The organism is Campylobacter sp. 2457A (assembly GCF_020135895.1).
GTDB lineage: Bacteria > Campylobacterota > Campylobacteria > Campylobacterales > Campylobacteraceae > Campylobacter_D > Campylobacter_D taeniopygiae.
Genome location: NZ_JACHTO010000017.1, coordinates 1 through 40950 on the forward strand (window position 1 = coordinate 1; position 40950 = coordinate 40950).

Below are 40950 nucleotides of genomic sequence, written 5' to 3' on the forward strand. Positions count from 1 at the left end.
AAAATTTTTATGGATATATGTATTTTTATAAATAGTGTATTTTATATTTCTTTTTGCAAATTTTCGCTTTTTTCTAAAACTGCAAAATACTCCATTTCAAGTGTTTCCAACTCTTCTTGTGCCTTTTGCAACTCTTCATAAAGTTTATTAATACCGATATTTTGATAAACACTAGGATTTGACAAATCTTTATTTAATTGCTCAATTTGTTTTTCAATGATTTCTATTTTTTCTGGATGATGGTTTAAAATTTCATTTTCTTTATAGCTTAATTTTTGGCTTTTTTTCTCTTTTTGATTGCTGTTTGAAATTGAATTTTCAAGACTTAAGGTAAAATTATCAAATTCGTGCAATTCTTTTTCATTTTCAAGATATTCCGTATAAAGAGTATGTAAAATATTGATCGAAGAATTTCCCTCAAAAGCATAAATTTTATTCGCTATTTTATCAACAAAATACCTATCATGAGATACAAATAAAATCGCTCCCTCAAAATTTAACAAATACTCTTCTAAAATATTAATCGTTGAGATATCTAAATCATTGGTTGGCTCATCAAGCACTAAAATATCATAAGTTTGAGTAAAAAGTAAAGCCAAAGCTACTCGATTTTTTTCTCCTCCACTTAATACAGAAACACTTTTATCTAAAAATTCTTTAGGAAATAAAAAATTTTTCAAATATCCATAAACATGCATATTTTTATCTCTTACCTGAACTCTATCTCCACCATTAGGACAAAAAATTTCAAGCAAGGTTTTATCTGAATTTACCAAATTTCTAGCTTGATCAAAATACCCTATCTTAATTTCCCCTCTTTTAATCTCTCCGCTATCTTGCTTAATTTGCCCTAAAAGCATTTTTAAAAAAGTAGATTTTCCACAACCATTTTTTCCCACTATAGCTATACGCTCTCCTTGTAAAATACGGGCTGAAAAATCTCTAAAAAGCATTTTATCTTCTATACTTTTACTCACATTCTTAATCTCAAATAACATTTTTTTTCGGTTCATTACCTTATCAGCATTAAAATTAAGCGTAGATCTTGAAATTTCAAGTCTCAAACGTTTTATAGCCCCTGGATTTTTTTTAGCCTCTTCTCGCATTCTTAAAATGCGCTCTTTTCTTCCTTCATTTCTTTTTAGCCTTGCTTTAACACCGCGTCTTAACCATTCTTCTTCACTTTTTAACTGCTTTAATAAAGTCTCATGACTCTTAGTAAGACTTTCTAAAATTTGTGCCTTTTTTTCAAGATAGTTTGCATATCCTCCTTTAAAAACACTTAATTTTCCATTTTCAATTTCCACACACTTATCAGCAATAGCATCAATAAAATAACGATCATGCGAAATAAAAATAACACACATTTTAGATTCTTTTAACAAGTCCTCTAAAAAACTCGTCATATAAACATCTAAATGATTTGTTGGCTCATCAAGCAATAAAATATCAGGATTTTTTAATATGAGTATGCAAAGCCCTACCCTGCGTATCTCACCGCCACTTAATGTACATACTAAACGATCAATGTATTTTAATAGATCAAATTCTTTTAAAACGCGATTTATCTTAGCTTCTATATTCCAAGCATCTTTGCTTTCTATCAAAGCCATAATCAAATCCATTTGTTTTAAATATTCTTTGTTTTCTGGATTTTGTTCTAATTTTAAATGGAGTTCTTCATATTCTTCTAAAGCGGTATAAATTTCTGAAAGCTCCTGTTTGATAGCATCCCTAACACTTAAATTTGCATGAAAATCTACATTTTGAGAAAGCATTGCAATGCTTTTTCCATTTTGTCTTATAACGCGACCGCTATCTAAATTTAAGACACCAAAGAGTATCTTTAAAAAAGTGGATTTTCCTTCTCCATTTTTACCAATAATAGCTATTTTTTCGCCATCATTGGCACTAAAATTTGCTTCATTTAAAACTATTTTTTCATCAAATCTTTTATTCGCATCAATTAGATCAATAAGTGCCATTATAATACTTCCTAGAAAAATAAATCAATGAATAAGAAATAAATTAGAGCCAAATTTCTTTAGCTTGAGTGCTAATTTTATATTTTTTGAGTTCTTTAATAATTTCATCAATAAGTTCTTTATTGTCAGTATCTAAAAAAATTTCTGGACTACCACTAGATTTTAATAAAAAGTATTTCACATCAAAAGATTTTAAAGTTTGCTTTAGACAAAATACTGAATAAATATCATTTTTATCTACAATGAGTTGATAATATTTGCTTTTTTCTTTTAAATCGCTAGTATCAACATCAACATAAAGATTAAATTGCTCTGCTGCAGGAGTGAAATTTTTGCTTGGCCACTTAGCAAGCTCTTCTTGCCAAGTAAAATCTTCATTATTTTTTTGCTGGCCTTCTTTTTCTATGCTTACATTATGAGCAAATTCAGGAATAAAATCTGAATTTGCTTTAAATTTAGAGATTAATACCAAAACCACTACAAATAAACTAAGCAATAATATGCTTAAAATGCCTATGGTTAGATATTTTTTTATCATTAAGCTAATTGATCTTTTATGATATCACCTAAAGTGATTTTATCATTATCATTTATTTCATTTAAAACTTCACGTTCTTTCATTTTAACTAAATTTTTAACACTTAAGCGAATTCTATTTTTCTTTTCATCAATGAAAACAATAGCTGCTTCAATTTCATCATCTATTTTCAAATTTTCTAAAGTTGAATTGCTAATATCTTCTTTATGAATAAGCGCATCAACATTTTGACTAAGCTCTACAAAAATACCAAAATCTTTAATATCGCGAATTCTACCTTTAACAATATCTCCAACTTTATGATTTTTAGCATATTCTTGAACTGGTGACTCACAAAGTTCTTTTGTACTAAGAGAAATCTTTTGATTTTCCGTATCTATTTTTATAATTTTTACCTTAACCTTGTCACCAACTTTAAATTTATCTTTACACTTATCGCTTCTTGACCAAGAGGCATCTTCATTATGCAATAATCCCTCAATCATACCAAGATTTATAAATGCTCCAAAAGCAGTTGTTAAAGTAACTTCACCTTCTAAAACATCTGATAATTTATATTTTTTCAAAAATTCATCAAAAGGCTTTGAAAGTAAATTTCTCAAAGAAACTCTTAAACGTCTTTCATCGGAATTTATTTCAATAACTTCTACATCAATTTCTTGTCCCTTGCTTATATAATCTTTTGGGTTTTTAATATTTTTATCCCAAGAAATTTCACTGATGTGTAAAAATCCTTCAATATCATTGCCCAAATCCACAAAAGCTCCATAAGGCTCTATATTTGAAACGATAACTTTAATTGTATCGCCTACTTCAAGACTATCTTTTATTTCACTCCAAGGATCAGGTAAAGCTGCTTTAATAGATAATGAAAGGTGCTTACGTTCTTTATTGTAACTTATAACTTTAACTGGAACTTTATCGCCCTCTTTGTAAAAAAGACTTGGATTTACTGGACCCTTGTAAGAAATTTCACTATAATGAACCAATCCATCAATCCCACCTACATCAACAAACATACCATAAGTAGTAATTTTTTTAACTATGCCTTCAATCACTCCTTGTTCTTGAGCGATATTATTGATCAGTTCTTTACGTTTTTTTCTTTCATCATCTAAAGTTTTCTTTCGAGAAACAATGATGCTTTGTTCCTCATGATCGATTTTAATAATCTTCACTTTAAAGGTTTTGCCTAAAACATTATTACTTTCCTTAAAACCATATTGAGATCTAGGTAAAAAGAATTCGATATCATTGTCATCAACAACAATAAGCCCGCCTTTATTTTTTCCAACTACTTTAACATTAAATATATTTTCAGAATCTTCTTCTTTGTAATTTTTAATAAATTCAATCGCTTTTTCTTTTCTCAAAGCCTTTTTATGGGACAATAAAGATCTTCCGCCATAATAACCTACTACAGCAACTTTGATCCTATCTCCAGTTTTAAACAATAATTGTCCATCGTCTTTTTGAATTTCAGCAAGTGGCAAAATTCCCTCGGATTTTTTACCTATATCAACATAAACTTCATCATTCTTGATCTCTACGATCACTCCTTCTGCCATTGCCTCTTCTTTTGATTTGTCAAAAGCATCTAAAAGTTGTCCAAAATCTTCTTCCTCGAAAAAATCATCCAAACCACTTTGAACTTTATTGTTCGCCTCAATCATCACTGTCCTTTAAAATAATTTTAAATTTCCTCATTCTAAATATTAAAAATTTAGCTTTTGTTAATTTTTTAAATTGTAGTTTTATTTAGCTTTTAAAAAAATAAAATATTGTGCTTTAATCAACAAAAGTTTTAATTTTAGCAATTACCTTCTCTATAATCCAATCTGGAGTGCTAGCACCTGCACTAATTCCACAATGTTTTTTATTCAAAAACCATTCTTTTTTTAATTCTTCTTCTGTCTCAATAAGATAGCTATCTTCACAATGCATTTTTGCTATTAAAAAAAGTTGCTTAGTATTGGCCGAATTCTTACCACCTACAACCACTACCACATCGCTTTTTGCAGAAAGTTCTTTAATGGCATCTTGATTTTTAAATGTTGCATCGCAAATGGTATTAAAAACCCTAACTTCTTTAACCCTTAGCATTAAAAAATTAACTATTTCCATAAAATGTTCAGGTTTTTTAGTTGTTTGACTTACCACAGCAATCTTATTTGGCAACTTAATATTTTCAAGTTCTTTTTTATCTAAAACAACGTAAGCTTTTGTACTTACATAGCTTTTCACGCCTTTCACCTCTGGATGATTTTCATCACCAAAAATAACAACTTCATAACCTTCATCACTCATGCGTTCGCAAATTTGCTGAGGCTTTGTTACAAAAGGACACGTTGCATCAAAAATTTCAATGTTTCTTTTTTTTAGATCAGCCAAATCTTGCTTTGTGATACCATGAGTTCTTATAATGGCTTTTTTTTCATTGCTTAATGCATTAATATCCTCTAAGGTTTTCACATTGAAATCTTTTTGCAAACGTAAAATTTCTTCATTGTTATGTATAAGTGGGCCTATAGTTGCAGCATCCTTAATTTGTTCAGCTTTTTTAATTGCTCTTTTTACCCCAAAACAAAAACCATAGTTCTTGGCTAATTCAATAATCAATTTTTACCCCTAATCTTTTTAAAATTTCTATAAAATTTGGAAAAGAAGTTTCAATGCATTCAAAATCATCAATTTCCATTCCGCAAATCATACCCAAAATAGCAAAACTCATAGCAATACGATGATCCTTATAACTTTTTATTTTAGCTTTATTTACTTTTCCGCCTTCTATCTTAAAACCATCTTCAAATTCCTCAACCTTAACTCCGCAAAGCCTCAAATTTGAAACTATAGCATGAATTCTATCGCTTTCTTTAACTCTAAGCTCTTGTGCATTTTTAAGTATAGAAACCCCATTGGCTAAAGCAAAAGCGATAGCTAAAGCAGGAATTTCATCTATAAGCCACGCTATATTTTCTTTAAGCTCAATTCCTTTCAGTTTGCTAAAACTCGCTTCAATCTCTCCTATACTCTCAAAATGATTTTGAGTGATTTTTATTTCTATTTTAGCTCCCATTTTTTGTAAAATTTTATAAGCTTCTATACGAGTAGGATTTAACAAAACATTGCTTATTTTTATTTTTGAATTGGGGATAATTATTGCTGCAAGTACAAAATAAAAGGCTGAAGATGGATCGTTAGGAATTTCGATATCTTGTTCTTTTAGGGACTCTTTTAAATTTGATATTTCGATTTTTAAACCATCTTCACTTATTTTTAAAGGAGCACCCATTGCTTTTAACATATTCTCGCTATGATTTCTACTCAATTTTGGTTCTTTAAATACAGAATTTCCATTTGCATTTAAAGCCGATAAAATCATAGCCGTTTTAACTTGAGCTGATGAAATTTGACTCTCGTGATTAAAAGAATGTAATTTTTGTCCCTCTATGCAAATTGGCGCTAAATTTGCGTCCTCTCTGCCATAAATTTTTGCTCCGATATTTTTAAGAGGATTGCAAATTCTTTTCATAGGGCGGTTATTTAAAGATGCATCTCCGCTTAAGACAAAAAAACCAGAAATTCCTGATAAAAATCCTATCATTAAACGCATAAGAGTTCCAGAATTCCCGCAATATAATATATCTTTAGGGGATAAAATTTTTCTAGGTGGAATTATACTTACATTTGATCCATAAATCTTAATTCCAGCACCTAACTTTTTTAAGATTTCGAGTGTGTTTAAAGTATCTTGAGCTAAGAGATAATTCTTAGCTTTATTTTCTTTTTTTGTTAAAAGAGAAAAGATCGCAAAACGATGAGAAATGCTTTTATCTGCTGCAATATCTGAAATTTCTATTTCAAAGCTATCAGATAAAGCATGAATAATCATCTTAAATCAAGACCCATTTCTTTTAATTTTTGTATAATCTTATCCATACTTTCTACAATTTGATTATCTTCTAAAGTTTTATTCATATCTCTAAAAATGAAGGCTATGGTTAAACTATAAAAATCTTTAAGGTTTTCATCGCTATATAAATCCACCAATCTAAAATTTTCAAGTATTTCTAAATTTAATTCTTCTATAGCTTTTTTAATGTCCTCATACGCATATCCTTTAGGAACCAATACGCTAAGATCCCTATTTACAGCAGGAAATTTAGAATAATTTTTAGCAACCTTTTTCTCTTCTTTGATGAGATCTAAATTTAACTCACAAACATATGTTTTCATTAAGTCTTTTTCATTTTCTAATTTCAAATGCAAACGACCGATAAAACCTATATTTTTATCACCTATAAATATTTCTGCTTGCTCATAAGGACTTAAAAAACTATAATGAGAAAGCTTGAGTTTAAAATCACCGATAATGTTTTTAATATCTAAAAGAAAATCATAAAAATTCACAAATCTTGGTTTGGCCTTATTTGCGATTTTAGGCTCTTCTTTATAACCTGAATGCACAAAAGCGATTTTATTGATTTCCTCTGTGTCTTTAGAAAAAATAGATCCTGCTTCAAAAAGTTTAATGATTTTTTTTGAATTTTTTGTATTTAAGCTAACAGCATTTAAAAGATGATTTAACAAAGTCGTTCTTAAGGTATTTAACTCATTAGTTATCGGATTTAAAAGTTTTATTTTTACAGTATCAAATCCTAAATTTTCAAGCTCTTCGCTATTATCTAAAACATAGTGCAAACTTTCAAAATAGCCATTATTTACAGCATTTTTTCTTAATTCTAAAAGTTTTTTATAAGAAAAATAAGTTAAATTAAGACGATTTTTTCCTAAAAATTCTAAATTTTTAGAAACTATATTATTAATCCCTATCATCCTAACGATTTCTTCGCAAATATCTGCCAAATTACTTACGTCTGGTCTATGTATTGGAACTTCAGCATTCATTAATTTATCATCTAAAAGTATTATTTTAAAACCTAATTTTTTCAAAATATTTAAGATATCATCCTTATCGATATCTTGACCTATGATATTATTAATATGATCAATATTTATAGGTATGGTTAAAAGTTTTTTATCAAGTAAAACTTGCTGAGAGGAACTATATATACTTAAATTAGGATTTTGTTTAAGAATATTAAGTAAAAAATCCATTCCTAAATATAATTTAGGCTCGCTCCCCCTAAAACTTCTATAAAAAATTTTTTCATCTTGTTTTTTATAATTTGACTTTGCATTAGCTATCACATTAGGATCTGTATAATTAGCTTCAATAATTACTAGCTTAGAAGTCTCTTTACATTTATATTCTTGCTCTTGATAAAAGCCGCTAATACTTAAAGTTTTATTTTGGCAAGAAATTTTTGTTTCTCCTAATTTTTCTTTACTCAAATTTAAAGTGATTTCCTCATTTTCTTTAGTAAAATCGCTTAAATCATAAGCATTAAACAAAACACCTGTTGAATGTATAACATAATTTAATAAATTTTGTATAGGATTATTTTCTAAATTTTCAATTTGAGCTAAACGTAAAGAAATGATCAAATCTAGTTGCAAATCATCTTTAATCTCTATAGCTCTGTAATTATAAAAACTATGTAAATCTTTTTGCGCATTAAGACGCAAAACTCTTCCTATACCTAACACATTTTCATTCTCTTTGAAAGACTTAAGCTCTTTTAAATTTAAATTAAAAGCTACGGCTAAATCTCGTGCTATGCCGTATATACTAAGGCAATCTCCCCTATTTGGAGTTAATTCAACCTCAATCAATACATCATTAAAAATTTCATAGGAATTTAACTCTTTTCCAAGCTCTAAAGTACCTATACTTTCATCTAAAACCATAATACCTTCATTAGTTTTACCAAAACCTAATTCTAAGCTTGAACAAAGCATACCATGAGAATCTACCCCTCTTAGCTTAGCATCTTTAATTTCCATCCCATTTGGCATACAAGCACCTTTAAGTGCCACAGCAACATATTGTCCTTGTTCTACATTTTTAGCACCACATACAATTTGCAAGATCTCATTTCCAACATCCACTTGACAAATGCTGAGTTTATCAGAATTTTCATGTTTTATTTTCTCTTTTACAAAACCCACTACAACTTTGCTAGGAGCTTTTAAATTGCAAACTTTATCAACTTCAATACCTATAGAATTTAATTTAAAAACAATTTCTTCAGCGCTTATACTCTCAAGATCTAACCAATCACTTAACCAACTTTTAGTAATTATCATCTAAATTGCTCCAATAATCTTAAATCGCCTTCAAATAAAGATCTCAAATCAGGAATTTGGTGCAAAAGCATAGCAAAACGTTCCACCCCAAGACCAAAGGCATAACCACTTACATTTTTATAACCTATAAAATTAAATACATTAGGATCAACAATTCCACACCCTAAAACCTCTAACCATCCTGTTTGTTTACATACCCTACAACCACTTCCTTTGCAAAATACGCAAGAAATATCTACTTCAGCCGAAGGTTCAGTGAAAGGAAAAAAACTAGGACGAAAGCGAATTTTTACGTCATCAAACATAAAATGTAAAAAATCTTCTAAAATACTTTTTAAGTGTGCAAAGCTTACTTTTTGCCCTTCTTCTACAACTAATCCTTCTATTTGATGAAACATTGGAGTATGAGTTATATCAAAATCTCTTCTAAAAACCGCACCAGGTGCTATCATTCTAATAGGAGGTTTTTGGGTTAGCATCGTTCTAATTTGCACTGGTGAAGTTTGAGTTCTCAAAAGTCTTTTATCATCAAAATAAAAAGTATCTTGCATATCTCTAGCTGGATGAGATTTTGGCAAATTTAAAGCTTCAAAATTATGAAACTCATCCTCGATTAAAGGACCTTTTTCTATACTAAAATTCAAACTTAAAAAATATTCTATGATTTTATCCATAGTGCTCATTACAGGGTGCAAAGCACCTTTTGTTACATTTTCATCAAAATAATTAAAATCAAGCACATCTTGTTTCATTTTTTCTTCAAGTGCAAGATTTTCTAAAATTTTAAATTTGGCCAAATAGGCTTTATTGAAAGCTTCTTTTTCTAAATTTAAAGTAGCAGCTAATTCTTTTTTAGCATCGCCTTCTAAATTTTTAAGTTTTGAAAAACTTTCTGTTAAAACACCTTTTTTGCCAAGAACTGAAATTCTAAGTGCCTCTAAATCATTTAAATTATTACACTCTTCAACTTGTTTAATAAAATTTTGCAATTTTTACCCCAATCAAAGTGAAATCTGATTTTAATTTTATTAAAAAGTATTTTAAATTCAGCATAAAAATTAAACTTTTAGAGATATAATTCTAAATTATTAATATTCAATGACAAGGAGAATATATGCAAGAAAAAACAGTTTTTGAACTTATAGTTGAAGGTAAAATTCCATGCAATAAAGTACTTGAAAACAATGATTTTCTAGCTTTTCACGATATCGCTCCAAAAGCTCCTATTCATGTGCTTATTATTCCAAAAAAACATTTTAAAAATTTTCAAGAATTTGATCCAGAACTTATGGCAAAAATGACAAGCTTTATCCAAGAATTAGCTATATTGCTAAATATTCATGAAAGCGGGTATAAATTGATAACAAATTGTGGAAAAGATAGCGGACAAGAAGTGTTTCATTTGCATTTTCATATGCTTGGAGGTTTTACAACCCCACAAAAGCAATAAATTATTTTACCAAAGGCATCAACATCATCTCGTATAATTTATCATAAATTTCATTAGAGCATAGATGTTTTGCTAATTCTAAACCAAAAAGAATAGCTGTTGCAGGGCCTGCTGAAGTGATGATATTTTTATTTACAACTATAGCTTGATTAAGACGAGTACCCTTAAGTCCAATCTCACAACCTGGATAGCAAGTGAATTCATCTTTTAAAACTCCTGCAGCATCTAAAACTATAGGGGATGCACAAATAGCAGCGACGATTTTATTATTATCATGAAGTTTTTTAATGATATTTAAAATTTCATCTGATTGTTTAAGATTATTCATACCTTCATATCCACCCGCTAAAACAATAGCGTCAAAATCCATATGCGTAATGTCTTTTAGCAAATAATCAGCCTTAATGATAACTCCGTGAGATCCTTTTACAAAAAGATCAGAATTTAAAGAAGCCGTGATCACTTCCAAATCCCCACCCACTTCTTTAGCACGTCTTAAAACATCAACTACGCTTATCAATTCAGTCTCTTCAAAACCTTGTGCCATTGGAACTAAAATTTTTTTACTCATCATCTCTCCTTGTTTTATATTTTTGAAATCTTTTTTCTTTTTCTTTAGCTTTTTCACTCATTTGACGATTAAAACCCATAATTAAAAAAATCATAAAAAAGACAAAAAAAGCTACAAAAATAAAATCTAAAATTGACATATATAAGCCTCCTTGTAAAAATCCTAACATAATTTTATAAATATTTAAAGAAAAATCAAAGATAATTTTATAGAATTTAAGTTTTTGAGATTATTTTAAGGGGTGATTGATTTTGAATCAGAAAAATATCAGAATTTTTGTATTTCTTGTCATTATAATTTTATGGGCTTATTTTTCTTTTCCTATTGAAATTTTACAAATTAAAAATTCCAATGGAGAAATAAGCTATGGTTACACAGCTAATGCAAATGCATATTTAAAAAGCTATGGCATCACTCTTTTACTTACCGTTTGTGCCGTTTTTATTGGGATAATTGTTGGCTTTGGTTTAGCCATTTTAAGATTTTTTAATATTAAAGCCTTAAATTTTATTATCGATGAATATATTGATATTATTCGCGGAACCCCTGTTATTTTACAACTTATGATTTTTTCTTTTGTGATTTTAACTTTTATTGATAATTTATACGCAGCTATTTTCGCTTTAGGGCTAAATAGCTCTGCTTATATTGCAGAAATAGTTAGAAGTGGGATTAATAGTATAGACAAAGGGCAAATGGAGGCTGCTCGTGCTATGGGGCTTGATTATCAAACCTCTATGAAAGAAATTATCCTTCCGCAAGCTATAAAAAATATTTTACCTGCCTTAGCAAATGAATTTATTTCTTTATTTAAAGAAACCTCCGTGGTTGGTTTTATCAGTGTCATTGATATTACCATGCAAAGTCAAAGCTTGCAAGCAATTTTTTATAATCCTAAGCCTATTATATTTACAGGGTTAATTTATTATATCAGCGTTAAAATTTTCAGTTATTTTGCTAAAAAACTTGAAACTAGGATTAATAAAAATGATTAAAATAAAAAATTTACATAAAAAATATGGCAATTTAGAAGTTTTAAAAAATATCAATACTGAAATTTCACAAGGCGATATTATAGCTATTATAGGGCCAAGTGGAGGTGGAAAAAGTACTTTTTTACGTTGTATTAATAGACTAGAATTAGCCGACAGTGGGGAAATTTTTATCAAAGGTGAAAATATATTAGATCCTAAAACAGACATAAATAAAATACGTCAAAAAGTCAGCATGGTTTTTCAGCATTTTAATCTTTTTGCCAATAAAACCATTATGCAAAATTTATGCCTAGCCCCTGTAAAAACTAAAATTTTAAATCAAGAAGCAGCCATCAAAAAAGCTAGAAATTTACTTAAAAAAGTTGGACTTTGTGATAAAGAAGATGCTATGCCTCACCAACTTTCAGGTGGGCAAAAACAACGTATAGCTATTGCAAGAAGCTTGATGATGAATCCGGATGTTATTTTATTTGATGAACCTACTTCAGCACTCGATCCTGAAATGATAGGAGAAGTTTTAAGCATCATGAAAGATCTTGCAAAAGAAGGCTTGACTATGCTTGTAGTTACTCATGAAATGGGTTTTGCTAAAAACGTTGCCAATCGAATTTTCTTTATGGACAAAGGAAATATAGCAGTTGATGACACCCCTAAAGAGGTCTTTGAACATCCAAAAAATGAAAGATTAAAAGAATTTTTAAATAAAGTTTTAAATCACTAAATTTAATCAGTCTTGAAAATCAAGACTGATTAACTCCAGCATTCTGCATTTTTTATATTTAATTTAGACGCGCTAAAATGAGGATCCTTTTTTGCTTTTTGCTGAGTGTTAAAATCTTTTAATGTTTTATTTACAATAGCACCTAAAAGCAGTAAAGAAATAATATTTGTTGTCGCCATAAAAGCCATAGTAAGATCTGCTAAACTCCAAGCAAGTTTTAAATTCATCTGCGATCCTACAAATATCATAGCTACTGCACTTACTCTAAATAAATTCATCACAAACTTAGAATTTGTCAAATATTTTACATTAGTTTGCGCATAATAATAATTTCCAATCAATGATGTAATAGCAAAAAGAACGATAGCAATAGTAACAAAATGGATTCCAAAGCCGCCATAATATTCTCTCATAGCCTCTTGCACTAAAGGCATACCATCTCCAACATTACTTCCGTGAAAATTTAAATAAGCCATAGAAAAAAGCACTAAAAATCCAGAACTAGTACAAACGACAACATCGATCAATACTGAAAAAGATTGAATAATACCTTGTTTAACAGGATGACTAGTAAGAGCTGCTGCGGCTGCATTTGGTGCAGATCCCATCCCTGCTTCATTTGAGAAGAGTCCTCTTTTTATTCCTATAACCAAAACAGAACCAGCAAAACCGCCAAAAATTGCTTTAAAATCAAAAGCACTCAATAAAACCATATGAATTACAGAAGGAATTTTATCAAAATTCATTAAAACAGCAATAATTGCAAGTAAAATATAAGCCATAGCCATAAAAGGAACAATTAAAGAGCTTATTTTGCCAATTTTTGTATGGTGAGAAAAAAACATCCAAGAACCAAAAATTGTTAAAACAATACCAATAACAATAGGCCAATAGCTTGAAGCAAATCCTGTTGTAGAATTTGGATTAAACATATCATAATACACTTTAAATGCAGATGTCATCGTTTGACTTTGTAAGCCATTAAAGCCATAAGCATAAGTGATAATCAATATAAAAGCGAAGAAAGATCCAAAAAAATGCGAACCCAAAGCTTTTCTTATGTAATAAGCAGGGCCTCCTTTAAAGCCACCTGTTTCATCTTTGGATTTGTAAATTTGCGCTAAAGTACTTTCTGCAAACGCTGAAGCTCCACCAAAAAACGCCATAATCCACATCCAAAATAAAGCTCCCGCACCCCCTGTTGTAAGTGCATACGAAATCCCTGCAATATTACCTATTCCAACTCTAGAAGCTGTTGATATCATCAAAGCTTGAAAAGGTGAAATATGTTCTTTAGAACCCTCACCATTTCTTTCTGTTAAAATTGAAAATACGGATTTAAGCATACGAAATTGCACAAAACCTGTCAAAAAACTGTAATAAATTCCGCAAACAATAAGCAAAATAACCATTATTGTATCTGTATAAGGAGTAATGTATCCTAAATAATTGATAATTTTTTCACTGAATGAAATATTTAAATTTTGTTCTCCCATGTGTATCCTTTCATCTTAATTTCAATTTACTTTAACATATTTTTGATGAAAAACACATTTACTTATGAAAAAATATAATAAAAAAATATAAATTTGTTACCTTAGGGAATAAAATATTTAAAATTTTGCCTTAAGGCCTCATAAGAAACAATACCAACACTAGTAGCTAAATTTAAACTTCTTCCACAAGATTTCATCGGAATAGTAATAGCATTTTGCCAATTAATTTGCATAAGTTCCATAGGCAAACCATAACTCTCACTTCCAAAAAATAAAAAATCATTTTCTTTAAATTTGGCATCAAAATATGGTTTTTTACTCTTTGTTGTAGCAAAAAAGAAACGATCTTTAAATTTTAAGTTTTGGTCTAAAAAAAGTTCCAAATTTTCCCAAATTATCGGCTCTAATTTTTCCCAATAATCAAGTCCTGCTCTACGAACAGCCTTTTGCGAAATATCAAAGACAATTGGCTTAATAATATGAAGTTTAAAACCTGCATTATAACACATCCTTCCTATACTTCCTGTATTCTGAGGAATTCTAGGATTAACTAAAACTATATTAAACATTACACCAAAATCCTTGGAATATCTGGATGAAGTTTAACTAAAATTTCATATGAAATCGTATTGAAAAAATCAGCCCAAATATTAGCATCATTAAAAACGCAAATTTCCTCGCCACAATCTTCACAAGAAAAACTATCCATCGAAATTTTGCCTAAAATATTTTTATGATTTGCTAAAGTCAAATTGCCTTTTCCATTGTAACGAAATAACCCATCAGCATAACCTAAATCGTAAGTAGCAATTTTTATTTTTTTATCAGCACTAAAAGATCTACCATATCCTACGCTTTGACCGGAATTTAAAATTCTTTCGCTTAATTTATGAGCATAAAGACTTAAAATTTTTTCTAATTTTTCATCTCCGTAACCAAATTGAGCAATGCCTATTCTAAAAAACTCATCTTTAGGAATATCTTTAGCTCTAAACAAGGCCGCTGAATTAAAAGAATGAAAAATTAAATGATCATATTTTTTTTGTGCCAACATTTTGGCTTCATAGAACTTTTGTTTTTGAATAAAAAAACTTGCATCCAACTCATCAGCACTTGAAAAATGCGTAAATATTCCTTCTAAATTTAATCTCGCCTCATCAATTTTAAAAAAAGCATCCTCTATATTTTCTACAAAAATACCATTCCTGTGCATTCCTGTATCTATTTTAAGATGAATTCTTGTACCGATTTTATATTCTCCAACCTTAGAAATTTCATTTAAAGCGTATATAAATTGAGAATTTTCATTTCCATTGGGTCTATGTGAAAGTATTAAAATATTTTTAAAGAAGTCTTGAATTTCGTAAGCTTCTTTTTCATTTTTAACCGCAACAAAATTAATACCGAATTTTTTAGGTATAGGAGCTAATATTTTAGCTCCATGTCCATAAGCGTTATCCTTAAAAACGCAAATTATTTTTGAAGGATCTTTAGTTTTTTCAATAATTTGTTTTAAATTATTCTCGTATGATTTTTGATTTAGTTTAATAACAGACATAAAATCATTGCTCTGCTAAAATTTTCATTTTTCCTTTATCGTTTAATTTAACATATAAGGTTTTATTTCCTTTAAATTGATAATTTTTAGTATAATAATCTTCATAAAAAGAAATTCTATATATAACTTCATTATTTAAATTTGGATAAGGGCTAATATTAATATCTGAAAATTTTATCTTTTTATTCTCTTTGCGAGAAAAAATAATTTTTTTCATAGAAGCAAATTGCTCAAATTTCATTTTATCAAAACGTTTAAATTCATTTTGATCATAAAATCCCAAATAAGAATCAATATTATTATTTGTCCAAGCGAATTTCCAAGCAAAAAGATCTGCAAACAAAGAAGCAATCTCTTCTTTTTTTGCTCTAACTTTATCCTTTTCTTCAGTCATTACAAACACTTTTTTATCTTGAACTACTTTGGCAAATTTCTCAAGATTTTCATTAAATAAAGCTATACAACCCTTTGTTTTAAACTCATCAATTCTAGTGCCATCTAAAGGATAGCCATGTATCCAAATTCCACCACCAGTTTTTCCCTGTACTTTATCTAATAAATTTGGATAAGTCGTTGCAAAAGCAAAAGGACCGTAGTAAGGATCTCCTGGATTAAATCTTTGTCCTAACTCATAAAAACCTATAGGGGTTTTTAAATCCCCTTCAACTTTTTTATCTCCCATTAGACCCGTAATAATTGATTTTTGTTCAAAATCCTTTTTAATTTTTCCATCATCATAGGAATACACGCGGAGAATTTTATCGGTTTTATTTGTAAGAACAATATCAACTTTACTGCTATAATATCCAAGAGAGACATTTTTATCCGCTATTTCAGACAACCAAAAATTTTTATCCATTAGCTCTTTTTCAATCTCTACCCCAACAGCATCTAAACCCTGATCTAAATAAATCTTAACTAAATCAGATGCCCTAATTATAGATACCCCCATAAAAAATAAAACAAGAAATCTTTTAAACAATATATCTTCCTTAAAAATTTATAATTTTAAATTAATTGATTTTATCTTTATTTTTAGAATTTTTAAACTGAGATTATATTATTTTTTTCTTAAAAAATAATAATTGTCAAAAATACAAACCAGATATTTTTTTAAAAATAATAAATATATTTAATTTTTTAAATTATAATTCAAAAAAATATTTTATTTTAATTTTTAGGATGCATTCTCATGAAAAAATTATTTTCTATTATAATTTTTGCCTTAATACTTTTAGTATTTTACTTTATTCTTAATCAAAATATTTCAAAAAAAGAACCTCATATTGATAGTTTAAAATCTTTAAATTGTGATTTAAATGTTAATGATTGTGCTTATAAGCTTAAAGATAAACAAATAATTATTTCTTTAAATCCTAAACCTATTAAATCTTTACAAAATACAAAATTACTCATTAAAAATCTTGGAACATATGAAAATTTAGAATTGAAAATTTATGGATTAAATATGTTTATGGGGGAAATCAAGCCAAAAATTTATAAAATCAATAAAACAGACTATGAAAGTCAATTCATACTTTCTTCTTGCTCGATGCATACTATGCGATTTAGAGCAGAATTGCTAGATAATAACAAAAGTATATTTCATTTTGATTTTGATTTAAAAAGATAGAAAAGAATAAAAATTTAAGAAAGGCTAGAAAATCTAGCCTTTATTTTACTTCTTTTTTTTGCCGCTAGCTTTAGCAACAGCTTCTTTAAGGTTTTTACCTACTTTAAATTTAGCAACTTTAGTTGCAGGAACTTTAATAGTTTTTCCAGTGCTTGGAACTCTAGCTTCTCTAGCAGCTCTTTCAGCTGTTGAAAAAGTACCAAAACCTATAAAACTAATGCTATCACCTTTTGCCAATACATCAGTAATTGTAGCAATAACTGCATCAGTAGCAGCTGTAGCATCTTTTTTTGTTAGCCCAGCAGTTTGAGCAACTTGAGAAATAAAATCTGCTTTAGTCATAAAAGCTCCTTTTTTTATTTATTAAAACACTTAATTCTAGCATATTAAACAAACAATATCAAGCATTAAAATACTTTTTTTCATTTTTTTTGCTTTTTTTGGCTTTATAAAGCTCAAATTCGCCACTATTATCAATTTCATTGCCGATTTTTTCATAAAGTTTATAGTAATATTTTACAAATTCTTTACACTCTTCTTCTATAGGCATAAAAACTTTATCCTCAATTAAACAAAAACGATTTAAAAATTCTTTTGCATCTAGTTTCAAAGTATAATGTTTAGCCAAATCATGATAGGTTTGCAAAACAAGCAATTTAAATTTTTCATAAAATTCCAAATTAAAATTAATTTTTAATCTATCTTCAAATTTTAAAACTCCACTTTTAAAAAGCAAAGAAAGATGTATCAAACCTTCAGTATAATAAGGTTGTACCTCATCAACTTTTTGCCAAGCTATAAGAGAAATTGCTCTTTTGATAAGCTCATGAAAAACCGGCAATCTAAGCTCTTTATCTTCATGAAGGAAGAAATTTATCAACCCTCCTGTTGTTGCTTTATATTCTTCTATATTTTTAAAAAAACCGCTTTGATTCATCTTTTTCTCGCTATCACTAGCAATAAAAAAGATATGACCAAATTCATGACCTATAGTTGAAATTTCATAAACACGCTTCCAAATATCTTCTTTAAAAAAAAGAATTTCTCTACCATAGTCTAAAAAATCCTTCTCAAAAACCTCGCTTGAAATTTTCATAAAAGGCTTACTCAAAGTATTTTCATAGACAAAATTTAAAAATGCAAAAATTTTCTTTCCTGCTATATTACTTACAAATTCATCATTAGGAACAACCTGTGCTGAAAATAAACCTTTAAGCTCAGCTCCATAAAAAATCATAGGCATACAAACATAAAGCTGTGTTTTGTCTATATTATTAAGCACTTCTTTTTTTAATTTTTCATCTTCAATATTTATATTTTCATATACTTTTATAAAACTTTGCTTGATTTCATTACTGAATTTTAAAGCATCAAAATTACTTTCATCTTCTAATCTTATATCCCATTCCAAAGCAACGGCATGTGTGTAGTGATCTTCATAATACTCCAAAGGATGCCCAACCTGCAAAGGTGACTTAACCTTCATCCAAGCAAGTTCTGCTTCTTGCCATGATCCAATAATTTTATCTTCATCCTTTTGACAAAAAGCATTTTTTAATTTTTCAAAATACTCCACATAAGCTAACTCATCCTCTTTTTTGGCAACATTTTTTAACCTTTCTATCATTTTTTCAAAAGCAAATTCAAGCTTTAATGTTTCATTTTCAAAAAATCTTGCATAAGGAACAAATTTCCATAAATTTCCTATTCTTACAAGCACCCCATAACTTCTTTCGCAAATTTCTCCTTGAGGAGTGATTTGATATAATTTATTTTTATGTAAAAAATTAATAGCATCATCAAGATTTTGAAATTGCGATGCCAAAATTTTATTATTTTTTTCTATAATTTCTTTAGTCCAAGAAATTTCATAAGAATTTATAATCACTCCTATTTCATGAATTCCTTGAATTAAAATTTCATAGAATTCACTTAATAATTTTCTACTCACAATTTCATCAATAAGTTCTTGATGTTCTTTTTCATAAAATTTTCTAATTTCTTCATAAAATTTATGTTTTAATTCTGTAATTTTTTCCTCTTTAAAAAAATTCTTCTTCCATTCTTGAACTAAATTTTCTTCTTTTAAATCAACTAATCGCCTAAGAATAGCCACAAAAGTACTTTTTTCCTTTTTTAATTCACTAAGATTAAGCAAATGTTCAAAATATCCATCCCATGAATCCGAATCCAAAAGTTCATAAAAAATATTGATGTTTTCCTTACGTTTTTTTACGAGTTTTGCTACTTCTTTAAAATTATTCATTTTTTTAGTTTCCTTTCTTTACTTTCTTGAATTATAATTTATTATTTAAAATAAGGAGTAAAAAATGAAAGATATGGGCGAACCAAAACTTAAAATCGTTGCCATGCCTAAAGACACAAACTCAGCAGGTAATATTTTTGGCGGTTGGATCTTATCACAAATTGATACAGCAGGTGTAATAGCAGCAAGAGAACTTTCTCCTGAAAGAGTTGTAACCATTTCTATGGAGCAAGTTGTTTTTAAGCAACCTGTATTTGTTGGAGATATAATCTCTTGTTATGCAAAAGTAGTAAAAGTTGGAACAACTTCAATACGCGTTGAAGTTGAAGTTATCGCACAAAGAGTGGATGAATTTGGCTCAACTATATGTGTAAATGTCACTTCTGCTACTGTTACTTATGTAAGCGTTGATAGACGAGGAAATAAAAAACCTATAAGTGAAGAACTAAAAAGAATTCATGGCTTTTTAAATGCCTAATTTGTAAGATAAAGACTTTATCCTTAGAGATTATCAGCATTTATTTAAGCCACCGCTATTATACTTTTTTTCTAAGCAATCCTTAAAAAACTCCCCTCTTGTTTTGGGAGTTTTTTCTGGATGCGATTTTTCCATATGCTCCAAATATTTATCATAACTTGAAAGTCCTACCAAAGGATGAAAAAACCTTTCAGTTTTTTCATAAATTTTTTTAAACTTGCTTAACATTTAGAGAGTTAAGATCAACATAAGGACTTTCTTTTAATGGAATTTTGATTTTTCCTATACAAATTCCTATACAAGAAATGATAACAAGCAAAGTTGTAAGCATAAAGAATATACATAAAACTGCATCTAAAACATTTCCAAACCAAGAATGAGATAAATTAGAAATTTGCTGTTCTTTTTCTTGTATTTGTTTTTCAAATTTTATTTGATCTTCTTGACTTGATTGTTGCTTTTGAGACTTAATTGATGCGATTTCATTTTCCAATTTTTCAATAGCTTTTTTATTCATTTGAGCTGTAGCGATATGACTAACGGTATTTTGAATTTTTGCTCCTTCTTCATAAGGCAATATCTTTTGGATACCTCCATAAAGAGTAGCAATTAATACAAAAATTGCTGGAGCTAAAGTAACCCAAAGGAATTTCTTTTTACCCATTTTCGCAAGAATGGCACTCACTAAAAGCAAGGACATACCGGCTAACATTTGATTGCTTACTCCAAAAAGTGGCCATAAGGTATAAATTCCTCCATTAGGATCGATAGCCCCTTGATACAAGAAATATCCCCAGCAAGAAACACTGATAATAGTAGCTAATAAACCAGCCCAAACATTATGTATATTTCCTAAAGGTTTATAAACATTGCCCAATATATCTTGAATCATAAATTTAGAAGTTCTAGTTCCTGCATCAACGGCTGTTAAAATAAATAAAGCTTCAAATAAAATCGCAAAATGGTACCAAAATCCCATAAATTCAACGCCACCAAAAATTTTATGTAAGATTAAAGTTACTCCTAATGCAAATGTTGGAGCTCCACCTGTTCTTGATAATATAGTTTGCTCACCTATATCCTTAGTTAGCTGTGTAATTTCTTCTGGAGTCACTAAAAATCCCCATTCGCTAATTACCTTAGCCGCATGGGCTAAATCAGTACCAATTAAAGCAGAAGAAGAATTAACAGCAAAATAAATTCCAGGATGTAAGATACAAGCACAAATTAAAGCCATGATAGCCACGCCACTTTCAGCAAGCATAGCACCATATCCTACGAATAAAGCATGTTCTTCATTTTCTAGCATTTTTGGACTTGTGCCGCTTGAAATTAAAGCGTGAAAACCACTTATAGCTCCACACGCTATAGTTATAAATAAAAATGGAAAAATAGAACCAGCAAAAACAGGACCAGTTCCATCAAGGTATTGATAATTAATTTTTGGCATTAAAAAATCAGGTGCAACAAATAAAATTGCCAAAGCCATTACAACGATAACACCCATTTTTAAAAAAGTCGCAAGATAATCTCTTGGCGCTAAGAAAAACCAAACTGGCAATAATGAAGAAATAAAACCATAACCCATAATCATAAATGCTAATGTAGGTTGATCGAAAGTAAAAAAATGTGCTAAAGTTGGATTAAGGGATACATCATGTCCATAATGAATAGAAAGAAGTAATAAAATAAATCCAATAATCGAAGCTTCTCCTACTCTTCCTGGGCGAATAAAACGCATATAAATTCCCATAAATATTGCTATAGGAATAGTCATTGCTATAGTAAATAATCCCCAAGGAGAATTAGCCAAAGATTTTACAACCACCATAGCCAAAATAGCAATGATAATAATCATAATTCCAAAAATAGCAAGCATAGCAACGCCGCCAGTAAATCCTCCCATTTCATCCTTGATCATTTCTCCAAGGCTGCGTCCTTTTCTACGCATAGAAATAAAAAGAACTAAGAAATCATGCACAGCTCCAGCTAAAACCCCACCAACTAAAATCCAAATCATAGAAGGCAAATAACCCATTTGAGCCGCTAAAACAGGCCCTACTAAAGGTCCGGCTCCAGCAATGGCAGCAAATTGATGACTAAATAAAACAATTTTATTTGTTGGAACAAAATTTTGTCCATCGTTTTCTATTTTAGCTGGAGTAGCTCGATTTTTATCAAGCCCAACAACCTTAAAAGCAATAAAACGTCCATAAAGTCTATATCCTATCATATAAATACAGACGGCTGAAACAACCAAATAGATAGCTGAAACTTTTTCGCCATTTTGCAAAGCCAAATAGCAAAAACAAGCTCCACCCAATAAGGCAACGAAAAACCATAAAATTTTTTTCAACACTCTAACTCCTTTTTAAAATGAAAAATAAATTATAATAAATAAGATATTAATTTCTTTTAAATTATCAAGGAGATGAAAAATATTTTTATAAAAATTTAGAGAGTAGTTTTGTAGAAAAACCTATAGATTTAAATCTATAGGAAAATTTTTAAAGAAATAAAGAATTCACACTCTCATTATGATAAACTCGACGTATCACTTCAGCAAAAATTGGAGCTACACTTAAAACTTTAATATTTGGAAGTTCTTTTCTTAAAGGAATAGTATCAGTTACCACAAGTTCATCTAAAACACCATTTTCGATTCTATCATAAGCAGGGCCACTTAAAACCGCGTGAGTGCAGCAAGCCATTACTGATTTTGCCCCTTTATCTTTTAAAACTTCTGCTGCCTTTACAATAGTTCCAGCAGTATCTATAATATCATCTACTAAAACAACTTCTTTGTCTTTTACATCACCGATGATATTCATCACTTCGCTTTCATTGGCTCTTTCTCTTCTTTTATCCACTATAACAATATCAAGGCCTAAGTGTTTAGCCACGCTTCTTGCTCTAGCAATACCACCAATATCAGGACTTGCAATGATAGCATTTTTAAAATTTTTGCTTTTAATATAATCATTAAAGACTATACTTCCATAAAGATTATCCACTGGAATGTCAAAAAAACCTTGAATTTGCCCCGCATGCAAGTCTATAGTTGCCACACGGTTAATTCCTGCAGTTTGAATTAAATTTGCAACCAATTTAGCAGTAATAGGAACTCTAGGATTAGCTTTTCTATCCTGTCTTGCATAACCAAAATATGGAACAATAGCTGTAATAGAATTTGCACTTGAGCGTTTTAGCGCATCAGTTAAAATCAAAAGTTCCATAAGATTATCATTTGTTGGAACGCAAGTGCTTTGTATTATAAAAACATCTTTTCCTCGAACGCTTTCATCAATTTGCACACTAATTTCACCATCGCTAAAACGCTTAATACCTGCATCGCTTAAAGGCAAGGAAAGATATTTTGAAATTTGCCTTGCAAATTCTACATTCGCTGAACCTGAAAAAATTTTATAACCTCTCATAAAATAACCTTAATATTTTTAATAATAATCAAGAAATTGATTTTAATAAAACAAACGTTAAAAAATCCTAATATAAACTAGAAAAACTATATTTTTATTTTTAAAATTCTAAAAATTAATTTTAGATTTTTTCATAATAAGTTCCATGCGATGAAAAAACTTTCTTAAAAAAAACATTTTCTGGAACTAAATCTGCATTTCCAATATACAATCTCCCTTTATCTGACAAAATTCTATGAAAACGCTCCATAAGCTTAATTTTTGAATCATAATCAAAATAAATTATCATATTTCTTGAAACTATAATATCAAATTTATTCAATCTTAAAAATTTATCCTCAAAAACATTACAAAGCTCAAAATTACATCTGCATAATTCATGTTTATTGATGGTAAAAATTTCTTGATTATCGTTAGTGAAAAACCGTCTCTTTTCACTCTCGCTTAAACGATGCAATGTTCTTCCTTGATATTGACCCATTTTTGCTTTTTCAATAACATTTGAATTGATATCAATTCCTGTAATGGATAAATCTTTTATAAAATTTTGAGCTGCTAATATCGCCATAGAATAAACTTCTTCTCCGCTAGAGCAAGGCGCACTTAAAATATTAACATGCTTTTCAAGGCTTTTTACATAAAAAATAATCTCTCTAAGTTGTGCTAACTCTCTTAAAAAATAAGTTTCACCTATGGTAACAAAATCTAAGGTATCTTGCTTGAGTTGCCTATTGATTTTAAGCTTGCTTAAAAATTCAGCAAAACTTTTTGCCTGAGTTCCTGAAACAAATTTAGATAGTTTTAAAGCTAAGATATTTCTTTTTTCATTCAAATCTATACCGCTAATTTCATTGATGATTTGAATAAACTCGTTTAATTCTAATTCCGTAGGATTAATTTTTTCTTCCATAATCAAAAACCACCCCTATTCTATAAAATTTATAATTTCTTGTTTAATTTCTTTTAAGCTCATAGGTCTTAAATTTGGATTCATATCTTTTGCTTTTTTAGGCATACCATAAACAACGCTATCTGTTTGATTTTCACACAAACATTTTACCCCAACCTTATATAACTCAAATAAACCCTTAGCTCCATCATCACCCATTCCGGTTAAAATAATCGCAAGAATTTTATTTGTCTTAACCAAAGGAATTGCAGAGTGAAATAATAAATCAACACTTGGTTTAAAACTTGTAGTAACATCTTTCCAATTTGCTATAAGATTTAAATTTCCCGATAGGGTAGTATTTTTTTGACAAATATAAATTTTATTTGCCAAAACTTCCTTATCATTTAAAGGAGCCACCTTGCTTAAAGCTTCTTTATCAAATTGATTCACAAACGATGGGATAAAACTAGCGCTCATGTGCTGTGCTATGACCACAGCCGTATTTTTTATATCTACATCATTTAAAAGAAACTTTAATTGATTAGGACCACCTGTAGAAGATCCTATAAGTATAAGCTTCATCTATTTCCTTAAAAATTTTAATATGTTATAAATTGATTAAAAAATTTATTTTATAATTTTAGCATATTCAAAGAAAATAAAAACTTAGTCTAAGAATTTATTTTAAAAAGCTATTTTTATATTTTATTATGCTAATATTATTAGCTATAAATATTACTAAAGTTTCGGGTTTGTGTTATGCTTAAAGAAAAAATTTATATCGCTAGTGATCATGCCGGTTTTGATCTTAAACAAAAAATCTGCACCTATCTTAAAGAAAAAAATATAAGCTTTGAAGATCTAGGAACAAATAATGCTCAAAGTTGTGATTATCCAGACTTTGCACATTTATTAGCTTCTAAAATAGACTCAAACTGCTTTGGAATCTTAATTTGTGGAACAGGTATTGGTATTTCCATAGCCGCTAATAGACATAAAAATATTCGTTGTGCTTTGTGTCACGAAGGTTTAAGTGCAAAATTATCTAGACAACATAATGATGCAAATGTATTGGCTTTAGGTGGGAGATTAATCGGATTAGAAATGGCTATTAATATAGTAGAAAATTTTATTCAAACTCCATTTGATGGAGACAGACATTTAAGAAGAATTCAAAAAATCGAGGTAAATTAACAATGTTTGCAAATTGGTTTGTTTTAACTATTCTCATATGTGCAACACTTTATCTTGTTGTAATGCTACTTTATTATAAAACCTTATTAAGCAAAGAAAAAAATTCTAAAGATTTTATAAAAACTAATCTCGATGATACAGAGATTATCATTAGAAAACTTCAGGTTCAACTTCAACGTAGCTTGGGAAATATAGATATTTTAACAGAAGAATTAAACAAAATCAAAACTGACTTAAGCTCTTTAAGGACGAGAAACTCTCAATATCGTTTAGAAAATGATAAATTAAGACAAAGAATCAAAGAACTAGAAGCAAAAATTGAGGCGTTATTATGAAAAAACTTACAGAAGAAGAAAAAAAATTTTTATCCGAAAGCATACGAGTTGTTCCAAATTTTCCAAAAGAGGGAATTATTTTTAGAGATATCACTACTTTATTAAACAATAAAAAAGTTTTATCTTTTTTACTCGATCATTTAAGCGAACGTTATAAAAGTATGGAATTAGATTTCATAGCTGGAACCGAAAGTCGTGGTTTTATCTTTGCAGCAATGCTTTGTGCAAAACTCAATCTACCTTTTGTGCCAATTAGAAAACCCAACAAACTCCCATCATCTGTTTTTACTTGCGAGTATGAATTAGAATATGGTACAGATAAAATACAAATTCATCAAGATGCTTTTAGGGATGTAAAAAATGCAAAAGTTTTACTTATGGATGATTTAATTGCTACTGGAGGTACAGCTATTGCCTCTTTGGAGCTAATAAAACAAGCGGGTGGCAAGTGTATAGAATCTTGCTTTTTAATCAACTTAAAAGACTTAGGCGGAATGAAAAAATTAGAAAAATATTGCACAGTCTATAGTGTATTAGATTTTTAAGGAAAAAAATGAAAAAATGGCTTAAAATATTTGCTTTTGCAATTTTAATCGCTATTGCGATTTATGTTATTTATAACTTTACTAAAAACGATTTTTCTTTAGAAGATTTTATTATAAAAATATGGGATAAACATGTTGAAACTTGGGGCTATCTAATACTTTTTTGCTGGAGTATTTTAGAAGGAGAAATTGGACTTATTTTAGCTGGAATTGCAGCACACGATGGAAAAATGAATGTGGCTTTGGCTATTTTTGTAGCAGGACTTGGAGGATTTGTTGGCGATCAAATTTATTTTTATATTGGAAGATATAATAAAAAATATATTCAAAAGAAACTTCGATCTCAAAGAAGAAAATTTGCCGTAGCACACCTTCTTTTGCAACGTTTTGGTTGGCCTATTATTTTCATACAACGCTATATGTATGGATTTAGAACAATTATTCCTATGAGTATTGGTATAACTAGATACAATAGTAAAAAATTTGCCCTTATAAATCTCTTAAGTGCGTGGGTTTGGGCTAGTATCACTATACTTTTAGCATGGTATTTTGGCAGCCTAATTCAAACCTTTCTTCACTGGTCAAAAGAATGGATTAAAGAATATTGGTATCTTGCTGTCATTATTGTCATTGCCTTTTTATCAGGAATGATTTTTATTTTCAAACGCATAGAAAAAGCGATATTAAGAGAAAGGAGAAAAAAATAATGCAATTTATTTTTGAAGATAAAAAACTCAACTCTATTAAAGCAGATTTTGAAGTTATTTTTATTCAAGATAAAAATTTAAAACCATATAACGAAGAAAAAAATTTTTTCAAATTAAATAATTTCAAAGGCGAAGGTGCCCTATTGGATACAAGAAATTATAAGCTTTTTATAGAATTAAAAGGTTTATCTTATGAAGATATCAGACTGTGCTTTTTTAATATTTATAAAAATTTAGAAAAATTAAATATTAAAAGTATTAAATTACCTAGTGTTATTGGAGACTGCACCGTAAGAAGTTTTTGCTCTTTAGTGGAAGGCGTGTTGTTTGGAGCTTATAATTTTAATAAATATAAAAAGGAAAAACAAACAAGTACGCTTGAAAAAATTATTATCTCAAGCCAAGAATTAAATGGAAAAAAATTTGATTTAAATGAAGCTAAGATAGGTTTAGAACGGGGGCAAATTTTAGCTCACGCTACTAATTTCGCAAAAGATATAGTCAATGAAATTCCTGAAATTTATACACCTTTAAAAATGGCTGAAGATGCACAAAAATTAGCCAAAGATCATAAAAATATCTCTTGTAAAATTTACGATGAAAAATTTCTTATAAAAGAAAAGATGAATGCTTTTTTAGCTGTAAATAAAGCTTCAAGTCTTCCTCCTCGCTTAATTCACTTAAGCTATAAAGCTAAAAATTCTAAAAAAAGAGTTGTCTTTGTAGGAAAAGGTCTTACTTATGATAGCGGTGGTTTAAGCTTAAAGCCTTCTGATTACATGGTAACAATGAAAGCTGATAAAAGCGGTGCTGCTGCTGCAATGGGAATTATTAAAGCTGTATCAGAACTCAATTTGGATTTGGAAATTCATTGTATTCTAGGTGCGACAGAAAACATGATAGGCGGAAACGCTTATAAACCAGATGATGTGTTAATTTCTCGAGAAGGAGTCAGCATAGAAGTAAGAAACACTGATGCAGAAGGTCGTTTGGTGTTAGCTGATTGTCTTTCATATGCACAAGATCTAAAACCCGATCTTTTAATTGACATGGCTACCCTAACAGGTGCATGTGTGGTGGGTCTTGGAGAATTTACTAGCGGTATCATGGGTAATAATGAAAATTTACAAAATGAATTTTATCAAAGCTCTAAAAAAAGCGGAGAATACGCAACAATTTTACATTTTAATCTCTATCTTAAAGATCTGATTAAATCCAACATCGCTGATGTTTGCAATGTTGCATCAAGCCGTTATGGCGGTGCGATAACAGCAGGACTTTTCTTGGATAAATTTATACGACAAGAATACAAAGATAAATGGCTCCATCTTGATATAGCAGGACCTGCTTATGTGGAAAAAAATTGGGGATATTCAAATTTTGGTGCTAGCGGTGCTGGTGTTAGAATGTGTGTTAATTTTTTAATTCATCTTTTAAGGAAAAATAAATGAGTCTTTCAGTTGGGATAGTAGGACTTCCAAATGTTGGAAAATCAACAACTTTCAATGCTTTAACCAAAGCACAAAATGCCCAAAGTGCTAATTATCCTTTTTGTACAATAGAACCTAATAAAGCAATGGTAGAAGTTCCAGATGCTAGGCTTAATGAACTTGCAAAAATTGTAAATCCTGAAAGAATTATGCATTCTTTAATTGAATTTGTAGATATAGCAGGACTTGTAAAAGGAGCTAGTAAAGGAGAAGGCTTAGGAAATAAATTTCTTTCTAATATACGCGAAACCGAAATGATTTTGCATATAGTGCGTTGTTTTGATGAAGAAAATATAACCCATGTTGAAGGCAAAGTAGATCCTATAAGGGACATAGAAATTATCAATACCGAGCTTATTTTAGCAGATATTGAACAACTCAATAAAAAAATAGAAAAACTTACCAAAGAAGCTAAATCAAATCAAAAAGGCGCTAAAGAAAATTTAGAATTTGCCACTTTATTACTAGAACATCTTGATAAAGGCTTACCAGCTAGTTCCTATCCAGATAGAGAAAATGAATCCTATAAAAATTTAATCAAAGAATTAAGATTGCTTTCTGCAAAAGAAGTCATTTATGGAGCCAATGTTGATGAAGAAGGAATTAGTGAAGATAATCAATATGTAAAGGCTTTAAAAGAATACGCAAAAAAAAATAATCATGAAGTTATAAAGCTTTGTGCAAAAATCGAAGAAGAATTAGTTAGCTTAAGCGATGAAGAAAGTCATGAATTCTTAAATTCTTTAGGTGTTAATGAAAGCGGACTTGATCAAATTATACGCACAGCTTTTTCTAAACTTGGACTCATTAGCTATTTTACAGCCGGAGTTGTAGAAGTACGTTCTTGGACTATAAAAAAAGGATGGAAGGCTCCAAAAGCGGCAAGTGTTATCCATAATGATTTCGAAAAAGGCTTTATAAAAGCTGAAGTAATTTCTTATCAAGATTATATAGAATACGGCGGAGAAACAAAAGCAAAAGAAGCTGGTAAATTAAGACTTGAAGGAAAAGATTATATTGTAAATGATGGAGATGTGATGCATTTTAGGTTTAATGTTTAGATTTTCATCTAAACATTAAATTTTTGGACCAAATTTGCTAAATTCCAAACCTTCTTTTACATCTTCATAACGTTTAAAATTTTCTATAAACATTTTTGCAAGTTCGTTTCTTTTTAAACAGTATTCTTCTTTATCTTTCCAAGTATTAATAGGATTTAAAAGCAAACTTTCAACTCCTGTGATTTTTTTAGGGATAGCCAAATTAAATACTTCAAAATTTTCAAATTCACAATCATTAATACTTCCATCTAAAATCGCATTAATACAAGATCGAGTAGCTTTAATACTCATTCTTTGCCCTACCCCATAACTTCCGCCAGTCCAACCAGTATTGACTAGAAAAACATTCACTCCATGTTGATCAATTTTTTCTCCTAATAATCTCGCATAGACAGTAGGATGAAGCGGCATAAAAGGCTCACCAAAACAAGCTGAAAATGTAGCCTGAGGTTCTGTAACTCCACGCTCTGTTCCAGCCACCTTTGCAGTATATCCGCTTAAGAAATAATACATTGCTTGTTCTTTGCTTAATTTACTAATAGGAGGTAAAACTCCAAAAGCATCCGCACTTAGAAAAATGATATTTTTAGGATGTCCTGCTTTTAAAGTTGGTTCATGATTTTTAATATGATTTATTGGGTAAGATACTCTTGTATTTTCAGTCTTAGTTGCATCACTATAATCAACACTCTTATCTTCCTTTAAAACCACATTTTCTAAAAGTGCATTTCTTTTAATAGCTGCATAGATTTCTGGTTCATTTTTAGGGTCAAGATTAATAGTTTTAGCATAACAACCTCCTTCAAAATTAAACACACCCTCATCATCCCATCCATGCTCATCATCTCCGATTAATTTTCTATCAGGATCGGTTGATAAAGTTGTTTTTCCAGTTCCACTTAATCCAAAAAATAAAGCTACATCTCCTTTTTCTCCAACATTAGCACTACAATGCATTGAAAGTTTATTTTCAAGAGGTAGCCAATAATTCATCATGGAAAAAATACCTTTTTTCATTTCTCCACCATACCAAGTTCCGCCAATAACAGCGATATTTTCCTCTATATTAAATAAAACAAAAACTTCAGAATTTAACCCATCTTTTTTAAACTCATCATTACTACATTTACAAGCATTATAAACAATAAATTCGGGATTAAAATTTTCTAATTCCTCTTGATTAGGCTCAATAAACATATTTTTTACAAAATGAGCTTGCCAAGCCACTTCGGTTACAAATCTTACAGCTTTACGGCTTTTTAAAGAAGCTCCGCAAAAAACATCCTGTACATAAATATCTTTTCCATTGAGTTGATTTTTAGCCTTATTTAAAAGTTTGTCAAACAAATCTTTAGTTATTGCTTGATTTACCTTACCCCAAGCTATATATTTACTTGAAGGCTCTTGTTTGACAAAATATTTATCTTTTGGACTTCTGCCAGTAAAAATACCCGTATCAACACTAAAAGCACCACTTTGAGTACATTGCCCCTCTTGATTGATATTTTCATGTTCAAACAATTCTTCATAATTTAAATTATGATAAATTTTTCCCGTATTTTCCAAACCCAAATTTTCTATTTTGTTCATTTTTTATCCTTTAATTGTTTTTATAAGTCGCGATGATTTGACCTTCGCTAACACTATCACCTACTTTGATATTTACCTTTTCAATCACTCCGTCTTTTGGCGCACTAACTTCTATTTCCATTTTCATAGCTTCTAAAATAGCCACAACCTGACCACTCTTAACCTCAGAATTCTCATCAATATAAATCTTAAAAAGCGCACCTGAAATTGGAGCTTGAATTCCTTCAGAGGGATTAATGTTTTCAATATTATTTTGCACCTTTTCCATGCTTTTAATTTTAACTTTGTCATCAAACCCAGAGCTCACTTCAACAAAGTATTTATTTCCATTAACCTTGACTGTAAAATGATTTTCATCTACATTTTGTTTAAGCGTTGCTGAATCATTTTTGCGTATATTGATTTTAGCCTCTCCTTTTAAAAAGCTTATCCCTTTTTCTTTGCATGTTGCTACGATAAAAATATTTTCATCATTTACTTCAATATTTTCTTTTTCTAGTAAGTTTTTAATATAAAATATTCTTTTTGTTTCATCTTTGTCTGCTAAATCAATTGCTAATTCTTTTGTTGGCTCTAGTTTAAGTTGTTCTGCTGCAAGTTTTACAATTTCATCATCAGGTTTAACCGGTGTTTTTCCAAAATAACCAAGAACCATTTTACCGTATCCTTCGGCAATTTTTTTCCAAGGACCAAACATGACATTATTAAAAGCTTGTTGAAAATAAAATTGCGAGACCGGAGTAACCGATGTTCCAAATCCACCTTTTTCAACAACTTCACGCATTGCTTTAATCACCTCTGGAAAACGATCTAAGATATTATTATCTCTCATCATTTGTGTATTAGCAGTTAACGCCCCACCCGGCATAGGCGAAAAAGGAATTAAAGGATTAACTTTACCTGCCTCAGGAGGTAAAAAATAATCTTTAAGACAATCTTTTAAAATTTCTTCATATTTTAAAATTTTCTCCTCATCTAAACCACCCAAATCATAATCTTTTCCTTTAAGTGCATGTATCATAGTTAAGATATCAGGTTGCGAAGTGCCTCCGCTAACAGGAGCTACAGCTAAATCAATACCATCAGCACCTGCTTCTAAAGCTGCCAAATAGCAAGCCACACTCACTCCAGCTGTTTCATGAGTATGAAGTCTTACATGAGTATTTGAAGGTAAAATTCTTTTTGCCATCTTAATGGTTTCATAGATTTTATTAGGATTTGAAGTTCCGCTTGCGTCTTTAAAACAAATGCTGTGAAAAGGTATTTCTGAAAGTAAAATTTCTTTTAAAATCTTCTCATAAAAAAGCACATCATGAGCTCCATGACATTGCGGAGGTAAATCCATTAAAGTAATGCAAATTTCATGTTTTAATCCATATTTAACAATGCATTCTGCGCTAAATTTAAGATTGTTAACATCATTTAAAGCATCAAAATTTCGAATAGTTGTTGTTCCGTGTTTTGCAAAAAGCTTTGCATGCAATTCCACAAGTTCTCTACTTCCAGTATCTAAAGCAACAGTATTAACTCCTCTTGCTAAGGTTTGTAAATTAGCACTTTCGCCCACAACTGAACGAAATTTATCCATCATATCAAAGGCATTTTCATTAAGATAAAAATATAAACTTTGAAATCTAGCTCCTCCGCCAAATTCAAAATGATTAATTCCTGCCTCTTTTGCGGCCTCTAAGGCAGGTAAAAAATCCTTTGTTGAAATTCTGGCCCCATAAACCGATTGAAAGCCATCTCTAAAACTCGTATCCATCACATCTATAAATTTTTTGGCCATGCTCTTTCCTTAGCATTAATATCAAAGTATTATACAAAGAAAATAATAACATTTCATGCATAATAAACAATAATCAAATAAAAAATTATTTAATATAAAAATCAAGCAAAAGAAACTGGAGAAAAAATTTTTAATTGGGCAAAATTTGCCCAATTTTGGATTAAAATTTTATATAAAATCCTATAAGTTTTGTTATTAAAACTACAAAAACTGCTAAAGGAGATATAAATCTTACAAAAATATACCAAATTTTAAAAAATATACCCCTCATATAAGGTTTAAATAAAATTTCTAAAGTTTCTCTTTTGATCACAAAGCCAACGAAAATTGCAATTAAAATTCCACCCAATGGCATAATAATCTTACTAGAAAAGCTATCTAATAACTCAAAAAAGCTCATTCCTAAAATTTTAAACTGTGTAGTATCCAAAGAAGATAAAATACATAAAATTCCTAAAATATATACAAAAATACCTATTAAAACCAAAGCTTTTTTGCGACTCATTTTAAAGGTATTGATCAGATAAAAAGCTGAAGGTTCTATCATAGAAACTGCTGAAGTAATACCTGCAAACACCAAAGAAATAAAAAAGGCTGCTCCAAAAATATGACCAACTAAACCAAGTTTTTCAAACAAGGTAGCTAAAGAAACGAAAACAAAACCTGGACCTTGTTGATTTGGATTATATCCAAATTCAAAAATAAAGGTAAAAACAACAAGACCCATTAAAAGACCTGCTAAAAGATTGATAAAAATAATATTTAAAGTGCTTGTAATAAAATTAGTCCGATCTGGCAAACTTGCAGAATAAGTGATGATAGTTCCAACTCCCAAAGATAAGCTAAAAAAGGCAAGTCCTAAAGCTTCAAGAGTATTTGAAATATTGATTTTATGAAAATCAGGAATAAAAAGGAATTTTAAAGCCAATACAAACCCATCTTTACTCATCGCATAAATAAGCATTAAAATTAATAAAATAAACAAAGAAGGCATCATCCATACATTTAATCTTTCAATGCCGTTTTTAATCCCTTTGGAAACAATATAAAAAATAACAAAAAATACTAAAGTAAAACAAACAAATTGACTTAAAAAATCATGCGCTGTAAGATTTTCGAATTCAATTTTGCTTAGCTCTAAACTATTTGGTAATTGTCCAATCACACTTAAATATGCATATTTTACCACCCATCCGATCACTAAAGCATAAAAAGAGACAATTAAAATCGATCCTATCATAGTAAAACCTACAAAAGACCAAGCTTTTTTATATTTAGGTGCTAATTTCTTATAAGCATTAACAGGATCTTTTTCGCTGATTTTACCAATACTCAATTCAGCTAAAAAAATAACAAAACCAACCCCTAAAGTTAAAATAATATAAAGCAAAATAAATGCAGATCCTCCGCTTTGTCCTACAAGAGTTGGAAATTTCCATGCATTTCCCAAACCTACAGCCGAACCTGCAACGGCTAAAATAAAACCTATTTTTGAAAATTTAGAACTCAAAATACAACCTTAAAATATATTTTAAAACGCTTATTAAAGCAAAAAAAGTTTTAATCTTTTATGAAAGAATATAAAAATTAATAATTATTTCAATAAAAATAAAGATAAAACATGATAGCATTTCGGAATTAATTTTAAATCTTTAACATAGGTATCAAGTAGGGATACGCAAGCCGAAAGTATTTAATCTTAAAGATTTGAAATAAATTTTTATTTAGGATAAAGGTATTTTATTATGAAAAAAATATTTTTTCTACTTTTAGCTTTTGCAACGGTAGCTTTTGCAGCTGAAACAAATAATTTGGTAGAACAAGAAGCTATGAATACATGGATTAAAGCTTTTTCTGTTTTAGCTGCCGGTTTAGGATTGGGTGTTGCGGCTCTTGGTGGTGCTATTGGTATGGGAAGTACAGCTGCGGCAACTATAGCAGGAACAGCTAGAAACCCTGGACTTGCAGGAAAACTAATGACTACAATGTTTATTGCTTTAGCTATGATTGAAGCACAAGTAATTTATGCACTTGTTATCGCTCTTATAGCACTTTATGCAAACCCTTTTATAAAATTTACTCCCGCTGCATCTTAAAAGATTAAGCCCTATTTTGGGCTTCTGTGCGGTTATGGTGGAACTGGTAGACACGCCATCTTGAGGGGGTGGTGCGCTCAGCGTGTGCGAGTTCAAATCTCGCTAACCGCACCATTTATTTTATTTTTCACTTCTTTTGATTTTTTACCTTGCTATATATAAAGCTTTGGATGTGGTATATACTTTTGAATATTTTTACCAATTTAACTATTTTGAAGAATAAAAAAATGATACAAGTATATATTATGTTATGCTTTTTAAGTATGAAATTGTATAATCTTGTGATAATTTAAAACAAAAAAATATAAATTAAAACATTACAATCAATATTTTAATACATAAAGACTATTTTGTAATGAAATCAATATTTATTTTTCAATAAACACCCACATTTTACAGAAAATCAATTTTAAAAATTAGAAAATTTAACATTAACTAAGATAGATCTTAATTTTATTTATTGAGACTTTTTATATAAATTTCTATTAAAGACTTTTTATAATTTGAAAATTGATTTTTATTCTTCTGAATAACCATGTATTTTACAAAAATTTATGCCATAAAAATGGTAATTTCTTTGTATTTAAGTTTTAAAAAATCATTAGAATTTACTTATTTTTTGCTAAGAATCCTCATTATCTCATTTAAAAATCTATATATTATTTATATTCAAGATTATATTTTAAAAGTTTGATTATTTTTGTTGTTTTGCAAATAATTCTAAAGTAAATTCAAGTGAGTTTTTAATATTTTACACTCATTTTAGAATTAAATGAGTGTAAAATATAAATCTATCCTAATCTAAAAAATTACATAAAGCTAAGATTAGGATATTCTATAATCAAGCTTTGCCTTCTCTCCAGTCATCACTTCCACTAGTTCCAGCAGCAGTATGTTCCCAAACTACTTTTCTATAACTCATTGAAACTTTTAAGAGTTCTGTTTTATCATGATTGCTCGCATCTTGTGCATTTGGCATTATCAATTCAATATTTGTAATAATTGCATCTTCTAATTTTGTAGTAAAGAAGTGCTCAGATCCGCCACTTGTTGCGGTTCTAAACCAATGAACTTCCACTGTTGGAAGTCTTTCTCCTTTGGTAAGCGCATTATACAACAAAGGCACAGACTTATTTAAAGAACAAGTAAAAGAAAAAGGTTTATGAACTCTTTGTCCTGAAGGTTGCCCGCTTTGTTGATCAACAGGTACGGTTACAATATGAGATACTTCTTGAGCCATAATTTCATCTTCATGACCTGATTTATATCTATTACCAATACTAGCCTCAGTAGATGCACCACTTGAAATTAAACCTTGAGTAGAACCTTCAATTTTTATAAACGCTGGTTCAGCCATAAAAACTCCTTTAATTTTTTTTAACACTTAAAATTGTATCATTTTAATGTTAATCTATTTAAATTTTTTGTAAAATATTTTATAGCATTGATATTAATTATCTATTTTTTATTTTTTTAAGGAAGAAATGATGTTTAAAAAAATATGTAATTTTTTAAAGTCAAAATTGTTTATAACTGTATTTCTGCTTTGTTGTATTTTTCTATTTAGCATTTTATTTTGGTTTTGGGGGTCTTTGGTAGCTTTTAATGATATATACATTTTTAGTAGTCCATTTTTAAGATTTGGCATCATCTCTATAATTTGGTTTATCATCTTTCTTTTTTTTCTATTAAAACCCATAATGGACTTTTTCTCCTCTTTAAAAAGTGAAAAAAGATTAAAAATTAAAAATCTAAAAAAAGAAGCGGATGAATTTATTTACAAAGCTAAAAGAAATTTTTTTTATCACTTAAAGACGCCAAAGAAACTTGGAAAAATGATCTAAAAACAAAAAATTTACCCTTAATTATCATTATAGGAAATGAAGGGGCTGGAAAAAGCACTTTTATTAATTATTCTGATATTGAATATCCACTTAGTGATAGTTTGGAATCTTATAAAAAATTTCACAAATCTACTAGAAATTTTGCACTCTATATATCAAAAAAAGGTGCTTTGCTAGATACAGAAGGGAACTATTTTTCTCAAGAAGAATTTTTTAAGCCTACAAGCAGCGATGAAATTCCTGAAGATGACATAGATAAAAATAGAGATTTTTTAATTAAAAAAAATATATGGAAAAAATTTCTTGTTTTTCTTAATAAAAACTTTTTTCATAGCAAACTAAACGGTATTATTTTAGTCATTGACACTGTTCTTTTTTTAAATAATTCTAAAGAATATTCCAAAAATCTCATTAGATATTTAACAAGAAGAGTCAATGAGTGTGAAAAAACTTTAAATTTAAAATTACCTATTTATATAGTCTTTTCAAAACTCGATTTAATTGAAGGTATGAAAGAATATTTTGATATTTTTGATAAAAAAATTTCAAATAAAATTTTAGGATTATCTTTTGGGCAAATTTTAAATGAAGAATATTTAAATAATGAATTTAAGGAATTAAGTGATTCATTATTGTGTTCTTTAATGAGTAAAAATTCCTACATTCATAATATAGAAAATAAAAATAAAAGTTACTTATTTTTAAAACAACTTGATAATCTATTTGCATTAGTAAAGACATTTATTTTAAATATGCAAGAAGAAAATAAACTTAAAAATAATTCTTATCTTAGAGGGGTTTATTTTGTCAGCGCTTATCAAGAAAATATTCCTAGAAATTTCTTACTTGATGCAATATGCGATAAATACAATTGTAAAAAAGTATTATCAAGATCTAGTATTATATACAATAAACAAAGCTATTTTGTTAAATCTTTACTTGAAGATTTGATTTTCACAGATTATTCTTTAAGTTCTATAAAATCTTATTCTAAAAAATTATCTTTTTTAGTTATAATTTTAATTGTAAGTTTTGGAACTTTCACCATATCTTCCTATTTTATAAACAAAAATAATGATGAATTTAGAAAAAGTCAAAATACCTTAAAATCTTTAGAATCACTTTTTAAAAATCAAGATTACCAAAATTTAGATATTAAACAAAAAGCTGATTTTTTAATTGAATTAAGAAATATTTTAAACACTTATCCTGAACTTTGGAAAGATGGCAGTATATTGCAATATTTAAACCTCAATCTTTCATATAAAGGATTCACTGCAGCTAGACAACTTTATTATAAACTTAATGAGGATGTACTAAAAAATACTTTATTAAAAGAAATGGAATATATTTTACTCACCGATACAAATAAGGAAAATTTAATCAAAACTTTATATATGTACAAATCTTTATTTGAGCAAAAATATTTTAATAAAGAAATGTTAAAAATTTGGATTAATAAAAATTGGAATACTTTAAGTAAATATTCTATCTCTAAAGATGATTTTCTAGATGGAGTAGATGAGCTTAAACAATTTGACCTTAAATCTTTTAAAGAAGATGAAAACAGCATAGATACAGCAAAGAGAAAACTTGAAACCATAAGTAGAATTCAAAGAATTTATATTCTTCTTAATTTTTTAAATAGTGATAAACCTAAAGAAAAATATCTCATAAAAGAAGATTTGGGTTTTACTGCAAATAGTATATTTTCAAGTGACTCCCAAATCACTTCTATAGATAAAGTATATACAAAATCAGGTATGATGGATTTTTTAAAGAACTTAAATCGACAAGTTGACACTGCCATTAACATAGAATCTTGGATGCTAGATAATAGTTTCAAAGAAAATAAAAATACTTTAACCATAGGCATTTTAAAATTATATTTAAACGAATATAAAAACGCTTGGCAAAATTTGCTTGCTTCATTAAAACCTGTAAAATACAATACCAAAGAATCAATGCTTAATGAGCTTGACATTTTATCAAAAAAAGAAAATCCTTTATATTCTTTACTAAAAATCGTTAGTTCTAATACAAATCTAAATGATGCAGCTTTATTAACACAAGCTTATAATTTAGGCTTAAATGCCGGGGAAATTAAATCCAATTTTATCAGTATAAGTAATTCTTTTATGCAATATCATAAGCTTGTAGATAATAATTCACTTTTAAGTGTTGGCAATATAGAAGTTGGCAAAAGCTCTGATAATGAAAAAATACTAGATATTATTAATGCAAATGTAGCAAATGTAGCAAATAAAATTACAGATTTTAACTCTAATAATAATCAAAGTGCTGAAGAAAAAATTTCATATGCCCTTGGAAATAATAAAGATTCTAATGATCCTTTTATTATACTTCAAATGAATACAAAAAAATTACCTAATGAGTTAGAAAGCTATTATAGCCAACTTTGCGATAATTCTTGGAAATTAATTGAAAACTACGGCATTTCATTATTTAATAGTGCTTGGATCAATGAGGTTTATAACCCATTTATAAATAATATTGCACCATTTTATCCCTTTAATGAAGAAAGTACAACTGATCTTAGCATGGATAATTTTAAAACATTTTTTGGTAAAAATGGAACATTAAATAGTTTCTACAAAAAATATCTAAACAATGTTTTAGTGAAAAGAAAAAATAATTACTTTATTAATTCTCAATTTGCTTCAAAAATAAATTTTTCTAAAGAATTTTTAGATTTTATTACCAATGCTGGTAATCTCTCAAGCCTTATATTGAATGCCAATGACAATATAAAAGTTAATTTTACCATTCAAAGTCTTGATCTAAGTGCGGATTTTTCTTTTATAAAACTTGGCTATAATGATAAAAATATCCGATATGATCACACTCTTAATCAATCTTTGCAAATTATAGCCGAAGAATTTAATAACGGAACAAGCTTAGATTTTACAGCTTATAGCTATTCTAATCCTAATTTAAATTATACAAAATCATATAAAGGGGAGTGGGCTTGGTATAAATTTATAAAAGACAACAAAAATAATTCCACCTATAGTATCACATTCAACAATAATAAAAACTTATATTTTGACTTTGCAATGACTAATGGTGCTAATGATGTAAATAACATAGTTTATATTTTAAATAATCTTAAAATAGTAGAAAATATTACAGGAGTAAATAAAAAATGATAGATAAAGAAGAATTAGGAATTACTATTGAAAATTACAACGAATGCATCAATGGTACTAAAACATTTATATTTCAATCAAAAGGTGGAACCATAGGAAGCGGTGATGATTGTGCTTTTCGCGTTCAAGACAAACTAGAACAAGTCAAAAATACACATGCGATAATATCTTATGAAGAGGGGTCTTTTACAATTGCACCTTTTGAAGACGCTGATATTTATTACAATAGATCTTTTTCTAAAATACCGAATGGCTATGAAATAATAATTACCATAGGTGATATTTTTAGAATCGGTAATTTAGAATTTAAATTTGTAGATGCAAATAGCATTGAAGAAAATATTAAGGAAAATAAAAAATATTTAGAAAATATTGAAAAACGTAATCACTTTGATGAAATTGAAATTAAACCTAGAGGAAAAACAAGTATAAATTTTGATAAAAATGAAGAATTAAAAGAAATTTTAAAAAATAATGATTATAAATTTATCGAACAAGAAAAAACAGATAAAAGCTTTTTAAAAGAAATCACTCAAAAGAATCCAAATTTATTAGAGTATGAAAATATCTTGAAAAGCCTAATAAAAAATTTCAAAGATATTAAAACAAAACAACAAAATTCTAAATTGGAAAAAGATTATCCCTCTATCAATATTAAGGATTTTGAAAGTATTATTGATAATATACCTTTACTTAAATCTACAAGATTAATCAATATTTTAGCACTAAGCATGATTGCGAAAGAATTATATACTCCAATCTTTGAAGAAATGGAGGAAAATATGTTTATTAAATATCTTGAAGCTGCCATACAAAACAATATTAAAGAAGATAAGATTCTTTTTGAAAATCTTACCATAAAAGCATTAGAAAAATATATTAAAGATTTTGAGTAATTT

Annotated in this window: 37 protein-coding genes, 1 tRNA gene and 1 pseudogene; 15 read left to right on the forward strand and 24 right to left on the reverse strand. The window is 28.7% G+C overall.

Features of this window, described 5'->3' with window-relative positions; all coding sequences use genetic code 11:
• Positions 1-41: 41 nt before the first annotated feature.
• The 7 genes from abc-f to pheS all read right to left on the reverse strand — a co-directional run bounded on the left by abc-f (position 42) and on the right by pheS (position 9722).
• Positions 42-1985, reverse strand: a complete 1944-nt coding sequence (abc-f, locus tag H2280_RS06155; RefSeq protein ID WP_137624323.1) for a ribosomal protection-like ABC-F family protein — start codon at positions 1983-1985, stop codon at positions 42-44.
• Positions 1986-2028: 43 nt separating this feature from the next.
• Positions 2029-2523 carry a hypothetical protein gene (locus tag H2280_RS06160; protein ID WP_246023785.1) on the reverse strand — a complete coding sequence of 165 codons (495 nt, stop codon included), beginning with the start codon at positions 2521-2523 and terminating at the stop codon, positions 2029-2031.
• Positions 2523-4196, reverse strand: coding sequence for a 30S ribosomal protein S1 (locus H2280_RS06165; RefSeq protein WP_137624324.1), 1674 nt, complete (start codon positions 4194-4196; stop codon positions 2523-2525). The genes H2280_RS06160 and H2280_RS06165 overlap by 1 nt, the downstream gene beginning before the upstream one ends.
• A 115-nt stretch (positions 4197-4311) precedes the next feature.
• Positions 4312-5142, reverse strand: a complete 831-nt coding sequence (locus tag H2280_RS06170; RefSeq protein WP_337215975.1) for a 4-hydroxy-3-methylbut-2-enyl diphosphate reductase — start codon at positions 5140-5142, stop codon at positions 4312-4314.
• Positions 5132-6415: a 3-phosphoshikimate 1-carboxyvinyltransferase gene (gene aroA, locus H2280_RS06175; RefSeq protein WP_337215976.1), complete on the reverse strand. Its 1284-nt coding sequence runs from the start codon at positions 6413-6415 to the stop codon at positions 5132-5134. Before aroA ends, H2280_RS06170 begins: the two co-directional genes overlap by 11 nt.
• Positions 6412-8733 carry a phenylalanine--tRNA ligase subunit beta gene (gene pheT / locus H2280_RS06180; RefSeq protein ID WP_337215977.1) on the reverse strand — a complete coding sequence of 774 codons (2322 nt, stop codon included), beginning with the start codon at positions 8731-8733 and terminating at the stop codon, positions 6412-6414. Before pheT ends, aroA begins: the two co-directional genes overlap by 4 nt.
• Positions 8730-9722, reverse strand: coding sequence for a phenylalanine--tRNA ligase subunit alpha (pheS, locus tag H2280_RS06185; protein ID WP_137624328.1), 993 nt, complete (start codon positions 9720-9722; stop codon positions 8730-8732). Before pheS ends, pheT begins: the two co-directional genes overlap by 4 nt.
• Before the next feature lie 125 nt (positions 9723-9847).
• Here pheS and H2280_RS06190 point away from each other — a divergent pair, with 125 nt between their 5' ends.
• The gene (locus H2280_RS06190; RefSeq protein WP_137624329.1) at positions 9848-10183 is read left to right on the forward strand and encodes a histidine triad nucleotide-binding protein; all 336 of its coding nucleotides are present in this window, start codon (positions 9848-9850) and stop codon (positions 10181-10183) included.
• Position 10184: 1 nt separating this feature from the next.
• Here H2280_RS06190 and H2280_RS06195 read toward each other — a convergent pair whose 3' ends face one another.
• Together H2280_RS06195 and H2280_RS06200 are read right to left on the reverse strand one after the other, a co-directional pair.
• Positions 10185-10754 (reverse strand): DJ-1 family glyoxalase III, encoded by a 570-nt coding sequence (locus H2280_RS06195; RefSeq protein ID WP_337215978.1) that lies wholly within the window; start codon positions 10752-10754, stop codon positions 10185-10187.
• A complete protein-coding gene (locus tag H2280_RS06200) occupies positions 10747-10893 on the reverse strand; it encodes a hypothetical protein (RefSeq protein WP_171000092.1) in 147 nt (48 codons plus the stop codon). The genes H2280_RS06195 and H2280_RS06200 overlap by 8 nt, the downstream gene beginning before the upstream one ends.
• 112 nt (positions 10894-11005) lie before the next feature.
• Between H2280_RS06200 and H2280_RS06205 the strand changes: the two genes are divergently transcribed.
• On the forward strand, positions 11006-11749 hold the full coding sequence (locus H2280_RS06205) for an amino acid ABC transporter permease (protein WP_137624331.1): 744 nt from the start codon (positions 11006-11008) through the stop codon (positions 11747-11749).
• On the forward strand, positions 11742-12470 hold the full coding sequence (locus tag H2280_RS06210; RefSeq protein ID WP_137624332.1) for an amino acid ABC transporter ATP-binding protein: 729 nt from the start codon (positions 11742-11744) through the stop codon (positions 12468-12470). The genes H2280_RS06205 and H2280_RS06210 overlap by 8 nt, the downstream gene beginning before the upstream one ends.
• Before the next feature lie 29 nt (positions 12471-12499).
• Here H2280_RS06210 and H2280_RS06215 read toward each other — a convergent pair whose 3' ends face one another.
• The 4 genes from H2280_RS06215 to H2280_RS06230 all read right to left on the reverse strand — a co-directional run bounded on the left by H2280_RS06215 (position 12500) and on the right by H2280_RS06230 (position 16476).
• On the reverse strand, positions 12500-13966 hold the full coding sequence (locus H2280_RS06215) for an alanine/glycine:cation symporter family protein (protein ID WP_137624333.1): 1467 nt from the start codon (positions 13964-13966) through the stop codon (positions 12500-12502).
• Positions 13967-14067: 101 nt separating this feature from the next.
• Positions 14068-14535, reverse strand: a complete 468-nt coding sequence (locus H2280_RS06220) for a tRNA (cytidine(34)-2'-O)-methyltransferase (RefSeq protein WP_337215979.1) — start codon at positions 14533-14535, stop codon at positions 14068-14070.
• The gene (locus H2280_RS06225) at positions 14535-15524 is read right to left on the reverse strand and encodes an alanine racemase (RefSeq protein WP_337215980.1); all 990 of its coding nucleotides are present in this window, start codon (positions 15522-15524) and stop codon (positions 14535-14537) included. Before H2280_RS06225 ends, H2280_RS06220 begins: the two co-directional genes overlap by 1 nt.
• Before the next feature lie 4 nt (positions 15525-15528).
• Positions 15529-16476, reverse strand: coding sequence for a L,D-transpeptidase family protein (locus H2280_RS06230; RefSeq protein WP_337195927.1), 948 nt, complete (start codon positions 16474-16476; stop codon positions 15529-15531).
• Positions 16477-16716: 240 nt separating this feature from the next.
• Between H2280_RS06230 and H2280_RS06235 the strand changes: the two genes are divergently transcribed.
• Positions 16717-17157, forward strand: coding sequence for a hypothetical protein (locus tag H2280_RS06235; protein WP_337195918.1), 441 nt, complete (start codon positions 16717-16719; stop codon positions 17155-17157).
• A gap of 45 nt (positions 17158-17202) precedes the next feature.
• On the opposite strand, the gene H2280_RS06240 is transcribed toward H2280_RS06235, so the two are convergent.
• Positions 17203-17499 carry an HU family DNA-binding protein gene (locus H2280_RS06240; RefSeq protein WP_200279360.1) on the reverse strand — a complete coding sequence of 99 codons (297 nt, stop codon included), beginning with the start codon at positions 17497-17499 and terminating at the stop codon, positions 17203-17205.
• A 58-nt stretch (positions 17500-17557) separates the two neighbouring features.
• Positions 17558-19423, reverse strand: coding sequence for an invasion protein CiaB (ciaB, locus tag H2280_RS06245; RefSeq protein WP_337215981.1), 1866 nt, complete (start codon positions 19421-19423; stop codon positions 17558-17560).
• Between the two features lie 64 nt (positions 19424-19487).
• Here ciaB and H2280_RS06250 point away from each other — a divergent pair, with 64 nt between their 5' ends.
• Complete coding sequence (locus H2280_RS06250) at positions 19488-19901, forward strand: acyl-CoA thioesterase (RefSeq protein WP_137624340.1); 414 nt, start codon at positions 19488-19490, stop codon at positions 19899-19901.
• 33 nt (positions 19902-19934) lie between these two features.
• Here the strand turns inward: H2280_RS06250 and kcuS are convergent, their stop codons facing one another.
• The 5 genes from kcuS to H2280_RS06275 all read right to left on the reverse strand — a co-directional run bounded on the left by kcuS (position 19935) and on the right by H2280_RS06275 (position 24812).
• Positions 19935-20129 carry a KCU-star family selenoprotein gene (kcuS, locus tag H2280_RS06255; protein ID WP_137624341.1) on the reverse strand — a complete coding sequence of 65 codons (195 nt, stop codon included), beginning with the start codon at positions 20127-20129 and terminating at the stop codon, positions 19935-19937.
• Positions 20113-22260 (reverse strand): carbon starvation CstA family protein, encoded by a 2148-nt coding sequence (locus H2280_RS06260; protein WP_246023786.1) that lies wholly within the window; start codon positions 22258-22260, stop codon positions 20113-20115. The genes kcuS and H2280_RS06260 overlap by 17 nt, the downstream gene beginning before the upstream one ends.
• Positions 22261-22408: 148 nt before the next feature.
• Entirely contained in the window at positions 22409-23338 is a 930-nt protein-coding gene (locus H2280_RS06265) for a ribose-phosphate pyrophosphokinase (protein WP_137624342.1), read from the reverse strand.
• 121 nt (positions 23339-23459) lie between these two features.
• Entirely contained in the window at positions 23460-24248 is a 789-nt protein-coding gene (locus H2280_RS06270) for a CheR family methyltransferase (protein WP_337195916.1), read from the reverse strand.
• A gap of 15 nt (positions 24249-24263) precedes the next feature.
• On the reverse strand, positions 24264-24812 hold the full coding sequence (locus H2280_RS06275) for a CheB methylesterase domain-containing protein (protein WP_137624344.1): 549 nt from the start codon (positions 24810-24812) through the stop codon (positions 24264-24266).
• Positions 24813-24989: 177 nt separating this feature from the next.
• Between H2280_RS06275 and rpiB the strand changes: the two genes are divergently transcribed.
• The 6 genes from rpiB to ychF are packed head-to-tail and all read left to right on the forward strand — an operon-like array spanning position 24990 to position 29562.
• On the forward strand, positions 24990-25424 hold the full coding sequence (gene rpiB, locus H2280_RS06280; RefSeq protein WP_137624345.1) for a ribose 5-phosphate isomerase B: 435 nt from the start codon (positions 24990-24992) through the stop codon (positions 25422-25424).
• 2 nt (positions 25425-25426) lie between these two features.
• The gene (locus H2280_RS06285; RefSeq protein WP_137624346.1) at positions 25427-25759 is read left to right on the forward strand and encodes a hypothetical protein; all 333 of its coding nucleotides are present in this window, start codon (positions 25427-25429) and stop codon (positions 25757-25759) included.
• Positions 25756-26304: an adenine phosphoribosyltransferase gene (gene apt, locus H2280_RS06290; RefSeq protein WP_337215982.1), complete on the forward strand. Its 549-nt coding sequence runs from the start codon at positions 25756-25758 to the stop codon at positions 26302-26304. The genes H2280_RS06285 and apt overlap by 4 nt, the downstream gene beginning before the upstream one ends.
• Positions 26305-26312: 8 nt before the next feature.
• Positions 26313-27011 carry a DedA family protein gene (locus H2280_RS06295; protein WP_337195914.1) on the forward strand — a complete coding sequence of 233 codons (699 nt, stop codon included), beginning with the start codon at positions 26313-26315 and terminating at the stop codon, positions 27009-27011.
• On the forward strand, positions 27011-28462 hold the full coding sequence (locus H2280_RS06300) for a leucyl aminopeptidase (protein WP_337215983.1): 1452 nt from the start codon (positions 27011-27013) through the stop codon (positions 28460-28462). The genes H2280_RS06295 and H2280_RS06300 overlap by 1 nt, the downstream gene beginning before the upstream one ends.
• Complete coding sequence (gene ychF, locus H2280_RS06305; RefSeq protein ID WP_337215984.1) at positions 28459-29562, forward strand: redox-regulated ATPase YchF; 1104 nt, start codon at positions 28459-28461, stop codon at positions 29560-29562. The genes H2280_RS06300 and ychF overlap by 4 nt, the downstream gene beginning before the upstream one ends.
• A gap of 15 nt (positions 29563-29577) precedes the next feature.
• Here ychF and pckA read toward each other — a convergent pair whose 3' ends face one another.
• The 3 genes from pckA to H2280_RS06320 all read right to left on the reverse strand — a co-directional run bounded on the left by pckA (position 29578) and on the right by H2280_RS06320 (position 34451).
• Positions 29578-31152 (reverse strand): phosphoenolpyruvate carboxykinase (ATP), encoded by a 1575-nt coding sequence (gene pckA, locus H2280_RS06310; RefSeq protein WP_337215985.1) that lies wholly within the window; start codon positions 31150-31152, stop codon positions 29578-29580.
• A gap of 10 nt (positions 31153-31162) precedes the next feature.
• A complete protein-coding gene (locus H2280_RS06315; protein ID WP_337215986.1) occupies positions 31163-32941 on the reverse strand; it encodes a biotin/lipoyl-containing protein in 1779 nt (592 codons plus the stop codon).
• Between the two features lie 160 nt (positions 32942-33101).
• Positions 33102-34451, reverse strand: a complete 1350-nt coding sequence (locus H2280_RS06320; RefSeq protein ID WP_337215987.1) for a sodium-dependent transporter — start codon at positions 34449-34451, stop codon at positions 33102-33104.
• Between the two features lie 235 nt (positions 34452-34686).
• Between H2280_RS06320 and H2280_RS06325 the strand changes: the two genes are divergently transcribed.
• Positions 34687-35037: a F0F1 ATP synthase subunit C gene (locus H2280_RS06325; protein WP_337215988.1), complete on the forward strand. Its 351-nt coding sequence runs from the start codon at positions 34687-34689 to the stop codon at positions 35035-35037.
• Between the two features lie 28 nt (positions 35038-35065).
• Positions 35066-35151: transfer RNA gene (locus H2280_RS06330), tRNA-Leu, on the forward strand.
• 727 nt (positions 35152-35878) lie between these two features.
• Here the strand turns inward: H2280_RS06330 and H2280_RS06335 are convergent.
• Positions 35879-36394 carry an Hcp family type VI secretion system effector gene (locus H2280_RS06335; protein ID WP_337215989.1) on the reverse strand — a complete coding sequence of 172 codons (516 nt, stop codon included), beginning with the start codon at positions 36392-36394 and terminating at the stop codon, positions 35879-35881.
• A gap of 130 nt (positions 36395-36524) precedes the next feature.
• Here H2280_RS06335 and tssM point away from each other — a divergent pair.
• Positions 36525-40051 (forward strand): annotated as a pseudogene (tssM, locus tag H2280_RS06340) (type VI secretion system membrane subunit TssM).
• Positions 40048-40947, forward strand: coding sequence for an FHA domain-containing protein (locus H2280_RS06345; protein WP_337215990.1), 900 nt, complete (start codon positions 40048-40050; stop codon positions 40945-40947). Before tssM ends, H2280_RS06345 begins: the two are co-directional and overlap by 4 nt.
• The last annotated feature ends 3 nt before the right edge of the window (positions 40948-40950 follow it).

Excerpts from the sequence above, each read along its gene's own strand:
- abc-f (WP_137624323.1), bottom strand. The coding sequence starts at position 1,985 with ATGGCACTTATTGATCTAATTGATGCGAATAAAAGATTTGATGAAAAA.
- H2280_RS06160 (WP_246023785.1), bottom strand. The coding sequence starts at position 2,523 with ATGATAAAAAAATATCTAACCATAGGCATTTTAAGCATATTATTGCTT.
- H2280_RS06165 (WP_137624324.1), bottom strand. The coding sequence starts at position 4,196 with ATGATTGAGGCGAACAATAAAGTTCAAAGTGGTTTGGATGATTTTTTC.
- aroA (WP_337215976.1), bottom strand. The coding sequence starts at position 6,415 with ATGATTATTCATGCTTTATCTGATAGCTTTGAAATAGAAATTTCAGAT.
- pheT (WP_337215977.1), bottom strand. The coding sequence starts at position 8,733 with ATGATAATTACTAAAAGTTGGTTAAGTGATTGGTTAGATCTTGAGAGT.
- H2280_RS06190 (WP_137624329.1), top strand. The coding sequence starts at position 9,848 with ATGCAAGAAAAAACAGTTTTTGAACTTATAGTTGAAGGTAAAATTCCA.
- H2280_RS06195 (WP_337215978.1), bottom strand. The coding sequence starts at position 10,754 with ATGAGTAAAAAAATTTTAGTTCCAATGGCACAAGGTTTTGAAGAGACT.
- H2280_RS06200 (WP_171000092.1), bottom strand. The coding sequence starts at position 10,893 with ATGTCAATTTTAGATTTTATTTTTGTAGCTTTTTTTGTCTTTTTTATG.
- H2280_RS06210 (WP_137624332.1), top strand. The coding sequence starts at position 11,742 with ATGATTAAAATAAAAAATTTACATAAAAAATATGGCAATTTAGAAGTT.
- H2280_RS06215 (WP_137624333.1), bottom strand. The coding sequence starts at position 13,966 with ATGGGAGAACAAAATTTAAATATTTCATTCAGTGAAAAAATTATCAAT.
- H2280_RS06220 (WP_337215979.1), bottom strand. The coding sequence starts at position 14,535 with ATGTTTAATATAGTTTTAGTTAATCCTAGAATTCCTCAGAATACAGGA.
- H2280_RS06225 (WP_337215980.1), bottom strand. The coding sequence starts at position 15,524 with ATGTCTGTTATTAAACTAAATCAAAAATCATACGAGAATAATTTAAAA.
- H2280_RS06230 (WP_337195927.1), bottom strand. The coding sequence starts at position 16,476 with ATGGGGGTATCTATAATTAGGGCATCTGATTTAGTTAAGATTTATTTA.
- H2280_RS06235 (WP_337195918.1), top strand. The coding sequence starts at position 16,717 with ATGAAAAAATTATTTTCTATTATAATTTTTGCCTTAATACTTTTAGTA.
- H2280_RS06240 (WP_200279360.1), bottom strand. The coding sequence starts at position 17,499 with ATGACTAAAGCAGATTTTATTTCTCAAGTTGCTCAAACTGCTGGGCTA.
- ciaB (WP_337215981.1), bottom strand. The coding sequence starts at position 19,423 with ATGAATAATTTTAAAGAAGTAGCAAAACTCGTAAAAAAACGTAAGGAA.
- H2280_RS06250 (WP_137624340.1), top strand. The coding sequence starts at position 19,488 with ATGAAAGATATGGGCGAACCAAAACTTAAAATCGTTGCCATGCCTAAA.
- kcuS (WP_137624341.1), bottom strand. The coding sequence starts at position 20,129 with ATGTTAAGCAAGTTTAAAAAAATTTATGAAAAAACTGAAAGGTTTTTT.
- H2280_RS06265 (WP_137624342.1), bottom strand. The coding sequence starts at position 23,338 with ATGAGAGGTTATAAAATTTTTTCAGGTTCAGCGAATGTAGAATTTGCA.
- H2280_RS06270 (WP_337195916.1), bottom strand. The coding sequence starts at position 24,248 with ATGGAAGAAAAAATTAATCCTACGGAATTAGAATTAAACGAGTTTATT.
- H2280_RS06275 (WP_137624344.1), bottom strand. The coding sequence starts at position 24,812 with ATGAAGCTTATACTTATAGGATCTTCTACAGGTGGTCCTAATCAATTA.
- rpiB (WP_137624345.1), top strand. The coding sequence starts at position 24,990 with ATGCTTAAAGAAAAAATTTATATCGCTAGTGATCATGCCGGTTTTGAT.
- H2280_RS06285 (WP_137624346.1), top strand. The coding sequence starts at position 25,427 with ATGTTTGCAAATTGGTTTGTTTTAACTATTCTCATATGTGCAACACTT.
- apt (WP_337215982.1), top strand. The coding sequence starts at position 25,756 with ATGAAAAAACTTACAGAAGAAGAAAAAAAATTTTTATCCGAAAGCATA.
- H2280_RS06295 (WP_337195914.1), top strand. The coding sequence starts at position 26,313 with ATGAAAAAATGGCTTAAAATATTTGCTTTTGCAATTTTAATCGCTATT.
- H2280_RS06300 (WP_337215983.1), top strand. The coding sequence starts at position 27,011 with ATGCAATTTATTTTTGAAGATAAAAAACTCAACTCTATTAAAGCAGAT.
- ychF (WP_337215984.1), top strand. The coding sequence starts at position 28,459 with ATGAGTCTTTCAGTTGGGATAGTAGGACTTCCAAATGTTGGAAAATCA.
- pckA (WP_337215985.1), bottom strand. The coding sequence starts at position 31,152 with ATGAACAAAATAGAAAATTTGGGTTTGGAAAATACGGGAAAAATTTAT.
- H2280_RS06315 (WP_337215986.1), bottom strand. The coding sequence starts at position 32,941 with ATGGCCAAAAAATTTATAGATGTGATGGATACGAGTTTTAGAGATGGC.
- H2280_RS06325 (WP_337215988.1), top strand. The coding sequence starts at position 34,687 with ATGAAAAAAATATTTTTTCTACTTTTAGCTTTTGCAACGGTAGCTTTT.
- H2280_RS06335 (WP_337215989.1), bottom strand. The coding sequence starts at position 36,394 with ATGGCTGAACCAGCGTTTATAAAAATTGAAGGTTCTACTCAAGGTTTA.
- H2280_RS06345 (WP_337215990.1), top strand. The coding sequence starts at position 40,048 with ATGATAGATAAAGAAGAATTAGGAATTACTATTGAAAATTACAACGAA.